Source organism: Psychrobacter sp. 1Y4 (assembly GCF_051847555.1).
Window position 1 is genome coordinate 1 of record NZ_JBPYDE010000004.1, and the last position, 57,671, is coordinate 57,671.

General features: G+C 43.5%; 39 protein-coding genes and 1 pseudogene (1 of these 40 running past the window's edge). 17 read left to right on the forward strand and 23 right to left on the reverse strand.

Annotated features, from left to right (window positions below):
• Positions 1-36 precede the first annotated feature (36 nt).
• Positions 37-135 carry a hypothetical protein gene (locus ACS8FC_RS04145; RefSeq protein ID WP_439296068.1) on the forward strand — a complete coding sequence of 33 codons (99 nt, stop codon included), beginning with the start codon at positions 37-39 and terminating at the stop codon, positions 133-135.
• 8 nt (positions 136-143) lie between these two features.
• On the opposite strand, the pseudogene dnaX reads toward ACS8FC_RS04145, so the two are convergent.
• From dnaX to ACS8FC_RS04175, 6 genes and pseudogenes are all read right to left on the reverse strand, one after another.
• A pseudogene (gene dnaX / locus ACS8FC_RS04150) lies at positions 144-1,418 on the reverse strand (DNA polymerase III subunit gamma/tau); the annotation flags it as partial.
• A gap of 256 nt (positions 1,419-1,674) precedes the next feature.
• Positions 1,675-3,216 carry a lysine--tRNA ligase gene (gene lysS, locus ACS8FC_RS04155; RefSeq protein ID WP_439260818.1) on the reverse strand — a complete coding sequence of 514 codons (1,542 nt, stop codon included), beginning with the start codon at positions 3,214-3,216 and terminating at the stop codon, positions 1,675-1,677.
• A gap of 125 nt (positions 3,217-3,341) precedes the next feature.
• Positions 3,342-3,692, reverse strand: a complete 351-nt coding sequence (locus ACS8FC_RS04160) for a helix-turn-helix domain-containing protein (RefSeq protein ID WP_439260817.1) — start codon at positions 3,690-3,692, stop codon at positions 3,342-3,344.
• Positions 3,682-3,990, reverse strand: a complete 309-nt coding sequence (locus ACS8FC_RS04165) for a type II toxin-antitoxin system HigB family toxin (RefSeq protein ID WP_439295943.1) — start codon at positions 3,988-3,990, stop codon at positions 3,682-3,684. Before ACS8FC_RS04165 ends, ACS8FC_RS04160 begins: the two co-directional genes overlap by 11 nt.
• 112 nt (positions 3,991-4,102) lie before the next feature.
• A complete protein-coding gene (gene prfA / locus ACS8FC_RS04170) occupies positions 4,103-5,191 on the reverse strand; it encodes a peptide chain release factor 1 (protein ID WP_439260815.1) in 1,089 nt (362 codons plus the stop codon).
• Positions 5,192-5,399: 208 nt separating this feature from the next.
• Positions 5,400-6,545 carry a beta-ketoacyl-ACP synthase III gene (locus ACS8FC_RS04175; RefSeq protein WP_439295944.1) on the reverse strand — a complete coding sequence of 382 codons (1,146 nt, stop codon included), beginning with the start codon at positions 6,543-6,545 and terminating at the stop codon, positions 5,400-5,402.
• A 268-nt stretch (positions 6,546-6,813) separates the two neighbouring features.
• Between ACS8FC_RS04175 and pnuC the strand changes: the two genes are divergently transcribed.
• The 4 genes from pnuC (at position 6,814) to ACS8FC_RS04195 (ending at position 9,622) form a co-directional block, all read left to right on the forward strand.
• A complete protein-coding gene (gene pnuC / locus ACS8FC_RS04180; protein WP_439260813.1) occupies positions 6,814-7,524 on the forward strand; it encodes a nicotinamide riboside transporter PnuC in 711 nt (236 codons plus the stop codon).
• The gene (locus ACS8FC_RS04185) at positions 7,475-8,089 is read left to right on the forward strand and encodes an AAA family ATPase (RefSeq protein ID WP_439295945.1); all 615 of its coding nucleotides are present in this window, start codon (positions 7,475-7,477) and stop codon (positions 8,087-8,089) included. The genes pnuC and ACS8FC_RS04185 overlap by 50 nt, the downstream gene beginning before the upstream one ends.
• Before the next feature lie 99 nt (positions 8,090-8,188).
• Complete coding sequence (locus tag ACS8FC_RS04190; RefSeq protein ID WP_439295946.1) at positions 8,189-9,109, forward strand: DMT family transporter; 921 nt, start codon at positions 8,189-8,191, stop codon at positions 9,107-9,109.
• A gap of 138 nt (positions 9,110-9,247) precedes the next feature.
• Complete coding sequence (locus ACS8FC_RS04195) at positions 9,248-9,622, forward strand: MliC family protein (RefSeq protein ID WP_439260810.1); 375 nt, start codon at positions 9,248-9,250, stop codon at positions 9,620-9,622.
• Between the two features lie 107 nt (positions 9,623-9,729).
• Here the strand turns inward: ACS8FC_RS04195 and ACS8FC_RS04200 are convergent, their stop codons facing one another.
• The 10 genes from ACS8FC_RS04200 to ACS8FC_RS04245 form a co-directional block, all read right to left on the reverse strand.
• Positions 9,730-10,332 (reverse strand): class I SAM-dependent methyltransferase, encoded by a 603-nt coding sequence (locus ACS8FC_RS04200; protein WP_439295947.1) that lies wholly within the window; start codon positions 10,330-10,332, stop codon positions 9,730-9,732.
• A 336-nt stretch (positions 10,333-10,668) separates the two neighbouring features.
• Positions 10,669-14,913, reverse strand: coding sequence for an ATP-dependent RNA helicase HrpA (gene hrpA / locus ACS8FC_RS04205; RefSeq protein WP_439295948.1), 4,245 nt, complete (start codon positions 14,911-14,913; stop codon positions 10,669-10,671).
• 233 nt (positions 14,914-15,146) lie between these two features.
• Entirely contained in the window at positions 15,147-15,464 is a 318-nt protein-coding gene (locus ACS8FC_RS04210) for a hypothetical protein (RefSeq protein WP_439260807.1), read from the reverse strand.
• Between the two features lie 102 nt (positions 15,465-15,566).
• Positions 15,567-17,006 carry a guanine deaminase gene (gene guaD / locus ACS8FC_RS04215; protein WP_439295949.1) on the reverse strand — a complete coding sequence of 480 codons (1,440 nt, stop codon included), beginning with the start codon at positions 17,004-17,006 and terminating at the stop codon, positions 15,567-15,569.
• Between the two features lie 262 nt (positions 17,007-17,268).
• Positions 17,269-18,345 (reverse strand): XdhC family protein, encoded by a 1,077-nt coding sequence (locus ACS8FC_RS04220; protein ID WP_439295950.1) that lies wholly within the window; start codon positions 18,343-18,345, stop codon positions 17,269-17,271.
• Positions 18,323-20,908 carry a xanthine dehydrogenase molybdopterin binding subunit gene (gene xdhB / locus ACS8FC_RS04225; protein ID WP_439260804.1) on the reverse strand — a complete coding sequence of 862 codons (2,586 nt, stop codon included), beginning with the start codon at positions 20,906-20,908 and terminating at the stop codon, positions 18,323-18,325. Before xdhB ends, ACS8FC_RS04220 begins: the two co-directional genes overlap by 23 nt.
• Complete coding sequence (locus ACS8FC_RS04230) at positions 20,905-22,650, reverse strand: xanthine dehydrogenase small subunit (RefSeq protein ID WP_439295951.1); 1,746 nt, start codon at positions 22,648-22,650, stop codon at positions 20,905-20,907. Before ACS8FC_RS04230 ends, xdhB begins: the two co-directional genes overlap by 4 nt.
• 353 nt (positions 22,651-23,003) lie before the next feature.
• The gene (locus tag ACS8FC_RS04235; RefSeq protein ID WP_439295952.1) at positions 23,004-23,693 is read right to left on the reverse strand and encodes a 1-pyrroline-5-carboxylate dehydrogenase; all 690 of its coding nucleotides are present in this window, start codon (positions 23,691-23,693) and stop codon (positions 23,004-23,006) included.
• An 11-nt stretch (positions 23,694-23,704) separates the two neighbouring features.
• Positions 23,705-26,989, reverse strand: coding sequence for a bifunctional proline dehydrogenase/L-glutamate gamma-semialdehyde dehydrogenase PutA (putA, locus tag ACS8FC_RS04240; RefSeq protein ID WP_439295953.1), 3,285 nt, complete (start codon positions 26,987-26,989; stop codon positions 23,705-23,707).
• Positions 26,990-27,743: 754 nt separating this feature from the next.
• A complete protein-coding gene (locus tag ACS8FC_RS04245) occupies positions 27,744-29,039 on the reverse strand; it encodes an NCS2 family permease (protein ID WP_439295954.1) in 1,296 nt (431 codons plus the stop codon).
• Positions 29,040-29,537: 498 nt separating this feature from the next.
• Here ACS8FC_RS04245 and tolQ point away from each other — a divergent pair, with 498 nt between their 5' ends.
• The 4 genes from tolQ (at position 29,538) to ACS8FC_RS04265 (ending at position 33,244) form a co-directional block, all read left to right on the forward strand.
• Positions 29,538-30,275, forward strand: coding sequence for a protein TolQ (gene tolQ, locus ACS8FC_RS04250; protein WP_439295955.1), 738 nt, complete (start codon positions 29,538-29,540; stop codon positions 30,273-30,275).
• On the forward strand, positions 30,272-30,730 hold the full coding sequence (gene tolR, locus ACS8FC_RS04255; RefSeq protein WP_299215903.1) for a protein TolR: 459 nt from the start codon (positions 30,272-30,274) through the stop codon (positions 30,728-30,730). Before tolQ ends, tolR begins: the two co-directional genes overlap by 4 nt.
• A 71-nt stretch (positions 30,731-30,801) precedes the next feature.
• Positions 30,802-31,815, forward strand: coding sequence for a cell envelope integrity protein TolA (locus tag ACS8FC_RS04260; protein WP_439295956.1), 1,014 nt, complete (start codon positions 30,802-30,804; stop codon positions 31,813-31,815).
• A 136-nt stretch (positions 31,816-31,951) separates the two neighbouring features.
• The gene (locus ACS8FC_RS04265; protein ID WP_439295957.1) at positions 31,952-33,244 is read left to right on the forward strand and encodes a translocation protein TolB; all 1,293 of its coding nucleotides are present in this window, start codon (positions 31,952-31,954) and stop codon (positions 33,242-33,244) included.
• A 147-nt stretch (positions 33,245-33,391) separates the two neighbouring features.
• Here ACS8FC_RS04265 and ACS8FC_RS04270 read toward each other — a convergent pair whose 3' ends face one another.
• The 4 genes from ACS8FC_RS04270 to ACS8FC_RS04285 all read right to left on the reverse strand — a co-directional run bounded on the left by ACS8FC_RS04270 (position 33,392) and on the right by ACS8FC_RS04285 (position 38,965).
• Positions 33,392-34,015: a c-type cytochrome gene (locus ACS8FC_RS04270; protein ID WP_439260797.1), complete on the reverse strand. Its 624-nt coding sequence runs from the start codon at positions 34,013-34,015 to the stop codon at positions 33,392-33,394.
• A 47-nt stretch (positions 34,016-34,062) separates the two neighbouring features.
• A complete protein-coding gene (locus ACS8FC_RS04275; protein ID WP_439260796.1) occupies positions 34,063-35,664 on the reverse strand; it encodes a flavin monoamine oxidase family protein in 1,602 nt (533 codons plus the stop codon).
• 193 nt (positions 35,665-35,857) lie between these two features.
• Positions 35,858-37,297, reverse strand: coding sequence for a cytochrome c (locus ACS8FC_RS04280; RefSeq protein ID WP_439295958.1), 1,440 nt, complete (start codon positions 37,295-37,297; stop codon positions 35,858-35,860).
• Between the two features lie 1,059 nt (positions 37,298-38,356).
• A complete protein-coding gene (locus tag ACS8FC_RS04285; RefSeq protein WP_439295959.1) occupies positions 38,357-38,965 on the reverse strand; it encodes a flavodoxin family protein in 609 nt (202 codons plus the stop codon).
• Positions 38,966-39,504: 539 nt separating this feature from the next.
• Here ACS8FC_RS04285 and ACS8FC_RS04290 point away from each other — a divergent pair.
• Positions 39,505-40,773: a YeeE/YedE family protein gene (locus ACS8FC_RS04290; RefSeq protein ID WP_439260793.1), complete on the forward strand. Its 1,269-nt coding sequence runs from the start codon at positions 39,505-39,507 to the stop codon at positions 40,771-40,773.
• 92 nt (positions 40,774-40,865) lie between these two features.
• Here the strand turns inward: ACS8FC_RS04290 and ACS8FC_RS04295 are convergent, their stop codons facing one another.
• Together ACS8FC_RS04295 and ACS8FC_RS04300 are read right to left on the reverse strand one after the other, a co-directional pair.
• Positions 40,866-41,792 (reverse strand): polyphenol oxidase family protein, encoded by a 927-nt coding sequence (locus ACS8FC_RS04295; protein ID WP_439295960.1) that lies wholly within the window; start codon positions 41,790-41,792, stop codon positions 40,866-40,868.
• A gap of 3 nt (positions 41,793-41,795) precedes the next feature.
• Entirely contained in the window at positions 41,796-42,977 is a 1,182-nt protein-coding gene (locus tag ACS8FC_RS04300; RefSeq protein ID WP_439260839.1) for an RluA family pseudouridine synthase, read from the reverse strand.
• Positions 42,978-43,586: 609 nt separating this feature from the next.
• Between ACS8FC_RS04300 and ACS8FC_RS04305 the strand changes: the two genes are divergently transcribed.
• The 5 genes from ACS8FC_RS04305 to ACS8FC_RS04325 all read left to right on the forward strand — a co-directional run bounded on the left by ACS8FC_RS04305 (position 43,587) and on the right by ACS8FC_RS04325 (position 53,182).
• Positions 43,587-44,768, forward strand: a complete 1,182-nt coding sequence (locus tag ACS8FC_RS04305) for an outer membrane protein assembly factor BamD (RefSeq protein WP_439260791.1) — start codon at positions 43,587-43,589, stop codon at positions 44,766-44,768.
• A 332-nt stretch (positions 44,769-45,100) separates the two neighbouring features.
• On the forward strand, positions 45,101-47,251 hold the full coding sequence (locus tag ACS8FC_RS04310) for a DNA primase (RefSeq protein ID WP_439295961.1): 2,151 nt from the start codon (positions 45,101-45,103) through the stop codon (positions 47,249-47,251).
• Positions 47,252-47,704: 453 nt separating this feature from the next.
• Positions 47,705-49,618, forward strand: a complete 1,914-nt coding sequence (gene rpoD / locus ACS8FC_RS04315) for an RNA polymerase sigma factor RpoD (RefSeq protein WP_439260789.1) — start codon at positions 47,705-47,707, stop codon at positions 49,616-49,618.
• Positions 49,619-49,871: 253 nt separating this feature from the next.
• The gene (locus ACS8FC_RS04320; protein ID WP_439295962.1) at positions 49,872-51,536 is read left to right on the forward strand and encodes an RCC1 domain-containing protein; all 1,665 of its coding nucleotides are present in this window, start codon (positions 49,872-49,874) and stop codon (positions 51,534-51,536) included.
• 182 nt (positions 51,537-51,718) lie between these two features.
• Positions 51,719-53,182, forward strand: coding sequence for a di-heme oxidoredictase family protein (locus ACS8FC_RS04325; protein WP_439295963.1), 1,464 nt, complete (start codon positions 51,719-51,721; stop codon positions 53,180-53,182).
• Positions 53,183-53,258: 76 nt separating this feature from the next.
• On the opposite strand, the gene ACS8FC_RS04330 is transcribed toward ACS8FC_RS04325, so the two are convergent.
• On the reverse strand, positions 53,259-54,185 hold the full coding sequence (locus ACS8FC_RS04330; protein WP_439260786.1) for a bestrophin family protein: 927 nt from the start codon (positions 54,183-54,185) through the stop codon (positions 53,259-53,261).
• A 400-nt stretch (positions 54,186-54,585) separates the two neighbouring features.
• On the opposite strand from ACS8FC_RS04330, the gene ACS8FC_RS04335 reads away from it, so the two are divergent.
• Together ACS8FC_RS04335 and nrdA are read left to right on the forward strand one after the other, a co-directional pair.
• Positions 54,586-54,981, forward strand: a complete 396-nt coding sequence (locus ACS8FC_RS04335) for a YbeD family protein (protein WP_439260785.1) — start codon at positions 54,586-54,588, stop codon at positions 54,979-54,981.
• 494 nt (positions 54,982-55,475) lie between these two features.
• Positions 55,476-57,671, forward strand: the 5' portion of a protein-coding gene (gene nrdA / locus ACS8FC_RS04340; RefSeq protein WP_439295964.1) for a class 1a ribonucleoside-diphosphate reductase subunit alpha. The gene runs 81 nt beyond the window's last position; the window shows 2,196 of its 2,277 coding nt (coding positions 1-2,196); it begins with the start codon at positions 55,476-55,478; its stop codon lies off the right edge, out of view.

Below are 57,671 nucleotides of genomic sequence, written 5' to 3' on the forward strand. Positions count from 1 at the left end.
ATTGGTTCAGGCTCAGAAATTGGTTCAGGCTCAGAAATTGGTTCAGGCTCAGAAATTGGTTCAGGCTCAGAAATTGGCTCAGGCTCAGAAATATTATCTATAGCAGTATTAGTATCAGCCATGTTTACAAACTGATTAATATCGGCTGTATTTGTTGAAGATGTACTTTCTGAGAAGTGATCTTCATTGCCCGTCATCTGATTAGCACTTTGCTCAACGCTATTATTAACTTCCTCATTAACAATAGCTTGCTGATGAACATCATTAACATTATCAAGGTTATAAGTTTGTGATTCATGCGATGATGCAACATGACCTACAGAAGCTATAGATTCTGATATATCTGTTGAGCCAGTTGATTCAATCGAATGAGACTTTAAGACTTCATCAACGGGTAATGGGCGAAACGCTAATAGACGTAAGATACACATTTCAAGCGCTTGCATTGGCGTGCTAGCAAGTTTGATACCTTCGCGTGCTTGTACCACAATTTCATAATATAACTGCAATACATCAGGACTAATATGCTGGGCAAGTGCATTAATATTTTGTGCTTGCGCTTCATTTACATTTAAAGCAACTTCCGGTAATAGCTGTGTTAATGCCAATTGATGCAGCAGCTCAGCGAGTCCATCAAACATACTGGTTGCATCGACCATTTGCGCGCGCATTTGCTCAATATGAGCAGCAACAGCTGACTTGTTATGATTATAAATATCTGTAATTAGACTGACCAAATCAGCGGCGTCAATCAAGCCTAGCATCGCATTGACCGTCACATCATCAAGTGACCCTTGACCAAAGGCAATGGCTTGATCAGTTAATGACAACGCATCACGTACAGAGCCTTTTGCTGCACTTGCCAGCTGCCAAAGCGCAGGCTGGGTATGAGTAACTTGCTCTTGCGTCAACACGTTTGCTAAATGCTCACTGAGTAACGTCTGCGGTAAAGGGCGTAGCACAAATTGCAAACAGCGCGAGATAATCGTAATCGGTAGCTTTTGTGGATCAGTGGTCGCAAGTAAGAACTTAACATGTTCAGGGGGTTCTTCTAGTGTCTTTAGTAGCGCATTAAAGCTATGCGTAGATAGCATATGCACCTCATCGATAAGGTATACTTTATAGCGGCCTTGGCTTGGCGCATAAGGGACATTATCAAGTAGCTCGCGTGTGTCTTCGACCTTGGTACGCGAAGCCGCATCAATCTCAATCAGATCGATAAAACGCCCTTGGTCAATGGCGACACAGTTGTCACAGACGCCGCATGGTGTACTGGTAATGCCAGTCTCACAGTTTAGACATTTGGATAGAATACGGGCAATCGTCGTCTTACCAACACCGCGCGTACCAGTAAATAGATAGGCATGATGCAGACGATTATAATCAATCGCATTAATCAACGCTTGTGAGACGTGCGTTTGGCCGACCAACTCGTGGAAGTTTTTTGGGCGGTATTTACGCGCTAGAACTTGATATTGCTGCGACATAGCTATCCATTGTGCCAAGTGGTTAAAGTTCTTATTTTGAGTATGCTTTTTGAGTGTTTATTATAGCAAAAAGCCAGCGCATTCGTCTGGCTTCTTACCGGTTCAAAAATGACTTAACATCCGCTTAGCCAGTGGCCGTTAGCCAAGAGCATTAGTCAAAAAATATTGATCAAATAATACTCAATCATTAATCCGCTTTTCGGCGCATATGCGGAAATAAAATCACATCACGAATACTAGCAGAGTCAGTAAATAACATCACTAAGCGATCAATACCGATACCCTCACCTGCTGTCGGCGGTAAACCATAAGACAAGGCTTCGATGTACTCTTCATCAAAATGCATCGCCTCTACATCGCCAGCATCTTTTTCAGCCACTTGGCCATGAAAGCGTTCTGCTTGGTCAGCTGGATCATTTAATTCGCTAAAACCATTCGCCAACTCACGACCACCAATAAATAGCTCAAAACGATCCGTAATTTCGGGATTATCATCATTACGGCGCGCCAGTGGTGACGTCTCAGCTGGATATTCTGTGATAAAAGTTGGTTGACGCAGTTGATGCTCAGCCGTCTCTTCAAAGATAATGGTAATCAATTTACCGATACCAAAGACATCTTTTACTGGCTGTTTAAGCGTGTTCGCTACATAATCTGCTAGATAATCGCGATCATTGATACGTGCCATATCAAAGTCTTCAGCATATTTTTCGATAGCTTCAGTCATAGTTATGCGCTCAAACGGCGCTTTTAGACTGATACTTTCTTCTTGATAAGTGATTTCGGTCGTGCCTAAAATATCCATTGCAAGCTTATTAAACAAACGCTCCGTCAAATCCATCAAATCATGATAATCAGCATAGGCCTGATAAAATTCAATCATGGTAAATTCAGGATTGTGGCGCGTGGATACGCCTTCGTTACGAAAGCTGCGGTTAATCTCAAATACCTTTTCAAAACCGCCCACAACCAAGCGTTTTAGGTAAAGCTCAGGTGCGATACGCAAATATAATGGCATGTCCAATGCATTATGATGCGTCACAAATGGACGCGCGACAGCACCACCTGGGATAGGATGCATCATTGGGGTCTCAACTTCCATAAAGCGCTCATTCAACATAAACTGACGAATGCCGCTAATCACCTGGCTGCGAATCACAAACGTATCACGAGTCGTCTCATTGGTCATCAAATCAAGATGTCGATTACGATAGCGCGCTTCTACATCAGCTAAGCCATGAAACTTATTTGGCATTGGACGTAGTGACTTGGTCAATAAGTGGAATTCTTCAATATGGACATAAAGATCGCCTTTTCCTGAGCGACCGATATAACCTGAGACACCGACGATATCACCCAAATCTAGCGATTTGATGCTAGCGCGTGTTTCTTCATCTAGCTCTTTGCGAGCGACGTAGAGCTGAATGCGACCCGTCATGTCTTGAATGACAATAAATGAGCCACGATTGAGCATTACTCGCCCTGCCACATGAACCTGTGTTTTGTCACCCTTAGACGCATTATCTTCAATTTCTTGCTTTGACACACCCTCAAAAGCCGCTTGCAGATCTTTGGCATAATCTGTACGTTTGAACTGGTTAGGATACGGCTGTTTGCCTGAAGCACTAATATCATCGAGCTTAGCTTGCAGCTGTGCGATAAGCTCGTTGGCTTCTTCTAAGGTTGGGGCTTGGTCTTGGTTCTGATTTTGATTATTGGGCTTTGACATAACACTCTCAAAATGGTTGGATATTTATGGGTAGTCTTTTAAAGATAAAAACAAAAAAAGCAGTTTGTGAAAACTGCATAAACATAGCATTGGTTATAGCCATTATGTATTGGGGTCTGCTGACCCTAATGAATCAAACTTTCATACGGAATATGAAGCTCTTGATGGAGCTTTTTTATCATAGACAAGCTTAATGGACGCTTACGATTTAAAACCTCCGATACTTTGCTCGGTGCTCCTAAGTACCTCTCTAAGTCTTGCCTACTTAAGTTAAGGTTTTCCATCTGAAACTTAATAGCCTCAACTGGCTCTGCATGTTCAATTAGATAGTATTGATTTTCGTAGGCTTCAATTAAAGTCACTAATACATCACGAGTATCTGCTTCAATACTGCCTTCAGGCGCTTGAAACACTGCTTCTAATTGCTTAAATGCTTGTTTTAAATCCTGATCGTTTCGGATTGGTTTAATGTTCATTGACCACCTCGACATCTATTTTGTCATAATCGCTATGAGTACCAATAAATTTTATCCAAACAATACCAACTTGATATTGTATCTCTACGACTAATCGATACTTGTTTCCAGCGATATTAAAAACAACTCTGTTATTGGCACATATGCTCGCATTCTTGAAAGCATCTTTGATATCTTGAGGTGACTTCCAGTCTGCTTTTATAGTGAAATCATGCCATGCCTCAAGCTGACCTTTTGCATCATTACAGTTAGGTTGTTCCCAAAATTTACGTAACGTGCTTTTCGCTATGATTCTCATATGACTTTATTATATTCCCATTTTGGGAATATAGCAATCCTAACAATCATTTAATAAGCCTTTTATGGAAGTTAAGAGTGTACATTAGCTACATTTTAATCAAGCGGCCTTCTTACTCACCGCCAATACTAGCCATCAAGTCCGCTTGATGCTCACGTAGTAACGAGTCAAGCAACTCATCTAAGTCGCCTTCCATGATGGAATCAAGCTTATATAAAGTCAGATTGATACGATGATCAGTCATACGCCCCTGCGGGAAATTATAGGTACGAATACGCTCTGAGCGATCACCACTACCAACCAAGTCGCGGCGCATCTCATCTGCAGTATCTACCTGCTCTTGCACTTTGGCTTGTTGAATACGTGAGATGAGCATCTGCATCGCTTTTGCTCGGTTTTTATGTTGGCTACGCTCTTGCTGACATTCTGCCACCACACCTGTAGGGATATGGGTTAAACGTACAGCAGAGTCTGTGGTGTTGACGTGCTGACCACCTGCACCGCTTGAGCGGTAAGTGTCCATTTTGATATCAGCAGGGTTAAGATCAACGCTATCATCGATTTCAACTTCAGGCATGACAGCGACTGTACAAGCTGACGTATGGACGCGTCCTTGGCTTTCTGTCTCAGGCACACGCTGGACACGATGCGCCCCAGATTCAAACTTTAAGCGACCATACACACTGTTGCCAGAGACACGAGTGATAATCTCTTTATAGCCGCCATGCTCACCTTCATTAGCCGATAGCACCTCTACCGTCCAGCCCTGATTCTGCGCGTACTTTTGGTACATACGGAATAGGTCGCCGGAGAATATTGCTGCTTCATCACCGCCAGTACCCGCTCTAATCTCCAAAAATGCCGGAACTTTATCATTGGGGTCTTTTGGCAGCATCATGACATTGAGCGCCTCTTCCATCTCGATGATGGTTTCACGGGCGCTGTCGATCTCATCCTGCATCATCTCTTTCATTTCTGGGTCTGATGCGTCCGCTAGCATACTCTCAGCATCGGCCTGATCGCCTTCTGCACGCAGATAATTTTGCCACAAGGTGGTGATGTCCATCAAATCACTGTGCTCAACCGACAGCTCACGGAATTTATTATTATCACTAATAACACTAGGATCGGACAATAAGGCGGTAACCTCTTCATAGCGGTCTACCATCTGGTCTAAGCGCAAGCGCAAGGATTCTTTCATAAAAGGGCTTTTTATAAATAAGGGAAATAAGAATGCGATTATAGCAAATTTTTGCACTGAAATTAAAATCACTGCTTAAACTTAGGCTTTATAGTGATAAATAACTTTAAATTCGCTTAAAAGATAAAACTTGAACCATAAAAAATAGCCAAGACTGCTCTTGGCTATATGATTTATTATAAGCTTTAACCATCAAAAAAGACGACTTTTAAACCTTACGTACTAGCACTGATCCGATAGAGTAACCGGCACCAAATGAGCAAATTACGCCCAAATCACCAGACTTAAGATTATCTTTATAACGATGGAAGACTACCATAGGGCTAGATGAGCTAGTATTAGCAAACTCAGCGATAACGCTTGGTACGATAGCTTTATCCGCCTCTTTGCCCATTACTGTACGTAAAATAAGATCCAGCATATTGGCATTGGCTTGGTGTAACCACATCATCTTGACTTCTTGGGGTTCCAAATCATTTTCTTGTAAATGTTCAAGAATGACTTCAGACACCTTTGGACAGACTTCACGGAAGACTTTACGACCATTTTGTAAAAATAGCTTGTCCGTCACTGGCTCCTTAATATCAGGATACATTTGTGTTTCGGCTGCCAAAAACTCCGAGCGATCCATAAAACCGTATTCATTTTTAATATTGGTTGAAAACTCAGTAAACAGCTTACTGTTTAAAATCTCATAGCCTTTTGGTGTATCCAGCTCTTCTACGATACAAGCGGTTGCGACATCGCCAAAGATAAAGTGACTGTCACGGTTACGCCAGTTTAAATGCGCGGAGGTAATCTCGACATTGACCACAGCCACACGTTTGGCAAGGCCTGATACGATAGAGCCATGTGCTTGTGATAGACCAAAAGTTGCCGCACTACAGGCAACGTTCATATCATAAGCGTAACCACCAACCATGCCGATTTCTTTTTGAATCTCGATGGCAACGGCAGGATAAGTACGCTGAAAGTTTGAGCAAGCCAATATGATACCGTCTAAGTCGTTGGCTTCAAGCCCTGCATCGGCAAGTGCGTCTTTGAGCGCTGCTGCTCCCATCTCCGCCATGACAGACAACTCTTCGCCCAAGTTACGATAGGCAATCACTGGCGCCATGATTTCAGGGTTCAAAATACCGTCTTTTTCCATTACGTAGCGTGATTTAATGCCTGATACTTTTTCGATAAACTCAGCGGATGAATGCTGGAGTGCAGGGATAGTATCATTGGCTATCTCGTCAGCATGTGCTTCGTTATAATTGTCAACGTACTGGTTAAATGACTCTACCAGCTCTTCATTGCTAATGCTAAAGGGAGGGACATACAGGCCAGTACCGGTGATACAAGTCGTCATGATAAGCTTCCTTGTCTACTACTATTTGGCTTATTAATAAGCATAAAAAGGGAGAAAATAGCGCAAGTCTAATTTCGGTGAATAACTGTAAACTTAAAATCAATGTCTTTATTATGCCTGAATATTATTATTTTTCTAATACTTTGTTACAAATAATCAATTTCATGTCAATAATCGGCAAAGGCCTACGCTATTGACGCCTACCTACTATATAATTAACCTCATTTAAACGCACTCAATTTTGGCAAGATAATAGCTAGGGAACATAATGGAAGGTCTTTTTATTTGGTTATTCGGACAATATGCTGACTATTCTACACTCTTTATTATACTAGAAATCATCGGCGTGATCTTTGGCGTTGCCAGTGTATTACTCGCGCGCAAGCTCAATGTACTAGTCTTTCCCATTGGTCTGGTTAGTACTGCTATCTTTGTGTATTTGCTATGGAAATGGCAATTGTTCGGTGACATGTTTATTAACGCTTATTACACAGTAATGGGTTTATATGGCTGGTTTAACTGGTCAAAAAACTCAAAAGCAATCAAAAGTAGTGGTAAAAATTCTAACCAAGATGATATCGATATCGAGCATATCCAATCAAGCGACATACCCATGATGGCACTATTGGCGACTGGGACAGCTGCCTTTGTGGCATTGGTTTATTATTTCCGCCCCGTCATCAACAACAACTTTAGCTTTGATGGTGCAGTGCTAGGAATGCATTTGTTTACTTGGGTCGATTATACCGATATGCTAACCACCGCGCTGTTCTTAATGGCGATGTGGCTCATGGCAAGCCGTAAGATTGAGCATTGGTTACTATGGATAGTCGCCGACGCAATCTCAGTGCCATTATATTTTTACAAGGGCCTTACCTTTACCGCATTACAATACGTAGTGTTCACTCTCATCGCAGTTTGGGCTTATTATGAATGGCAACGACGCTACCGCATTCAATCTCACGCAGCATACGCCTAAAACGGTAATTAAGATTGCTATTTTGGGGGCAGAAAGCACGGGCAAAACCACCTTATGTCGTGATTTGGCAACGCATTTTAGTAGCCCTTGGGTACCAGAGTATATGCGTATTTATTTGCAAGAAAAATGGGATAACGAGCAGATGACTTGCACTTGGGACGATCTATTACCCATTGCCCAAGGTCAAATCAAGCTTGAGAATAAACTGGCCCAGCAAGCGGCTCAAGATTTTTTATCTCGCCTAGACATTGATACTGTTACTGACACTCAAAAATATCTATTTTGTGATACCAGTTTGTTTGAGCTAATGGTTTATTCAAATTGGTATTATGGCGACTGTCCTCTTGCGCTAAAACAAGCCGCACTGGCGCATCATTATGATTTGATACTGCTAACAGACGTTGATATTCCTTGGGTTGCGGATGACTTGCGAGATAGTCCATATGAGCGTGAAGAGATTAGCGCTTATTTTGAGAGCCAATTAAATAAATATAACAAATGTTTTAGACGTATTGGCGGTAATAGAGAGGAGCGAGTTCGACAAGTGATTAGTTATTTAGAGTGATTTTTACTTCTGCTTAGGCTATTTTTTTCTCCATTGATTCAGCCAATAATCGTTCGTCCTTCATTTCCACTCTCAAACGCCCTTTTATTAGGAATTTTCTTGAAAGCCACGCTATACACGATAATTGCTTTGATAGCCTTTGCTGCAAACTCTCTGCTTTGTAGAATGGCGCTCGCTGAGGGTTATATTGATCCTTGGAACTTTACTATTATTCGCCTGTTAGGTGGTGCTATCTGCCTTGCAATAATCATGAGTGTGCATCAGCGTCGTCTACAGCAGCCAAGTACGCCTCATCAAGATACAGATGTTTTAAGAGAAACTATCTTAAAAGATAAAGGCAGCTGGTTAAGCAGTCTCAGCTTGGTGATTTATGCGCTTTGCTTTTCACTCGCTTACGTGGCACTTGATACTGGTACTGGCGCGCTTATTTTGTTTGCCGCCGTTCAACTTACTATGATCGGTTGGGGTATTTATCAAAAAGAGCAAGTAAGTACCATACAATGGGTAGCTCTTTTTGTAGCATTCGCAGGTTTCGTCTATTTAATGCTCCCTTCAGCAGCAGTACCCTCACTGATTGACGCGATGATTATGGCAATAAGCGGTATCGCATGGGGCGTTTATAGTATACGCGGCAAAGCTTGCGTATCCCCGCTTCGCGCTACAGGTTTTAACTTTATTAGAAGCCTTGTCGCTATTCCTTTGTTGTTTTTGATAGGAATAAATTATTTGACAGGTATCAGTACAGAAGGTGTCATATTAGCAAGCGTGTCAGGAGCCATTACTTCTGGCGTTGGCTATAGCCTATGGTATGTGGCCATGCCATTGTTAAAAAGCACTCAAGCCGCGGTTGTACAGTTTTGTGTGCCAGTATTGGCAGCTATCGCAGGTGTGTTGTTTTTGTCTGAACAACTATCTCTGCGATTCATCATCGCAACCATAGTGATTTTAGTTGCTGTTTCAGTATTTGTCTTAACCAAACAAACGCCTAAACCCTCTGCCCATATTGAGACAGTTAGATAAATGTTTTTAAATTACCAAACCTGTAACACTCAGAAACACTTTAGGTACTATATTAACGCCAAACAATAACGTTAGATAAATCTATTACTTGTAACATACTGCTTTACATCTCAAACAACAAAAATCTTGAGGACTATTATGAAAAAATTATTAGCCGTTGCGCCTTTTGCTGTACTACTAGGAGCATGTGCAACTAACGCACCAACCACTACGACAGCCCCTACTACCAATACGCAACAAGTGGTACAGTCATTTACTTGTGAAGATGATGGCGTGGTGACTGCCGCGTATGCAGCTGACGGTCAAGCAGCCAAACTTAACGTTACCCTGCCAAAGATTGGTTTAAATAACGCAGACATCGAGATGAAACAAGCAGTATCAGGTTCTGGTGCTCGCTACATTAATGACGTTAACCCTAAAACGACTTATGACTGGCAAACCAAAGCTGACTTTGGCATTATGACGATCAGCTCAGACAATGGTCAACAATATAGCGTTAACTGTAATATTTAATAGAATGCTTTTATAGTCATTGCAATTAGTCAGTAAAAAACCCCACGTTATATATTACGTGGGGTTTTTTGTGCTCTATCTTAAACAGTAGCAAAAAGACTGCTCACTTATTTATTTTTCTTACCCACGAATTGCACCACTGCACTAAGACCTTGATGATACTTGCCTTCTAAAACCATACGCTGTTTTTCAACGCCAATGATTTCTTGTAATTCTGTAAGCTCGTTCTGCATATTTTTAAGGGAGTTAAAACGCTTTTTTTGCGCAGCAGGTGGTCCGCCAACAGCTTCCATGGACAGTTGCTGCTCGGTATAAGCTTCAAGGATAAAGACCCCATTTGGTCTCAGCGCTGGGACAATCTGTGTATGAATATACCGACGAACATCAGTAGGCATATGCGCCCAAATGGACACTATACCATCCCATTCATTTTCACCGAATTGATAATCCGCTAGGTCAGCCACTTGAGTGGTAATGGTAACATCTTTATCCATAGCCAGTTTTAACGCTTTGTTCAAGCCCACATCAGATAAGTCCATGGCAGTGACTCGATAGCCTTGCTCAGCTAAAAAGACCGCGTTTCTGCCTTCGCCTTCTGCCAAACACAGCACGCGTCCCCCTGCTAGTATGTGCTGGAACTGCTCTTTCAAAAAATCATTTGGTTCTTTACCAAAAGCAAACCCTGGTTCGCTATAGCGTTCATCCCACATGTCATTTTCCTTTTGTATTTTATTTAGCCTGCTAATTATTACAGTTATAGTACCGTGGGTAAGGCGCAATAGGAACCACAATATCAAAGAGGAGATCACCTATCTTTATAGCTACATGAGACAACAACCAAAGTTCGTGAGAATGGTGTTACTCGTTACTTATAGGATCTGTACAAAGTCAGGATTAGCATTATTAGGGGTTGTTCATCAATAAAAAAGCTGAATTAGCGCTTGCTAGTCCAGCCTTTTCTATTTATATAATGGAAGTTATTTTATATAAAAGTAGCCTCCATTGTGGCGTAAGAGAAAATTTATCATTTTCTAATATGCAATTTTTTAACGCATCTTATCCCACACCTTATTCAGCCGTTTTGGTGATACTGCCATACGCGTTTTCATGGGTTGAGCAAATAGCTGGATACGATACTCTTCTACCATCCAGCGATACTCACTGATGGCCGTATCGCTGGCACGATTAGCCAATCGCTCCATATGCACATCGAGCGCATAAACGCCATCGAGATCAGCATCAAGGTTGTGCTCAAGGCGTTCGATACGAATCTCTAGCGCCTCTAAATAGCGCGGATACTGCTGCCAATGACTATAATCCATCCGATAAACAAAGTCAGACAGACGCAAATCCTCTAACTGGTCTTCGATATCATCGATAGACTCGCCAAACACTTCACGATCCAGCATAAGTAAGCTTTGACGAATACGCTGCCAGCGAGTATAGACATTTTTTAGGGTTTTGATGACACTTTGACCCGTTAATAAAAAGTTACTAACCACGGTCTCAAGCGTCTTTGCATACTCCTCTGGGGTAAATGGCAGCTCCTCGCTCAGTCCAATCGCGACATCATCTGCACTCTCAGGCAGGTCCTCACTATGATCAAATAAGACATAATGCTCCTCAAGCGTCGCATCAAGTGTGGCATCGATGACGATGGTTTTTAGCTTTTCCATATCACCAAGCGGGGCAAAGGCTAATTTAAATATCTTATCGACTTGACTGGTCAGCTGCTTTCTTTTGGCACCGAGCTTACCTTTGATCAAGGTTAAAACGCCAATGCGATGCGCCTGTAGTGCCGCGTTTACATCGGTGTATTGATGAATCGATACCGCTTCGCCCGCCTCATCTGCGACCAATGCAGCAAATTGCTTCATCACTACGCCTGCGCTATGGTGGTTTTTACTAAAAGCAAAGTGCTCAGGGAAATCAGTGTGCGCGCCTTGTTGCTCATTGACCGCTTGACGGGTCTCTTGAGCATGACGAATCTGTAGCGTCTGTAGATCGCGGCCTTTTTCGATAATGCGGTTCTTATCATCGACCACGCAGATTTGTGGTTGCAAATAGCGATCAATGCTGGCCGGATTAAAGCTCTCCTCAGTCACCGACATAATGCCGCGACGATTTAGCGCTTGGCATAGCTGCTTGAGCAGTCCCTGTCCACCAGCGGGTTGCAATTCATCAAATAAGCTATCAGCAGTATCAGGAATCGGGACGATTTGTCGACGGATGTCTTTGGGCAGAGATTTAAGTAACTGCAATACCAGCTCATAACGCCAACCGGGTACGCCCCACAATAACTCAATAGCATCAAGCTGCGGCAGCGCAACAAGTGGCACGCGAATGGTCACGCCATCATCATCACTGGCAGGATCAAAAATGTAGCGTAGCGGCAGTTTCAAATCGCCCAGCTTCCACACTTCTGGGAAGTCACCTGTGGTCGGTGCTTGGCTATTGAGCACATCATCATCAGTAAAGAATAGATATTTGCTATCGTTTTTTTCTACCTCTGCACGCCAATCTTCAAAAGCTTTACGGCTGGCGACATGCTCAGGAATCTTTCTATCATAAAACTGATACAGCGTCTCTTCATCGACAAGTAAATCACGGCGGCGTAACTTATCTTCAATACGCTCAACATGGGCGATTTTGTCCATATTGTGCTGTAAGAATGGTGCCTGACGACCCAAGTTACCTGTAACTAAACCGTCACGGATAAATATCTCGCGCGACTCACTTAGATTGACTTGCTCGTAGTTGGTTAGCTGCTTACTGATGATAATAAGCCCAAACAAGCTAATCTGCGCGTAAGCTTTCACGCGGCCTGTTTTCTTGGACCAATGCGGCTCAAAATAATGATACTTTAATAAGTTACCTGCCGCTGAGATGATCCATTCTGGTTCAATCTTGGCAACGGTACGCATAAAGACTTGGGATGTCTCGACTACCTCAAAGGCTATGACCCAAGGTGGCACCTGTTTAAACACCGTACTGGCTGGAAAGATTTTGGCCTTTTGCTGGCGAGCAGCGAGATACTCTCCGCGATTTTCGGTTTTGTGAGCAATCGTAGACAATAAGCCCGTTAGTAATGCACGATGCAAATTGGCATATTTGACCGCCTTTACTTCTTCGTCTTCTATACTGGTAGGGTCACTATTATTCGCCTCTTTTTTGCTGTCTTTATCATCTGTCAGCTTAAGATCTGTAACCATCTGCACCAACTGACGATGGGTTTGGCTCCATTCGCGCACTCTTGGAAAGCTCAAATAGTTCTTCTTAGTAAACTGCTTACGCTGATTACCAGACAGCTTATTGCCGTCTGCATCCTTTTCAAACAAGGCTTTCCACAGGCTAAGATAAAACAAGAAGTCAGAATCATCTTGACGAAACTCTGCGTGTTTTTGATCCGCTTGCTGGCGCTTATTGACTGGGCGCTCACGCGGGTCTTGGACAGCAAGGGCTGCGACAACGATTAGCATTTCGCGGATACAATCAAAGTCGCTACCGGCAACCAACATACGTGCCAGTCTTGGATCAATGGGCATGCGCGCCATCTTCTGCCCAGTAGACGTGAGACGCAGATGATCAAGCCCTTTTTGGCGTTTGTTTTTGCTGTTTTTATAAGCAGTATCAGCCTTAGTAGTAATAGCGCCTAGCTCATCGAGCAATTTATGTCCATCTGTGACTAAGCGGCTATCAGGCGGCTCAATAAAAGCAAAATCATCGACACTACCCAAACGCAGATTGGCCATTTGCAAAATAACGGAGGCAAGATTGGTCCGCAGTATCTCAGGCTCGGTAAATTCAGGACGACCGCTAAAATCCTCCTCAGAATACAGACGGATACAAACACCCGGCGCGACACGGCCACAGCGCCCTTTACGCTGGTTAGCGGCAGCTTGTGATATTGCTTCAATCGGCAAACGCTGTACGCGCGAGCGATAAGAATAGCGTGATATTCGCGCAAAACCCAAATCGATCACGTAGCGAATGCCGGGTACAGTCAACGCAGTCTCAGCAACGTTAGTGGCGATAACAATACGTCGACCACGACCTGACGGCTGAAAGATACGTTGCTGCTCTTCATAGGTCTGCCGTGCAAATAATGGCAATACTTCGGTATGCTTTGGTCCATGACGCACGAGCACGTCTTGTAATTCACGAATCTCCGCCTCCGTCGCCGCAAATATCAAAATATCTGCTTGATCAGCGTGGCCCTTATTCTGTGCATCGCTGAAACATTCTTCAACGGCGGCAACCACCGCACGCGGCAAATTCTCCTCAAAGTCATCGTAGCTATCATCATCAGAGCTACCTACTGGCTCATCAGTGAGCGGACGGTAGCGTACCTCGACAGGATAGCTACGCCCTTCGACATTGAAGATGGGCGCAGGGACACTACGCTTTAGCTTATTATCATAACGGCTAAAGTATTCGCTAAAACGCTTGGTATCTAGAGTGGCTGAGGTAATAATGACTTTTAAATCGGGGCGTTTGGGTAGTAATTTTTTCAGATAGCCCATGATAAAGTCAATGTTTAGGCTACGCTCATGCGCCTCATCAATGATGATGGTGTCATATTTACTTAAAAACCGGTCATGACCGAGTTCAGCCAATAAGATACCATCGGTCATCAGCTTCACCACTGATTGCGCCGACCCTTGCTCATTAAAGCGAATTTTAAAACTGACCGTATTACCGAGCTGCTCACCCAATTCTTCAGCGATACGGTTGGCTACGCTACGTGCTGCGAGCCTGCGCGGCTGGGTATGCCCTATCTGCCCAGTAATACCACGACCTGCCAGCATAGCCAGCTTTGGTAATTGCGTGGTCTTACCAGAACCCGTCTCACCTGCGACAATGATAACTTGGTTATCGATAATAGCTTGTACTAAATCCTCAGCACGTTGGCTTACCGGCAGATCTAGGTTTAAGGTCGTAGGCAAATTGTCTGGAATACTATCGATACGTGCTTGTACCGCTTGCTGTGAGCGGGTTTTAATTTTGTCGTACTGCGCACGTTTTTTAGCTAACTCTTTATCTGCTTTATTCTGCTTTTCATTATCAGACTCTTTATTAGCTTTTTTGTTTTTAGCCACGGCAGTGCGCGCCAGCTCTCGCTCAAGGCGACTAAGATAATACTCATCTTTAGCAAGGACTGGTAAATCAAAAGCACTGGCACTATTCACAGTATGAGTGTTTAACCGCGGTACTTTATTGTCAAAATCAGCTTTAAGATTAGTGTTTGTCTGTGTTTCTATGTTTTGCAATTCTTTAATTTGATTCGGCATATCTGCTTAGGCTATTTATTATAAGAAAGTGTCTAGATTATGGGGATGTTTTAGGCGTGATTCAAGATAGTTGTGGTGTTTGGTTGGTAACTATGTAGACTATTACCATGGTATAAAATATTACATTGGAAGTTTTCAAACTCATTGTCTATAAGCTTAAGCTTAGTTAGCAGTCCTTATCTGCACAGTAATAGTTACGTTTTAGAATTATAAAAACGACTAAAACAATAGAGCTAATCACTCTTAGTATAGATAACCTGTTGGTTAGTAGCAGCCTCCATAAAGAAGGTATGCAACTTTTGTAAAGGTACTCGAGGGAAAGGTAGGTGCAAGGAAAGTATTAACCTCTCAAACGCGACTATTTCGTCAGCAAAGGCCTTCGCAATGTCTGGCCCAATCTGCGGATCATCATAGAGATTGTCAATCAACCATGTTAATTGTGGAAAATTGCCATTATTATGAACCTGATACAGGGTGGTAAACAGGTCATTAGGAATGTGGCAGCGCGTTTTGCGAATCATGCCGTTCTTAAAGTACATATCTAAAGCCATATTAAAGTCCCTTCCTTAATTTTCTGATACTGAGATAACCGACGTATACTTTATCATCATGAGTGTTAGCTGCTACTTGATAAACATTAAGTTGCTTTGAATCTACAATGACCGAGATTTATAACGACTCACTCCAGCAATAACTGTCTCCTCAATCACTCTATCATCACCAAGCATCATCAATACAAATAATTGCTCATCAAGTGTTTTAGTCTGTGCCATACGTCTTTTTAATAATGGCGTTGCTGCCATGTCTATGACTACAAAATCCGCTTCTTTATTAGGCATAAAGTTACCGATTTTATCATCTAACACTAATGATTGTGCGTTACCCAAAGTAATCTGATACAACCCTTGATGGGCGGACAATTGATTGTTTTGTAATTGCTGAACTTTATATGCCTCATTTAAAGTCGTCAGCATCGATAAACTGGTCCCCGCCCCTACATCGGTGGCGATACTGACACCGGTATAGCTCAGCGTCTTAGGTAAATCAAATAATCCGCTACCCAAAAATAGATTGGACGTTGGACAATGCGCTATCTGTGTACCAGTCTCGCGTAGGCTTTCGTATTCTGACGTCTCAAGGTAGATACCATGTGCCAAGGTAGTGTACCGACCCAGTAGCCCCATATCTGCATAGACATCGAGATAGCCTTTATGATTGGGATAAAGCTTACGTACAAAAGCCACTTCATCACGGTTTTCTGCCAGATGTGTTTGCAGATAAACAGTGTCGTAACTTGCATATAACTCACCTGCCATTTGTAGCTGCTTTGGCGTTGAGGTAATCGCAAACCTTGGGGTAATCGCTACATGTTGACGTCCATGTCCATGCCAGTTATTAATAATGTTTTGCGTGTCTTGAATGCTCTGTTCAGCCGGCACGCACAGATGCTCCGGCGCGTTTTGGTCCATCAACACATTACCCGTAATCATGCGAGTATTAAGCCTATGACTTTCAGTGAAAAAGGCTTCTGCAGACTCAGGATGGCTCGTAGAAAACACCATGGCGCTGGTTGTACCGTTAGCGAGCAACTGCTCTAAAAAAAACTTGGCGGTATCATATGCAATCTTTGGATCGGCAAAATTGGCTTCAGTGACAAAGGTATAGTTATTAAGCCAATCGAGTAGCTGCTCACCATAAGCTGCCATCATATCTATCTGCGGATAGTGCACATGGGTATCGATAAAACCTGGCATAATCAGTTTATCTTGATAGTTATGAATATTTACCGGTGCTTGATCATTCGTTTGAGCATAGCTTGCCAGCATAGCTTCGTTACTACCATAATCCACAACGTGACCTGTCACATCGTCGACAACCAGCGCACCATTAGCAATATACTCAGGATAAACGTTCATGCCCGCGATGACTGGTAATAGCGTTATATTTTTATCAACAGTTGCAACTGTTGCTGTATTTGGATAATTAGAAGATGTTGAGTGAGAGTTTTCAGTGTGCGCACGCTCAGCCCTTTGATTCAGATCATCTTCGGTAAGATAGTGTAGGAGCTGCGCTTGGTAGATATGTAGGGTCATTTGAGGGTCTCGTGGGGCAGAATGCTTCTAATCAAGAAGTAAATTAATATCAACGTGCGACTGGTATAGATTTTACTTGCGTGCTATGCCTTAGCAGACAGAGGCTGCATCAAATCTATACCAGCAGCACTGTAACACTTCTAGAATAAATCAATTATATAGCCAATTAGTATAAACTTTCGTAGGCTGGCGCTTTTAGCCCAGCATTTTACTTTTGCAATGTATTCATAAAGTTAAACAGTCAAAAGTAGAAAATTTGTAATTACGGCTGATGATAATGCTGCAAAATTTGTGTGGCAATAGATACAGCGACGGCCATAGGCTCTTTACCACCAATCGGCAATCCAATTGGCATGGTTAGTTTATCGACTATCGGCTCATCATAGCCACGCTGCAGCAGACGACCTTTAAAACGCTCAGCTTTAGTTACCGAGCCAATACAACCAATATAAGGCAGTGATACTTCTGAACTATTATTAGGATTAGTTGCTAAACTGTTTGCCTCTGAAGCAGCATCCAACGCGGCACGTACTAACTCAAAGTCAAGACTATGATCATGAGTCATAACCAAAATAAAACGATAAGCGCTTTGGTGGCTAAATGGCTCAATAAACGGGCGAATAAAATCAACAGGATCATCATCAATATGCGGACGGATATGGGCCGGAAGCTTATAAAGCTTAGGCTGATTTAAATTAGGCTGAGCGTTTAATCGTTGAGGCAAATCTTCGGTTTGAATAGACTTATTTGGCAAATTAGAATTGTCTAATAAATAACGCTCAAACATTTCAGGACGACTGTCTACCCAATCCACTTGGCAAGGCAGCTCTGCCAGTATCGTCATTAATGCTGCCGCCACATTCCCTGCTCCAAATACCAATATCGACATCGGTGGCGTCACATTGAAACATTCAAACATAACCGTGACACTACCACCGCAGCACTGCGCTAGCTTCGCACCTAGCGGATAATGCTTGGTATAGACAGCATCGCGTCTGACTGCTTTCGTTGGCTTTGACTCACGAATGTTATCATTATCAATATCATCATTAGCGTTTTTGTCTCTTTTGGATACCTTTGGTACAGTTATGTCTATCTCGTCATTTAGCAGTTGCCTTGCCGTCGTGATAACATCATGCTCAAGACCGCCGCCACCAAGCGTATCGCAGTAGCCATCCTGTGTGACTACCATTTTCGCCTGTAGTGCTCGCGGTGCTGAGCCATTAACCGCAACGACAGTCGCTAACACGTGTGCCAAACCTTGATGCTGATACTGTGCTAGACCGTCATACCAGCGCGTGGGAGCTGCTAATAACTCACTCACTGTGCGTAGGTTCACTATGTGCAGGGCCTCTTGAACCCGCTACGTTAGGATGCTCTATCGCTTCTGGCTGATCGTCGACTGTCTGACCTTCAACCTCCGGTGGATTGATATCTGTAGCGTGTGGCACTAGTTGTGGCTTCACTTTATCGTCGTCAATACCGCAGTTGTCCTCATCTTCGGTCAAACTATCAAGCGCATCAAAGTTTACGTTTGTGTCGATCTCCCACGCCTCACCTTGCATACGCATCACCGCTTTTAATACTGCCTCTGGAGTCGCAGGCATCGTAAGATCCGGGTTCTTTTTATAATCACTCAAGCTTGCGATTGCATTATTAATAGCACACCAAACACTCGCTGCCAGCATAAAAGGCGGCTCACCAACTGCTTTAGAATTATAAATGGTTTGCTCTTCATTTTTACGATCATATAGCTTAACGTTGAATTGTTTTGGCAAATCGTGCGACGTTGGAATCTTATAATTGGCGGGGCTATTAGACGCGAGTGTGCCCTTTTTATCCCAAGTCAACTCCTCTGTTGTGAGCCATCCCATACCTTGCACAAAGCCGCCTTCAATCTGACCAATATCAATAGCTGGGTTAATTGATTGTCCAGCATCGTGTAAGATATCGCAGCGTAGAACTCGGTACTCACCAGTTAACGTATCTATTTCAACCTCAGTACATGCAGCACCTAGAGCAAAATAAAAGAAAGGTCGACCCCACGCTTTAGAGCGGTCATAAAATATCTTGGGCGTTTTATAATAACCCGTAGAAGATAGGCTAACGCGGTGCTGATAAGCCAACTGCACCATTTCCGCAAAAGTGAAGTCTTCCTTATCGCCAATGTAGACATGATTGCGCTCAAAGCGTATATCTTCTTGCGCCACTGCAAAATGCTCAGCGGCAAACTCGACAATGCGTGCCTTAATAGTTAAGCAAGCGTTTTGCGCGGCTTTACCGTTGATATCGGTGCCTGATGAAGCCGCTGTCGGTGACGTATTAGGCACTTTATCAGTACGCGTTGCGGATACTTTTACGGTATCCAAATCCACGGCAAACTCATTGGCGACGATTTGAGCGATTTTGACAAATAGCCCTTGCCCCATCTCTGTACCGCCATGATTGAGATGGATGCTGCCATCGGTATAAATATGTACCAGAGCACCTGCTTGATTGAGCGTCTGTACGGTAAACGAGATGCCAAACTTCACAGGTGTTAGGGCAATACCAAGACGTTTGTCACTGCCTGCAGCTTCGGCTTGCTCATTGACTTTTATGATCTGCTGGCGGCGCTTATCATAATCACAGTCTGATGCCAGCGTATCCATAATCGTTGCCAGATCAAAATGCTCGATTGGCTGACCATAATGAGTACTTTGGCCATTTTGGTAGAGGTTCGTCAAGCGTACTTGCAGAGGGTCTTTGCCCAATGTATAAGCAATTTGATCCATCATATATTCGGCAGTCATCAGACCTTGAGGCCCGCCAAAACCACGATAGGCCGTGTTCGATACCGTATGCGTTTTGCAGCGATGTCCTGCCACTTGCGCAGCTGGATAATAATAAGCGTTGTCACAGTGGAACATCGCTCGATCAACGATAGCATCGGACAAGTCTGGTGCATAACCGCATAGACCAGCCAGCTGCATATCGACACCTAGGATTTGCCCTGAGTCATCAACACCGACCTCATAACGATTGACAAATTCGTGGCGTTTACCGGTCACAACCATATCATCTTGGCGATCTAAGCGCATACTGACAGGGACATTGTGACGCTTGGCAATGATACCGCAAAAGCAGGCCCAAGCAGCTGCTTGGGTTTCTTTGCCCCCAAAACCGCCGCCCATTCTACGCACAACTGTATTGACTGCATGAAATGGCAGATCTGTCACCTCAGCGACCAGCTGCTGCACCTCACTTGGGTGCTGCGATGACGTATAAACTTCAAGCCCACCATCATCGCAAGGCACCACATACGACACCTGCCCTTCAAGATAAAAATGCTCTTGTCCGAGCATGTGAATATGGCCTGCAATACGCTTGGGCGCATTCGCAAGTGCTGCATCGGTATCACCGCGCTGCATAAAATGGCTTGGACGTACAAATTGCTCTTGCTCTAAAGCTTCATCAACACTTAATATTGCTGACAATGGTTCATATTCTATCATGGCTTTAAGTACGGCTTTTTTTGCGGCACGGTGAGTGGTTGCCACGACCAAAAACAGCGTCTGACCCACGTATTGTGTGATCTCATCCACCATCAATGGTTCACCATCAAATACCGCTCCGATGTCCGTTTGGGCAGGCAAATCTTTAAAGCTTAGAACATCAATCACCCCATCAGCTGCTTTGACTGCGCTAAGATCCATACTGGTTACCCGAGCATGAGCGTGACTGCTTTTACCAACAGCCAGATGTAGCGTACCCTGTGGCTTTAAGATATCATCCACATAAGTAGCCGTACCCATGACATGGCTTATCGCACTATCATGCTTGGCAGAAGTGCCGATTTTGTTTTTAGGCGGACGTACACGGCGAATACTGTAGCTGTCAAATAAGGATGATTGATGGCTCATGATGACTCTCTCTCAGTTTGCGTCTCTGTTATCAGCTGCTTACCACATTTAATCAATAATCGTTGCACTACATGCAAGCGATACTCACGGCTGGCTCGAACATCTGTTAACGGCGAGACATCCATCGGTAATGCTTTTGCAGCGCTCTCAAAACTTGCGACCTCAAGAGGCTGCCCTAAAAGTGCTTGCTGACAATTTTTTGCTAATAAAGGTATTGCAGCCATACCGCCTAGACCAATCTTTGCATGATCGACACTTTTACCATCTGCTGATAGAGCGACACTGATAGCAACCAAACAAGCAGAAATATCATCTTCATAACGCTTGCTGATTTTATGAATAAACAGGTGCTGATTATCCTGCATAAGCGGTATATCAATAGCGACAATATAACTGCCTGCCCGCAGCTTGGTCTTTTTATAATCTACAAAAAATTCCGTTAAAGATATTATCTCGTCAATATAAGACTTTTTATCATATTCATTTTTATTGACTGTATCTTTATCACTCATCTTTTTTGCACTGTCATTTTTATTATCAGGACCACAATGACGCAAATGAACGCGAGCATCTAACGCGAGCAAAATGGGAGGCAGATCTCCAATAGGCGAGGCATTAGCAATATTACCGCCAAGCGTACCCATATTACGTATTTGCGGTGACGCAATTCTGGCAAATAGCGCAGCAAAGGCAGGAAAGTACTGTTCAAGTATCGGCAGCATTTGCTGATAGGTCATACCTGCACCAAGTCTCAAAGTTTTCGCTTCTACACTGGTATTATTAGCACTATCTGATGTAGATTGAGGCTCTAAATCAGACAGTGACCAAGATTTTAGCTCGTCAATGGCCGATAGCTGAATGATTGTTTCATGGTCAACTAAGTGCTGAGTGATACTCAATCCTAAATCCGTACCACCCGCCCAAATAGTCGCCGTTGGGTATAAGGCTAATAGCTCATCGAGCTCGTCCATTGATTTTGGAATAAATAGCTGCCGTATACCTTCAGCTAATGCCAGCGTATTAGTTGACGCCTGATCTACTATATTTGTCGCTGTGCTTTTGGGTAGCGGTTTTTTGTCGTTTGCCATGACGTCGGTGGCTAGACTTATGGTCAAGTCCTTTGCGACTGTCTGATCAGCGTCTCTTTGTTGGCCGATTTTACCCATCATTAGACCCGCTTCAATGATGGGTCGATAGCCAGTACATCGGCATAGATTCCCTGATATTGAGGCGACGATATCATCATAGCTTAAATCATTGTCGCCTTGTTCACCGTTTATAATGTCTTGCTTGGCAGTGACTGGCTTAACATGGTTATGCTGCATGCGATGGTTTTCATATACATTTGCAAGCGACATCACAAAACCAGGGGTACAAAACCCACACTGCGAGCCATGGCAATCAACCATTGCCTGCTGTGCAGGATGTAATAGCGCACGCTCTGGGTGATGTGTTGGATTATCCGCTAGATAAGATGCGGTCATCAGATGATGACCATCCATGAGCGACAATAGAGTAATACAGGAATTGAAGGTATAAAAAGGAGTACTGTCACTAGACTCGCTGGTTGCATGACTGGGGAGACGCTGCGCCATGATTGTACATGCACCGCAATCTCCACTACCACAGCCTTCTTTAGTGTCAGTTTGACGTTCATACGAGCGCAGATACTCAAGTACCGTCGTGTTTGGATTGAGTTGGGTTATCTCGTGGCGCTTTTCGTTTAGATAAAAACTAATCATAGCAGGACTCGGCTAACAAATTGAGCTTTATAAAATATAGTTATAGGACGATATTCTGAACTTCAACAAATTAAAAGTTCAATAGAACATAAGCCTGACACCTTTATAAACGTGACTATTCAGTCAGGTTTTATTTATATTATCACCCCTATTGCTTGCCTACAAGCAATTAAATATCGTTTATCCAAACTTTTAAAACCCATCTGATAAGTTATAAAATACTTTAAAATTTCCAAAAAAAACGGTTAGCGATTATTTACAGGCAGTTTAAAACCTCGTAAACAAACACTAACCGTTACTTATATGACACTAAGTTCTATCTAATGACTTAATTATTAATTTTTTAAGTTTTGCTATGTTCCAAGCTCAAGCAAGCTTGCATTACCACCAATAGCTGTCGTATTGATAGTTATCACTCGCTCAGTTACAAAACGATGCAGATAATCTGGCGTTAGCATGTCTGATAAGCCCTCCATATCTGTCACTGCGATTACTTGGGTTAAGATACCATCAGTATCGGCCAATGTTTGACTGACTTCTTGTACTTCAGCAGCGCTACCTGCAACCACTACTTGAGCAAGGCGGTCGATATGTAGCAAAGTAATCGTTTGTGAGTCGTTTGCCACACTTAGCACATCATCACTGATACCAGTGTCATAAAGTACTTTGGCGGCTTCTACGCACATCTCTTCTTGGCTTGGACAATGCAAAATGACTTCATTTCCTGTCAATAGTGCTGCGATAAGCTGACCGAGTACCGCCATTGTTTTGGCTGATTCGCCGCCGACAACCATTGTTTTACCACGAGCAGTCACATAAAGATCGTTAGACTCGCCTGTAGCACCCGTCATACGATGTACCTCATCTAGGCTGGGCGCTGCACTCAGCAGATGATTGAACAAGCGACGCGCTTTATTGGCGTCTCCCGTGAACAATGCAAGCTTAGGAACAGCAGCTTCTAGATAAGTGGCACGCTGTACGGCACCAAGTAATCGCCAAGCTTCACAAACTTGAGCATGATTTTTTTTGAATTCGTTCGTCATGTTGCTACTCCTTATGCAAGCTCTGTTTGAGTGGTTGATGTCGTATTGTTTACAGTACTAGATGCTTCGGTAGCCAGTTTTGTAGCGTTTGGTTTTGCTGAGCTAAAAGACTCAGAGCTTAGCTTCATCAAACGCGGCACATAATGCGGGCCACCAGCTTTTGGGCCCGTACCTGATAAGCCGCAGCCGCCGAAAGGTTGAACATTGACTACAGCACCGATTTGGTTACGGTTGACATAAGTGTTACCCACGACAGCGCGGCGCTCGATATGCTCAGCGATGTTTTCAATACGGCTATGGATACCTAAGGTTAAACCAAACCCTGTCGCATTAATCGCATCGATAAGCTGATCCAACTCACGAGCCTTATAACGCAGTACGTGCAATATCGGGCCGAAATGCTCGCCACCAATAACGTCAATGGTTTGCACTTCGATCGCTGTCGGCAATACAAAGGTAGATTGCTCTTCACTGACTACTGAGCTGGCACTCATAGGCGTCTGTGCCAAAATGTTGGCTGTCGGCTCAGATTTCATACGTTCAATATGACTCTCAAGACCCTGCTTAGCATCAGCATCAATCACTGGGCCAACATCTGTTGCAACGTAAGTTGGATTACCTACGACTAGCTCTGCCATATGACCTTGTAGCAATTCAATCAGTCCATCTGCCACATCTTCTTGTACACACAAGATACGACAGGCAGAACAGCGCTGTCCTGCCGAACCAAATGCTGATAGCACGGCATCCTTGACCACTTGTTCTGGCAATGCTGTGGAGTCAACGATCATGGCGTTTTGTCCACCAGTTTCGGCGATCAAAATTGGTAGCTCGCCATTTGCTTGTGCATGATCATTTAAGCTTTGGTTGATACGCTGCGCGGTTTGCGTTGAGCCTGTAAATATCACGCCAGATAAGTTGTCTGCTGCTGTCAGCGCGCCGCCTACTTCACCTGCACCAGTGACAAACTGTAGCGCCTCACTTGGCACGCCAGCTTGATACATCAACTTGGCACCAAAATGTGCGATCAAGCTGGTTTGTTCTGCTGGCTTTGCTACCACCGTATTGCCCGCTGCTAATGCCGCAACGATTTGGCCTGTATAAATTGCTAATGGGAAGTTCCATGGGCTAATACAGACAAAGGTGCCACGTGCCTTATAAACTTGACGTGACTGCTTACCAGCTAAGTCTGTAAATTCATGCGTGATATCATTTAGGCGCTCCGCTTCATCAGCATAAAAACGACAAAAATCGACCGCTTCTTTGATCTCATCAATACTGTCTTGCGTCGTTTTACCCGCCTCGATTTGGCATAGTGCCATTAGCTCAGCGTAGTTTTCTTCATACAAATCGGCAGTTTTGCGTAAGATAGCGGCACGCTCAGAGGCTGGCACTGCTTGCCATTTTGCTTGTCCTGCCACAGCAGCGTCGATGGCTTGACGAGCCAACTCTGCATTGGCATATTGCACTTTGCCAGCGACAACATTATGGTTCCAAGGCGCACGTACCGTATGACTATCAAGGGGCTGATTTGCGCCATCTTGCTCAAATGTATTGACTGCTTGGCCGTTAATAACAGGTGCTGCTGACCATGTATTGTCTAAGTGACTGTCAATCGCTGTTTTGAACGGCTGCCATTGCGACTCTACAAATATATTGGGCCCAAAACTAGCACGGCGCTTGCCATAGATATCGAGTGGTAACGGTATCTCAATATTATGCAGCGTTTCATTGGCCAGTAGCTTGTCATACGGATGTACTGTTAGCTTATCAATCGGATACGACTTATCTAATAGCTGATGCACAAATGAGCTGTTCGCGCCATTTTCAAGTAAGCGGCGCACTAAGTATGGCAACAAGTCTTGATGAGCGCCAACAGGAGCATAGATACGTACAGGAATACTGTATGACTGTAGAATATGATCGTAAAGCGCGTCTCCCATCCCATGTAGACGCTGAAACTCAAAGTCTCTGTGCGTACTCATGGTCATGACAGATGCCAAAGTATGCGCGTTGTGAGTTGCAAACTGTGGCCAAATTAAACCACGTAAGTGTTCTGACAATAAAAACCGTGCGCAAGCAAGATAGGCGGTATCTGTGCCCTCTTTACGGGTCCAAACTGGATAGCCTGACAGACCTTTTTGCTGCGCAAGCTTAATCTCAAAGTCCCAGTACGCGCCTTTGACCAAACGTAGGGGAATACGGTCGCCCACTTCTTTGGCCAAACGAGCAAGCCATGCAAATATCGCAATCGCACGTTTTGAGTAGCCCTGAACGACTAGTCCTAGGCCATCCCAGCCTGCGGTCAATGGGTCACGATATAGTGATTCAAATAACTTTAAGGAAATCTCAAGACGATCCGCTTCTTCTGCATCGATACTGATATCGACATCGACTTCGCGTGCCGCTTCAATAAGTAGCAAACAGCGCTGACGTAGTAGCCCTAAGACCTGCGCTTCCTGCGTTGCTTCATAGCGCGGATGTAGCGCTGACAACTTGATAGATACAGAGGGCTTAGGCATGCCTTCTTTGACTTTAACATTGGCAGTTGCTTTGATTGCATGTAGGTAGTCATTGAAGTACTTTTCAGCGTCTTTATTAGTGATGGCCGCCTCGCCTAGCATATCAAACGAGTAGGTATAGCCTTTATTGCGGTAAGGTTGGCTGTTTTTATTGGCCTCTTCAATGGTTTCACCCAATACAAACTGATGCCCCATAATACGCATGGCTTTTTGCATCGCACCGCGAATCATTGGCTCGCCCATTTTTTTGGTCATGCGATCCAAAAATCCAGAGGCTGTGGTACTGCTGTCAATACTGACCACACGGCCGGTCATCATCATGCCCCACGTTGACGCATTGACCATAAAACCATTGTCATCTTTTAGATGTTTTTTCCAGTCCGCCACACTCATCTTGTCACGGATTAGTGCATCAGCCGTATAACTATCAGGTACTCGAATCAACGCTTCAGCCAAGCTCATTAGCAAGATACCTTCTTGAGTATCAAGGCTGTATTCAAGAAGCAATGAATCTACCATCTTGATCGCTTTGCCATCATTACGTACATATTCAACCAGCTTACGTGTCTGCTCGCTAGCATCATCGCGCTCTTTATCACTAGGCTTAGCTAGGGGTAGCAAATTTCTCAACCAGCGGTCTTCATCGACACTATACAATGGTGATATACGCGCATAAAGGTCATCTGCTGACTGAGTGATATACTCAGGTGCAAGCAAATCGATAGGATCAAATAAAATAGGCTCTTTGGGGCTAAACTGGTCTATTGGGTTCATACCAACTCCATAACTATCGTTAAAAAAACCATCATAAATGGTACGCGTGGACTCTTAACGTCGCAAATATTTAGAATAAAGCAATTATACACTTGGTCAAATATCCACGATCAACAACCAATAACAGCTGTCTATAGGAGACCAAACGACACCATCACAAAACGAGCAAATCCAGCATAAGCTGGAGAGGGTTAAGTAGGTCGTTCGATTGTTAAAAAAAGTGCTACGTTAACAATTCAAAGGCAACAACGAACAGTTAAGCGGCATTAGTGCCTTCTTCTTGTTTGTAGTGAAAGGAGTGCGATCAACAGATATGGCTTTTATATAACTGATTGAACCAAAACTATGATCTTGTATGACGCTAATTCACTGTAAGAAAAACCTCTACGGCGTTGATTGAGGTGATGCGCTTAACCCCGTCATATTATCATGAAATAATTTTTCAAACTAACTATATCGCTCATTTATATTAATAAATATGTTATTTAAAAACAAATAGTTAGCGGCATAAAATTATAGATAGGTTCTAATTTATGGTCTTTTGTTGATTATTGGTTATTTAATAACGTTTTTTGCAGCCATACTGTTAATTCTTTGGTCATAAACGCTTGAGCCTTATGCTAAAAAACCCTCCTTATCAGTGCAAGATAAAGAGGGTTAAAAACTAGTGGCCATTCATGCATATTAGTAGTTTGTATTCATACCAAATTCAATAGGCCCTAGTCGATATATCGGTATACATAGCATAAATAAGCTATAGCCATATGATCTTAACAAGTAAAATGATTGTCAGCACCCACACTGGCAGAGTCACTTCATTGACTTTACCAGACATCAGCTTGACCGCGGTAAAGGTAATAAAACCAAGGGCAATACCATCGGCGATAGAGTATGTCAGCGGCGTAAATAACAGCACGACGACAACGGGCGCAGCATCTGTCAAATCTGCCCAATTGATGTCTTTTAGCGTACCTAGCATCAGTACGGCGACGTAAAAGATAGCGCCGGCGGTAGCATACGCTGGAATCATACCAGCCAATGGGGCAAAAAAAGTACTTAATAAGAACAACACCCCGACCGTGACTGCCACAAGTCCAGTACGTCCACCTGCTGCAATACCTGCAACACTCTCAACATAACTGGTGGTCGATGAGGTACCGAGCATCGCACCTGTCACCGTCGCTGTCGAATCTGCTAGTAGTGCTTTGCCCATATTAGGTATGTTACCGTCTTTATCAATCAATTTCGCCTGGCTTGTCGTTGCCACTAGCGTACCTGCGGTATCAAATAAATCGACAAACAAAAAAGCAAAAATGACACTAATCATCGTGACATCAAACGCACCGGCAATATCAAGTTGCATCAAGGTTGGAGCGACGGATGGTGGCGTAGATATAATCCCAGCAAACTCAGTATGTCCTGCCAATAGACTGATTAGAGCAACCAATAAAATGCCAATTGTCACAGCACCGGGGATTTTTTTATACGACAGACCAATAATGACAAAGAAGCCTATGGATGCCATCATAGGACCAAACGATGTCATATCACCAAGCGTCACTAGCGTTGCGTCTTGCCCAACGATAACGCCAGAGCTTTGCAGTGCAATAAATGCTAAAAATGCACCGATACCTGCGATAACCCCTTGTTTAAGAGCAATCGGAATAGAATTAATAATCCATTCACGAATTTTAAATAAGCTTAATAGTATGAATATGCACCCCGACAAAAAAACAGCACCGAGTGCTGTCTGCCATGCATAGCCCATTCCTAACACCACCCCATAGGTGAAAAAGGCGTTAAGACCCATGCCAGGTGCCAACGCTACGGGCAAACGGGCATAAAGCCCCATTATAAAACAGCCTATCGCAGCAGCAAGACAGGTAGCAACAAACACTGCCCCTTTATCCATGCCCGCTTCTGCTAATATATTGGGGTTGACAAAAATGATATAAGCCATCGTCAAAAATGTCGTTATACCAGCAACAATTTCCGTTTTTATCGTGGTATTGTCACCATTAATTCCAAAATAGCGCTCAATTGCATTCATAAGGGTCAATCCCAACAGGCCAGTGAAAAGAACAAGTTTATATGTGTCTAAAATAAAGATGACGTCAACAAAACCATGGTGACGTCATAAAACAAAAGACAGCGGTAACAAAGCGCAACATTCTAGAGAAACCTGTGCACAAATTCAATCATTACCCATGCCTTACACGCCTAAAAACTATATTAACTGTTATCTATAAACAATAGTACACGGTAAAAACACATTATCAAACCATTAATCTAAAAACTGTCTACTGCTCATTGAACATATTAATAATGACCTTTTGTCTATTTAACAGTAAACTAAGGGGTTGAGATATTATTGTCATAAAGAAGATACTATCATTCAAACGCGGTCTTCTTATTAAGTTGTTGAAATCAATAATAAAATATATTTGTTAACTACTAACAAATAAGTATTAATCGTATCTTTTAGGATTATTTGACTTGAGTCTTTTAGTTTTAGTCAATTGTTGTTAATCATCAGTGAGCCTGTTACATGCCTGAATCATTAAACATTATCGATCTTATTACTCAAGCAAGTCTGCTCGTGCAGATGGTGATGGGGTTGCTATTACTAGCCTCTTTGGTTAGTTGGGTTATTATCTTTCGTCTAAGTGCACGCCTTGGTACTGCCAAAAACTTCGATGAACAGTTCGAAACGTGGTTTTGGTCAGGTGAGGATTTGGCCAAACTTTATCAGGGCGTCCAAGGCTCGCCTGAGCGTCAAGGGCTTGAGCAGATTTTTTATATTGGTTTTTCTGAATATTTGAGAATGCACAAAAAACGCCAACCCAAAGATGACATTATCGATGGCGTCGAGCGTAAGCTACGCGTTGGGCTTGGTCGTCAGCAGCAGCTACTTGAGTCCGGTATTACTACCCTTGCCAGCATTGGTTCGGTAGCGCCTTATGTGGGTCTATTTGGCACGGTTTGGGGCATCATGAATGCCTTTTTGGGTCTCTCACAGACAGAGCAAGCGACCCTTGCCTCAGTGGCACCTGGTATCGCTGAAGCACTTATCGCCACGGCGATGGGACTGTTTGCAGCTATTCCAGCCGTACTAGCGTATAACCACTTTACAGCAAAGTCAGGCCAGCTATATGAGTCGCGTGCTCTATTTTGTGATGAGATGACAGGTATGCTACAGCGTGAGACCAATACTCAAAATGCACTAAATAAAGCGCAGAAAAATAATGAGAGCAGAGCTGGTGCAGGTCAGGTGGCAGGGCTATGAAACCAAACCCCTATAGCCGCAAGAAAAAAGCACTCAATGCTGAGATGAATGTCGTACCTTATATCGATGTTATGCTGGTGCTACTGGTGATATTTATGGTGACAGCACCAATGCTGACCACAGGGGTCGATGTCGATTTACCAAAAGAGCAGACCAATACGATGAGCCAAAACCAGCTGCCTGTCATCGTGTCATTGACAAGTAGCGGTGAGATTTTTATCAGCTATGAAAACAACATAGACATGCCTATTAGTGAGCCTGAATTGATTAACACCTTATCCAACTTGCAATCGCAAAATAGTAACGCTGGTGTGCCCCCTCTGCAGGTGATGATTAACGCCGATCAAAATAATCAATACGGTGCCATCATGGCTTTGATGGCCAATTTGCAACAAGCAGGTATTCAGAAGGTCGGGCTATTAACAGGTGCTCCTCTACCTGCGCCTACGTTATAATGAGCTTAAATCAAAAACAGTTACTTTTACAACTTGATTTGAATAAGTAGACAACCTGATGACACACGTCAATGAGTATCACAACCATGAATAATGCTCCTGCCGTCTATATTCCAACTGCGCCTGAAGGTGATGGGCTGACCCTACCTATGCTATTAAGTCTATTGGCTCATGGCATCGTACTTGGCTTGCTGATTTATACCTACCAACAACCCGAATTAGAAACCGTTGGCAATATTGAAACCACTATGGTCACGCCGCAAGAGTTGGCTGAGATGCAAGGACAAATATTGGCCAACCGTGCAGCGATGCAAGCGCAGGCAGCTAGTAGTAATACAGAGACCAGTGAGCCTATAACTGCAGATAACAACGATAATGTCAGTCAAACAAACGCCTCATCAAGCCTGCAAAGAGAGTCTGTATTTACGCGCTCCGATGCTCCAGCGGACCAACCAGTATTAATGAGTCAAGAGCAGCATCAGCGGCGTATTGAGCAGATGCAAGAGTATGAGCGTAATATGGCCGAGCTGGCAGCGCGGCTAGATGAGACCGCCCTAGAAGAGCTGAACCAAGTAGAACAAGACAAACAAAACCAGCTTGATGCTGAGCGCGCGCGTTTAAAGTCTTTTCGTCATACAGAGAATAATCCGCCTAAAATCAAACGACCGAATAACACACAGGCCAATTTGGAGATAGAAACGGGTAGTACAAATAATGCTAACAAAACCTTTAGCCTAGAAGCAGATGGAAAATCGACAGTCACTGGAAGCCCCATCACTTCTGGGCAATCAACGAACAGTAGTAGTGCATCAGCAAGTAGTCGCGGGGCAAGCAATAGTGAGATTGTAAGCTTGATTAAGCGCAACTATAATCCACCGGTAGCAGCTAAAGGCTCAACTCAGCAGGCAACCTTGACCATAACGGTCAATAGTAATGGAGATGTGGTTAATGTCTCTGTCTCAGGGCCCGATTCAGCTGTCAATGAAGCGGCCAAGCAAGCGGTATTAAATACTCGTCATTTACCGATTGATACTGACGATCCTAAATACCCCACCTTTACCATAAGGTTTAAAGGCAGCAATTAATAAGAGGATAGACGGCTGATTTATTGTTGGTTTTATCTTAAAAAACTTGCACCAGTAGCAATATTGTCTTACCGTAATACTCAATTAAAGTATATAAAAAACGATTACCATATCATTTTAGGAGCCAAATCCAGTCATGCGTACTCACAAAAAGCTGCTGCTTAGCTTACTTGCTAGCACCTCAAGTCTACTTATCGCTTCTAGCGTATACGCGGCTCCCGTCGTATTAGAGTTGGACTACGAGATTCCAGTACAACAAAACCAAGTCGCCTTTGTGCCTTTCGCTGGCGATTCTGTACTCTCACCCATCATCTTAAATGATTTGAGTAGAACTGAGCTGAATGTGACTAGCAAGAATCTACCGCAGCAACCGCGCAGCAGTAGTGAGCTGACAGAGACATTACCAGTGTGGCAAAGTTTAGGAATTCCGTATTTAGTAGTCGGTAGCACCCGTACCAATCGCGGTAAGATTGAGACCACTTATGAGGTGATTGATGTCAAATCTGGTCGTGTACTCCAAGGAAAGCAAAGCTTGAGCGCTGATAATAATCAAGAAAGCTTACGTTATGCTGCGCACGTCATCGCTGACAAAGTGTATGAGCTGATTACTGGTACGCCGGGTGACTTTTCAGGTCGTATTGCTTACATCGAGGAGACAGGACGCGGAAAAGACAAAATATCTCGCCTAAAAGTTATGGATGCTGATGGTGAAAACGCTAGAACGATTACTGAAGTCACAGGCTCCATATTTTCGCCTACATGGTCGCCCGATGCTTCGCGTATCGCCTATACCGTACAGCGCGATAAATCTTATCCATTGATTTATGTGCAAAATGTCAGCGGCGGTGCAGCAACCGTCGTTACCCCTTATAAAGGCAGCAACCTAAGTCCTTCTTTCTCCCCTGATGGTAGCAAGATACTCTTCTCTAGCAGCTTTGAAGGTAGTGCTGATATTTATGAGATGAGTGCAGGCGGTGGTAACCTTAAAAAACTGACAAACTGGCCAAGTAGTGAAGTCCAACCAAACTATGCACCAGACGGCAAGTCTTTTGTGTTTGTCTCTGATAGAGCAGGCTTTAATAAACCGCAGATATATCGCTATGAATTTGGCTCAGGTCGAACGACCAAGGTCTCTAATAGCGGTTATGCAACCAGTCCTCAGTTTAGTAGTGATGGCACACAGATTGCGTTTTTAAGTGGGCGATCAGCCGCGATTATGAACAGCAACGGTGCAGTAACTGCCAACCTTGGTAGCACAGGTATCGATGAAGCCCCAAGCTTCTCTCCTAATGGTAAGCGTGTGGTGTATGCATCAACCCAAGGCGGTAAAGGCGTGCTGACCATTAAGTCACTAAATGGTGGCGAGTCATTTGGTAAGTCTGGTCAAGGCATTATCCGCTCCCCAGTATGGTCATCAAGTCCCGAATAAGGCTTTAACTCTCTAAAATTGTCACCTTAATATAGGCTTATTTCTTATTTTGTATCCATAAAAAAGCGCTCGATAATATTATCGAGCGCTTTTTTTACATGACTAATATTAGCTGTTAGCTGTCGTTTAAGACTGAGTGTAAGGCACTTATTCGCTTGGATCATAACCCGGTGGATTGGCATGCCTTAGCTGCGCCACATCTTCGGCAGTGACCGTCTGTTTAAAACCATTTAAATCATTGACGACATATTGCGTGACAGCTGCCATTTGCTCATCATCCATCATCATATGAAATGACGGCATACCGCGAAAGCCATTAATCAATATATCAATAATGTAGTATTTCGACTGCATTTTGCTGTTATTGGCTAATGGTGGGTAATAACCTGCACCTTGAGCACCCTCACCTTCATGCATATGACAGCCTGCACATGAGTCATGATATAGCTTTTTACCATTAGTAGTAATAAAGGCATTTTGACCTTCAAACTTAGCTTCCCACTTTGCAAGACTGGGATCGTTTTCCATGCTCGGTAATGAGCTATCATCAACGATATTGATATCAGGCGCTCTTAGCTCATCGCGAGTCATATAGACGCCGCCCCAAGCGCCAGTATTACGACTGGCTTGATTATTAACTGGCAGTACAGCGTCTTGCTTGCTCGCTATTGTCTCTACATCCTCTGATTTTTGGCTACAGCCTAACAATGCTACACTGCTTATCATACTAAGTGATATCACAGTCAGCATCTTAAATGTTGTTTTCTTCATGCTTATATTATCCATGACAGCCTCTGAATTTATTATGGTTATCAACGTTACCCAAGCATTTTTGCCTTTTTGTGCAGACGATTTGCTGCATCAATGCCGGATAAAATAGCGCCCTCTTGCCATGCAGGAATATGTGAACAATGTTCGCCCGTTAATACAATACGGTTGTCGATACTACACAGCTGATCATAATACTGCTCACGGCTTGACTCGCTCCAAATACCATAACACCCTAAGGTCCACGGAATGCGGTGCCATACCACTGACGTACCTGCACGGAACTCTTTTGGATACTGTGGATGGATGTATTTGCCATAAGCAAGGGCGACGTTAATACGCTCCTTTGGTGTTAATGTATTAAACTTATAAGAGGTCGGGCCAAAACCATAAGCACCTAATAACACTCCAGTACCTGTTTTAAACATGTCTTCTGAAGGATAAGCGATTTGCGTAATGGGCATATTAGTATAGGTCAAGCCGCCATAGATCCACTCATCTTCTTCCCAAAAGCGGCGGTTGAACTCGAGGCCCACCTTATAAGAGGTATCATAAGGTACGGCTGCCATTGCTTTTTTCATCGGCTTTGAGACATTGATATCAATTTGAGTCAATACCGTTAGCGGAATATTGCAGACACACCAGTCAGCACGTATGGTCTTGGTCGCACCATCTGGACTATTGCTATCGACATAATTGACAGTTACACCACTTTCGTCTTGATGAATCTTAGTGACTTTGGCATTAAACTCAATCATATCGCGGCACTCACGAGTGAACGCATCACCGATTTTGCCCATACCGCCTACTGGCTGAAACATCGTTGGTTGATGGCCATAAGTCATGTGATTGGCATAAATATCTGACCACATGCCAGAGTCCAATATCTCACCGATAGGTAGAGGCTTCGAGGGTTTTTCGTTGGGCATCAGGCCACCACCAGGAAAGACGCTAAAACCGCGATGCTTGGTAGTCTCATTACTGGCTCTGTAGCGATAGTCTTTGTCTAGTACGCCCCAGCCTTTTAAGCCCTCAAGCAACTTTTCTTTATCCTCAGTATTCACTGAACGATCAAGACCACCAACGTTGACGGCCTTTGATAGCAGCTCAGCCACATTGCCTTGTATGTCGTTTTTTACATCTCCTAAACGCTGCGGCACCCCGCCAAAGTGCGTAGAGCGATGCAGATAAGCTCGGTCGTTAGTCTGAATAAAAGGTTGCATCTCAACACCAAACTTCTTGCAGTAGTGAAATACAGCATAATGATGACTTGGTAAGCGCCAAGGCCCGCCATTAAAATAGTTACCTTCTTCAAAATCACAGGTAACTTCCTCACCGCCAAGCTCAGTATATTTGTCACCACTGTTGAGCGTCCAGCTACGTCCACCACCGCGATTTTGAAACTCAAGCACTTTAACATCATAACCGGCTTTACGTAGCTCATAAGCTGCAGTGAGACCACCAAGACCTGCACCAAGAATGACAATACTCGCTCCTGGAGGCGCTCCTTTTAGGTCCATCGATTCTTTAAAGCTAGACTCAGATGCAAATCCTAAGGTAGTCATTGCTTGATACATCGCAGTTGCACCAGCCGTCTTACCGATCATCGAGAGCAGTTGGCGCCGCGTTGGTGATTGAAGCATGTCTTTCATAGTAATATCCTTAAAGTAGACTTTCGTGTATGGCGGTAGGTACTCACTTTTATTATTGGTTCAGCTCATATAATTTATCTATGATGCTAAGCTTTAATACTCTACCGACCTACACTGAATCTATGTCTTATAATAAGCGCCTAACACGCGTTTATTAAGTTGTCTGTATTGCTAGTTAAATTCATTGATTCAACTAACTATGACGCCTAGAACGTATGATCGCTCGTACAATAAATATGATAATGACGATAGCTACGATAATACCTAGTATCGCAAGCAGACCTGCGTACCTAATCAAAAAAGGCTGATCGGCACCAGTCGTTGCCACGCGCTCGACATCAGCAGCATTGACATCACTGCTATTTAAACTACCAAATTTGACACGTACATAATTGCTAATACCAGCGATCTGCTCACTACTTAACTCTTCTGAAAAGCCTGGCATCTTAGGACTGGTATTGGTTGCGCCATCAACACCATGAAGAATAACATTGATTAAACCATCCGGCTTTTCACGGCGGATACTGCTTAGACCCACAATAGGTGCATAACGAGCATCCGGTTGGCCATAACCATCAACACCGTGACAGCTACCACAAGCAGCAAGGTATAATGCTTCTGGCGAATTACTACCACCTTGAACCTCAGCTTTCGCCTGCGCTAAGTAGTCCTTTTGGGCAAGCAGGTCATGAGTGATTGATTCATTGAGTGGGGCTGTCAGACGGGATGCATTGACCGGATGAACCTTATCATCTGTTTGTACGACAGGTACGGTCTTAAGATAAGAGGCAATTGCGTTTAGATCTGTGTCTTTTAAATAGCGAGTACTGTGCGATACCACCTCTCCCATAGGTCCACCAGCAAAGACTCGTTGATCCAGCTCACCTGTACGCAAGTAAGTGACGATGTCTTGCTCACTCCAATTGCCTATACCGCTTGATTTATCAGGAGTGATATTGGGCGCATACCATGTCCCAAGCTGCGCTCCTGACAAATAATTGTCGTTATCAAAACCCATCGTACTGTTACGCGGGGTATGGCAAGTCCCGCAATGAGCAAGGTTATTAACCAAATACTCACCATGCTGCTGCGTCTGTGTCAATCCTTCACGGCTCTCTGTAGAAGGGACATTGAGCATGTTCCAGCCTAACATCAGACTGCGAAAGTTAAACGGAAACGGTAGATCGGTTTCATAATCAGGCGCTTCATCTACGACAGGAACCGTTTGTAGATAGGCAAATAGTGCGCTGATATCTTCATCCTTCATACCATTATAAGAAGGGTACGGCATGGCTGGATAAAGCATATGATTGGGCGCACGACCTTCTTTGAGGGCTTTTTTTAGATCGGCTTCGGTATAGTTACCGATACCATAACGTTTCGATGGCGTAATGTTGGTTGCATAAATCTTACCCATTGGGGTCTCAAGTGCGACACCGCCAGTATAGTCTTCGCGGTGACAAGCCATACAGTCAGCTGCACGCGCGATATACGCTCCTTGATTGACCAAATCGCTATTGGCAGGGCTTACGTTGGGTAGGCTGGCGCTTGATAGACTAGCACCTTCAGCCATTACCGTACTGGAAGTGAAACCAATAACAAGCACCGATAACATCATAGAAAGTGGCTTCATAATATCCTCATATAGCTGGCACATAGTGGCTGGCAGAACTAAGGTCGTTAGACAACAATTCGTTATACAACAATATTGTCAAATAAAAACAGTAGCAAAACACCCAGCAATCTTTAACAGTGAATAGCTTATTAATGTTCTAATTATTTAATAAATATAAGGTAAACATGGTGAAAGCTTATGTTGCTTTAAGTGCCGGCTGCTTATCCATAAAGAGCTAGCTTTTGTTAATTATTACGTTAGTATGACAATTAGCTTCTGTTTACTCATATAAAGGTAAAACTATTTCGCTAACATTGCTTGAATATTAACCTATTTATCTCATTTTTTTACAAAAGTTAAAAAATCATGCCGAAATACTAAGTAAATTTCGATCTCAAGTTAATAAAATACATAGTATTCAAAATTTAGATGAAAAAGTCTTTAAAAACATAAACTAAGAAAAATAATTACCCGATAATTTGTACAACGAACATTTAACAACCATATAAAATCTCACGTATTCATTCATCTATACGAATTATAGTAACAATAGCAGACACACAATACATACAAAGGCTGTAGTCAGTTCTCCAAAGAAAAACTCACAATCACAAGTCATCAACTTATACAATCTAAAAAGACAAAAAATGCTGTTTTAAATTAATTTAGCTACTTTTAGCAAAAAATTCTTGAGTGAAAGTAGATGGTTGCATATTCTTATGTTTGGATTATGATGGAAGCTCACCAGACGCTGTAGCTTCAGTCATAATTTAAAACTGTCATTTCGGTACGATTATTCAGGTCTTTATTCAAGCTTTAATTCAAATTTTATGAAAGGTATGCCAAAAACTACTATGAAACCCTTTAACCTTTTTTGCATGTTGATACCGATGCTGCTTTTTACTGGCTGTCAGTCCTTGCTACTTTTTGATAGCCCTATCCCTGTGACTTCCAACCTTAATTTATCCACCACTGATATAGATCATTATTAACTGAGCTCACAAAAAAGCAGACATCAATATTGACGTCTGCTTTTTTGTTTTAATGGTTGCTCACTTATAAATACGAAACTTTAATCTATGAGGTTTCGTTAACTGGCTGATGCTTGATAATTGTCTTTGCTAAGTGATCGCCGAACCAAATAGCGGTATCAATATCACCCTTACCTGGGGTTTCTTCAGGTGGGCCATCAAGCGACTGAGTCATCAAACCTAAAAAGCTCGATAGTCGGTTTAAATCATGAGCCTCATGACCTGTCGGCATCAATGGCAGACCGATCCAGTTCATTCCATGTTGCATAGCGTACAATGAAATTTGCTGCAATACTGCAAGCTTATCCCCACTTAGTCCACCTGAATTGGCAAAAGCCGCCGCCCACTTGCCTTCCCATTTGCGATGATACCAACGCTTTGAGGTCTCATCCATAAAGGTCTTAAATTCAGCGGTAACACTGCCCATATATACCGCGCTACCAAATACCAGCAAATCAGCTTGATCCACAAAATCCCAATCAACATCATGGATATCGATCGCTTTTGCTTGAGCTTTTGGCAGTTGTTTATGTGCGCCTTGTACGATCGCTTCTGCGACGCGCTTGGTATGCCCATAGTTACTATGAAAAATAACAGCAATCGATACATTAGGCGCGTTTTTGGTAGATAAAGATGCTTTGGTTGATGTATTCATACAAACTCTAATAATGGATAATAAGTAATTGATTCAGCGGTAGGGTACTGTTGCTCTAAATCCCTCAAAATATGATGGGAAACGTTACCAACATAGCTGGTGCAGATGCTTGTTACCTGATATGCGGTAGACTTCGGTAAATTCAAGCATATTGTAACAGGCATGTTTTAATGAGTACCAGCTTATTACTGCTCGTCATTTATTAGTGCACACTGTAGCGAGATTTTACACATTATCAATTATCCTTGTGTAATAGATACTATGCTTTATCCATCAGCAAGCAAGAATTAACAAGCAGTGTCACCCTCTATTAATGTTAAATAGTCAGTAATAAACAGCCTATTCCATATTGTCATATAATTATTCTTATTCTTCTAATGCGCTAATATTTACTTTGATGACAATAAGATTATGATGGAGCGCTTACTTATACACTATTAAAAGCATCAAACGAGTCTCATAACCCTACTTCCTATTCTTATATAAATACTTATACAAATCACATTCGATCACATGCATCGGAGAAGGATGTCATTGCCTTGAATACGTTAAATACCACCACTAGAGTTCAGCCTGTAAATGATGCAAAAGACCCCATTGTAAGAGGTAGTCTAGCACTCAATGCACCGCAAAAAGTATTAATAGCCGGCGGCGTAATAGCAGGCCTGCTACTACTCATTCATTTACTTGATACCCAGCATATCTCTCAATCTTTACTTCTGGGTATTGGTCTTTTGCTGGGCTATACCCTCTTTCATGCACGTTTTGGTTTTACCTCAGCATTTAGACGTATCATGGCTGTCGGTAATGGACAGGCGATGCGTTCCCATATGCTGATGCTAGCAGTCGCAGTGACATTGTTTGCTCCTATTCTTGCTTATGGCACCACAATATTTGGCGGCCCAGTCGCAGGTTATGTGGCGCCATTGGGTGTCAGCCTCTTAGTTGGGTCTTTTGTTTTTGGTGTCGGCATGCAACTTGGTGGCGGCTGTGCTTCTGGCACACTCTATGCGATAGGCGGTGGACGTTCGGTTATGTTCATCACTTTTATCTTTTTTATAATAGGGGCTACGATTGGCGCTTATCATCTGCCATTTTGGACAGAGGAGATGCCAGCTTATGCCCCCTATTCATTAGCCACTTCTACAGGTCTTGGTTATACAGGCGCCTGGCTGGTGTCGCTTGCGTTATTTGGTTTAATCGCTTGGGTTACGTTGGTCGTTGAGAAAAAAAGAGCCGCACCTAAGATGGCACCTGTACCATCTGAGTCTGGCTGGAAGCGCATCTTTCGTGGTTCTTGGCCTCTATTTGCAGCAGCGATTGTTCTTGCTCTACTCAATGCCTTGACGTTACTGACGCGCGGTCAGCCTTGGGGCATTACCTCAGCATTTACTTTATGGGGCTCCAAGATAGCGAGCGGCTTGGGCGTTGATGTCGCTAGCTGGGGCTATTGGCAAGGGGCGAATGCAGCGGCGCTTGATGCGTCTATTTTTGCAGACTCAACGACTGTATTGAATATCGGTATTATCATCGGTGCGTTTATTGCGTCAGCGGCGGGCGGTCTGTTCAAGTTTACTCAGATTACTGTGGGTAATTTTGCAGCGTCAGTCATTGGTGGTCTGATGATGGGTTACGGTGCACGTTTAGCATTTGGCTGTAACATTGGCGCTTACTTCGGCGGCATCGCATCTTTTAGCTTGCATGGCTACATTTGGGGCATACTTGCTATGGCCGGTACTTTTTTAGCCTTATACTTACGTCCGCTATTCGGGCTTTCGGTACCAAAGTCCAATGATTCTGTATGCTAATATAAATGAGTCTGTTGAAACGGCAATAAAAAGAGCAGGTTTTAGCCTGCTCTTTTTATTACTGCCTAAACACTTTTTGTTAGTGCTTTAGCTTAACTACGCACAATAATTAATGCCATACGCCCCGTTGCTGGCTGCTGCAAATGCGTCTGGCGCCGATACGAATAATAGCTAGAATCAGCGTAACTACAGCTTATCGAGGTTTCATTTGCTAATGTCACGCTAGCATTGCTTATCTGATCGGCAGCTATCTTTGGTAAATCAAGCTTAATTTTATCTGTATACAAGTCCGTATTAGTCGAGCTATGAACGTCGGAATCTACCGCATATAACTGATCGAAGCGCTCAGTACTACTTATACTTTGTACTGACAACGACTGATTTTCGATGCAACCTGCTAGCAGCTTATCTCGAACCTGACTATCAACCTCGTAGTTTTCTTGACTGATACAAACGCCTATCCACGCTTTGATGTCGCCAGACTCTGTAAAACGCTTTATCGTCGTTGGAATGACTCCGCAGGCAAGTCCTTGCCAGCCTGCATGAATCGCTGCAATCTGGCCGCTTGCTGGCTGATATAATACGATTGGCACGCAATCGGCTGTCATAATAGCAAGTCCCAAACCATCTCGCTTACTGACCATTGCATCAGCATCTACTGGACGCATACTAAGCGGGCTTGCGTCTACATCATAGATTTGTTTACCATGAACTTGATTTACCCAGTACACACTACTGATAGGCGCACGCCGTTGGATTGTCAGTTGCTGATTGATAGTCGCTAGCAAACGCATACGATTATCCAATACCTGTACAGGATCATCAGCAACGTGCAGTCCAAGATTTAACTCACCATAGCTTGCTTGTTTTGATTGCAGCATTGGTTGATGTTTTTGATCTTCAAGCGTTTTATGCTTAATATCAGCATGCACAAAACCAGCGGTATGATAGGCGGCTGTTTGGAATACTGTCACTTCATTGAGCTGTGCCAGCATTGTCAGGGGAAGTTTATCTGTCATATTTTATTCGTCATCATAACCATCAGTTAGCACTGATATGAGTTTTTGCATATCTTCAGGAATAGGAGTGGTCACTTCGATATCTTCACCCGTCGTTGGGTGGACAAACCCCAAAGTATATGCGTGCAACGCTTGTCTTGGGAAATTACCAATCGCTTGGCGCTGCTCTTCTGTCAACCCTGCCCGCAATTGACGACGTCCTCCATAGACACGATCTCCAACTATTGGATAAGTGATATGGCTTAGGTGTACACGAATCTGATGGGTACGACCCGTCTCAAGTCCGACGTCCAGTAAACAGTAATTATCATTAAGCGGTGTGACATTTAACAAGTGCGTTACGGCCTCACGTCCAGCGGTCATCACCGTCATCTTTGTGCGCTGATTGCGATGACGACCAATTGGTGCATCGATACGGCGATGACGCAGTAAGCTTGCTGCATCCCCTGCTACGACACACTGATAGTGACGATAAACAGATTTGTCTTTGAGCTGCTCCATCAAAGCCATTTGCGCAGGCTTGGTTTTACCAATCAGTAAGAGCCCTGAGGTATCTTTATCAATTCGATGTACAAGGCCTGCGCGTGGCAAGTGATGCTGCTGAGGATAATGGTATAGCAAAGCATTGACCAAAGTGCCTGTCTGATTGCCCGCCCCTGGATGAACCACCATGCCGACAGGCTTATCAATCACCAGTACGTCATCATCTTCATAAACGACATCGATGGCGATATTTTCTGGCTGATCTTCACTATGCTGCTGCAATGTCGTAGATAGATGTATCACATCTCCCGCTTTGACACGTTGTTTGGGCTTTTGTACGCTACCGTTATATAACAAACTACCATCACCAACCCAGCCTTGTAACTGCACTCGTGAAAAGTCAGTAAAAACCTGTGAGGCAAGCTTATCTATACGTAGACCCGCTTCCTTCTCAGTTACCGTATGCGTTATGTCAATCACTTGCGGTAAGACTTGCCCAGCTATAGAGCTGGCGTATTCATCTTGATCTTCATCGTCGTTGATTTCTTCATAATCAGATGCTTGCTCATCATCAGACAAATTCTCATCAAGCGAGTCAACATCAAGGCTTGAGCCATTGGTGGTCAATCCATCCTCTATAGATGACTGTTGCGCCACCAATTCGGTATCAGACGTTTGTTTCGGTGTTATATTTGTGGTCATAGCATTATTATTCATAGCAGATTCGTAGGTGACCTAATTCACAAATGAGCAGGTCATAAGGATTAACTTTATAAAGCGATAAAGCCGCAATTCATTAGATGCTTAAGTAAGAACTTTCAGACTCTCAATAAAAAGCTGGTTAAACATCGTCATAGTGTACCATGCTAAGCGCTTTTCCCCCTATGCTTACAGACAGTTATCTCTTCTTTACTACTAAAAATTTGCCAAATAAATAGCCATAATAGTAACTCTCTATAATATAACGTTGCCGTAATTTACTGTATATTATAGTGGAATAGCCACAATTGTCATCGCCCATAAAAGACGCTCATGCTAAACTGTCCAAAATTTGTTGTGTCAGACTTTGCTGTGCTATCTGGCTACAAAATAGCGCACAGAAGAATAGACGAAGCAGACGTTATTCTATAAAGTAAACGTGATTTTGCTGTATGCTATGTTCAACTATAAGCCACTAGTTACTTTATGTCTCGTTGCTTTGCTGTTTTGGACGTTATTACCTTATAATTTAATAATTAGCCTTTTATCATTAACTTTGTTATTAGTACGATAGCGTCACCGCTATTGTGCGCCTTGTGCCGGAGAAGAAGTATGCGCCCTATTGGCAACACCTTTATCAAAATCTCGTCAGTAACCTTGCTTGCTCTAAGTGTAAACTTGGTTGGCTGTCAGACTTTTAAAAATCTGACGAATACAGACAGTGACGCGGTCGAAACCGCTGAAAAATCAGAGCAAGATTACTATAACGATGCTATTACTCAGATTGATAAAGGCCGCTACATACAGGCGATTGAGGATCTGACCAGTTTACGTACTTTTTACCCGACGGGACAATATGCTGAACAAGCACTCCTTGATATTATGTATGCTCAATATGCAAGTGGTAGCTTTGAGACAGCGGCAGCAAGTGCAGATCGTTTCATCAATCTCTATCCTGCTAACCCGCAAGTAAGCTACGCATATTACGTACGCGGTGTGGCCAATATGCAAGGCTCATCTGAGGGTATTAAGCTGTTCAAAATGGATCAATCTGAGCGCGATACTGCCTATTTACGTATTGCCTTTGCCAATTTTCAAGAGTTGATTAATAAATACCCTAACAGCCCATATGCGCCAGACGCAGCGCAGCGTATGACTTTTATTTACAATCAGTTTGCCCGTAGTGAGCTGACCGCAGCCAACTGGTATATCGAACGTGAAGCACACGTCGCCGCGGTTAACCGTGCCAAATGGGTATTTCAATACTACCCACTTAGTGAAGCGGTACCAGAGGCGGTTGCTATTCTTGCTTATAGTCATCAGCAGTTAGGATTAACTGATTTGGCACAAGAGTATAAAACTTTACTGCAAATCAACTACCCTGAATGGCTCACGAATGATGGCCGTGTCAGACTCTCTACCAAAACTGACCGCTCATGGTTGAATAAGCTAACCTTTGGTCAGCTTGGTCGTGCAAGCTTAAAAGATGTGCCCATGAACAACGGTGAATATACTGGCGCCACCAAAACTCAAACCGTTCGAGCGGCCACTCAGCTCAGATTGCCAGCTGATAATGCTGCTGCCCCCGCCGCTAACGGCGCACCAACCCGCAGCAACAGCGGTGTAAATGTAGGTTTGGGTCTACCTGAAAGCGCAACTGAGCGCGTGACCAATCAGGCCAGCACAGGTTCTACCGCTAGAGAAGCAAGTGTCGACCCACAAAACATGAACCCCATGCGCCGTACCACACTACCAAATGATAGCAATACGGTAGACTTGGATGATAATAACTAAACGCTCGCTACACTTGTTCTGCTATTCTTATACTCGTCTATGAGCTATTAAAAATAAGATCAACTATATAGTTGGTCTTATTTGCTTGTTGGTTTAACAAACCTCATTTATCATTATTTTGTCATTAGCTGAGCTTTGTCTTTTGTGTATTAATACATAAAATTTAGACTATGAGTCATAAGTTCAATTTTTTAGCTACTTAGGCTATTTCTTCATGTAAAGTAGCACTCATTGTGTGTTACATATACATTAATAATCTATAAGTACTTATTGCAAAGAATAAAAGTGTTAAAATAACTTTTGTATTATTCTATGATAAACTGTCCTTTCTCATGAGTATCCCCAATCATATTCTTGAACAATTAAACAGCCAAGCTGACTTGATCAGTATCATTGGTCGTCACACCACGCTTAAACGTGCTGGCAGTGAATATAAAGGGTGCTGTCCGTTCCACGGCGAAAAGTCGCCTTCGTTTTATGTCAATCCACAAAAAAACATTTATCACTGTTTTGGCTGTAATGTCGGCGGTAACGCCATTAGCTTTTTGCGCGATTATGAAAGCTTAACCTTTATCGAAGCGGTCAATGAGTTATCAAAACAAACTGGCATTGAAGTGCCAAAAGATGAACAACGTAACGTCAGTTATCAACGCCGAGCATCTAAGCCTATTCCACCATCAGTGCCCAGTCCGACTGTGGACCGTCACAGCGCAGCACAGACCGCACATACTCCTTCTGTCGTATCTAACTTAAGTAATCAAGGCGCAAGTCAACTCGGGTATAACGACCAACCCGCTTACGATGACAGCAATGGGTACGATGATTATCCACCGTTAGATCCTTACGACTCAACTCCTTACCCAATAGACACTTATGGCGCAGAGTATCAAAACGATACCGAAAATGGCTATCCACCGGCGTGGTTAACAGAGACAGCAATGGGGCTGTCTGGCGACAGCAGTAGCCATGCTGAGCAAGATGGTAACTTATATGAATTATTAAATCAGATTCAACAGTTTTATCAGCACAATCTAACCACGCATCCCCATGCCAAGCATTATTTTATGACCCGCGGTATTACCCAAGAAACTTTTGAGACTTTTGGGCTGGGCTATGCGCCATTTGGTTGGCAGCATCTTGAGCATCAGTTCCCGCAAGATATCGAAGGGCTTAAAGCCTTGGGTTTAGTACGGCAGTCAGAGTCTGGACGTGATTATGATTTGCTCCGTGATCGGGTTATCTTTCCGATTCGAGACAATCAAGGACGCACGATTGGGTTTGGTGGTCGCGCTTTAGACGATGACGTGAAGCCCAAATACATCAACTCGTCTGACTCGCCTGTCTTTCATAAACAACATGTACTATATGGCTATTACGAATCACGCCAGCAGCGTGCAGAGCACTGGCTAGTGGTCGAAGGCTATATGGATGTGATCGCCCTTTACCAAGCAGGTATTTATGGCGCAGTAGCCTCTATGGGTACCGCCATCAATGAAAGCCAGATCTCACGTTTACTGACCCTAAACCCCACACTAACGCTCAGTTTTGATGGTGATAGCGCAGGACAAAAAGCGGCTTGGCGCACACTTGAGGTTGCTCTACCAGTACTCGCTGATGATAAGGAACTACGGTTTTTGACCTTGGCCAACGGTCATGATCCTGATACTTTTATAAAAGCAAACGGCAGTGAGGCCATGCGTGAACAAATCGCCAATGCCAAACCCTTGTCACAATACATTTTTGCCTATTTGAGTGAGCGTTACGATTTGGCATTGGCAGAAGGCAAAGCCAAGCTAATGTCACAAGTGCGCAGCTTGACCACTGCGTTACCGAAAGGCAGTAGTTTTCGGTATTTGCTAAATAACGATATATATCAAAAGCTGGGTGGTAAGCGCAGCCAAAATGTCGAAGCCAAAGACGCGCTGCTTGATTTTGATGGTGACATGACCATCAGCCAACAGCTGCAGCTGTGTTTTTTGTTTCAGCCCCGCGTACTGCAAGAAGACACCATTGAGTCAATCTGGCAAAAAGCAGGTATCAATCGTTTAGACTTCCCTGCCCATATCAAGCAAAAAGCACCTTTAGATGCTTTTCGTCCGCTAGCATGGGAGGACTTGCAGGATACCGCTTTGCTCGATGTTGTCAATACAATCAAACGCTGCTTGTTTTATTTACCAACAGATGCCAACGCTGCTGCGCATTTTATTATGTCAAACCTACAGCCTATCACTCAAGAAACATTAAGCCGTAGTTGGGGCGCTTTTTATAAGACCTTGACCACAAGAAATATTTTAAGCGTTGATGAGTTGATCGAAAACCTAGTGATGCAGCTACTCAAGCTTAATATGCAAAGAAAGATGCAAGATCTTATCAAGAATCCGGATCATGTTAGACTTGCGATCGTACGCAAACAGACGCAACTTCTAAATGATTGGATGCGAGCACAGCAAGCAGAGCAATCTGCATCAATGATCAGCGTTTAGTCTTAATTTAAGACCATTTTAGGTGATTCAATAGCAGATAAAATATTTGCCCTTTAAAACATAGATTATTGCCCCCATCATCTATGATTATGGCAAGCACACATGGACTATAATATATGCAGCAACTGATTGGCTGTCTTGTGCTTGAAAGCGGTGGTCTGTGTTAAACTATGCCGTTGTCAATATTGGCTGTTGTTTTGAGTCACACTATTTTTAAATACCGTTGTTTTTAAAGATAGCCATATTGCTTTATTTTTGAGTAGTATTTTTAGCAAGTTTTTATTTAGCCGTTATATTGTAGTTTTTTGAGCCTTTATTCATATCAACTCATTTTCGTTATTATTGACATTTTCTACGCTTTTCATATGATCAATCTACTGATTAGATCAACGCACCCTACAAGCGATAGTCTGTTATTTTACGAAAATGCCCGACGCAAGCAAGTGAGTATTTATGAGCGACAAGTCAGTTTCCAATTCCACGTCTCAACTGGCCACCTTAATCCAAATGGGCAAAGAGCAAGGGTATCTTACCTATGCTGAGGTGAATGACCAGCTGCCTGACTCTATTACAGAAAGCGATCAGATCGAAGACATCGTCCAAATGCTCACTGACGTCGGCATCAAAATATTTGAGGCTGCGCCTGACGCTGATGATATTTTGATGAACGATGATTCAAGCGATGATGATATGGCAGCTGATGAAGCAGCGGCAGTATTGGCCTCTGTTGAAACTGAGCCCGGCCGTACTACCGATCCTGTTCGTATGTATATGCGCGAGATGGGTACAGTTGATCTGTTGACCCGTGAAGGCGAGATTGCTATCGCCAAGCGTATTGAAGAAGGTATTCGTGATGTACAGCATGCGATGGCTTACTGGCCAGGTACGGTACAATTCGTTCTTGATGAATATCAAAAAGTACATGACGGCGAAAAGAAACTCTCTGACGTTATCACTGGTTTTTTAGATCCTGAAACAGACGAAGACATCGCCGCAGCTAAAGAAGAAAAAGAGCGAGAAAAAGAAAAAATCTTAGTCATGAAAACGAAAGCCAATGCAAAAGCTGAGGCGGAAAAAGATGACGACGACGATGATGAAGACAGCGATGATTTAGAGGTTGATGACAGCGATGAGGCTGAAGAAGAAACGGGCGGTATCGATCCAGAAGAAGTACGCCTACGTTTAGAAGAGATTGAGCATTTATTTATCAAAGCCAAACAAGCATTGCTTGATTACGGCCGCGGTAGCGTACAAGCTGACGAAGCCTATGAGCAGCTTGCCAGCCGCTTTATGATGTTGAAGCTTAATAACCGTATGTCAGATCAAGTCATGGCTATCATGCATGATGTGTATGATGACGTGCGCAAGCATGAGCGTCAGATCATGCGTTTAGTAATCCGCCGTGGTCGTATGCCGCGCTCTGAATTTCGTAAGACTTTCCCAAGTAACGAAACCAACGTAGATTGGCTCACTGAGCGCCTAAAAGGCAAGCCTGCTTTTGCTGAAAACTTAGAAAAAGTCATCGATGATGTCATTTTGCTACAACGTAAAATCCGTGATTACGAGCAAAAGCTCGACATGGAAATCAACGATATGAAAGATGTGGCACGCGGTATGGCGATTGGTGAAGCCAAAGCCCGCCGTGCCAAAAAAGAGATGGTCGAGGCCAACCTGCGTTTGGTCATCTCTATTGCCAAAAAATATACCAATCGTGGCCTACAGTTCTTGGATTTGATTCAAGAAGGTAATATTGGTCTGATGAAAGCGGTGGATAAGTTTGAATACCGCCGCGGTTATAAGTTCTCAACCTATGCCACATGGTGGATTCGTCAGGCCATTACCCGCTCTATCGCTGACCAAGCACGTACCATTCGTATTCCTGTACATATGATTGAGACCATCAATAAAATAAACCGCGTCTCACGTCAGCTACTACAAGAAATGGGCCGCGAGCCAACGCCTGAAGAATTGGGCGAACGCTTAGAGATGGACGAGATTAAAGTCCGTAAAGTACTAAAAATCGCCAAAGAGCCTATCTCTATGGAAACCCCTATTGGTGACGATGAAGACTCGCACCTAGGTGACTTTATCGAAGATGGTACTATCTCAAGCCCAGTTGATGATGCAACAGCCGCTGGTCTGCAAGAAGCCACTCGTGATGTGCTTGGTAACTTGACTGAGCGTGAAGCTCGTGTGCTAAAAATGCGTTTTGGTATTGATATGCCAACAGACCATACTTTAGAGGAAGTCGGTAAACAGTTTGATGTGACGCGTGAGCGTATTCGTCAGATTGAGGCAAAAGCCTTGCGTAAACTGCGTCATCCTTCACGCTCTGAGCATTTGCGCTCTTTCTTAGAAAACGACTGATTCACTTAGAAGTTGTTAAACGCATAAAAACGTTCTTAGAATTAAACCAAAAAGCTGAGCATGTCTCAGCTTTTTTGTGTCTATCAGATACTTATGACTTAGCGCAAAGTAATAGTCAATCCACAATATCTATCATCATTTTTACTTTTACATTGATAATGATTCTTATTTGTAATATTATTCGCATTTAATATCTCTACATCCTTCCTATTTTTTATATTATTTTGCATATATTTGCACTTATTGAGGTTTTATGCGTCTATCCCATTTAGCTCGAGCACTAGCCATTATTACCACTGCACTGGCTTTAACTGCTTGTGGCGATGACCAAAAAGTGACAACTCCTATTGTTGATGGGACACCGCCATTACTGACGACCGACAGCAATTTTTCTGATGGTTATAGTGCCGTTGCCGCCGTATCTGTCTCAGGACGAGTACAAGATAACAGCGGTATCAAGTCATTTACTTATCAACTCAATGACGAACCGGTACGTACGCTAAAGATCGATGCTGAAGGCTATTTTAATGAGTCTATTTTTTTAGCGTTGGGCCACAATAAAATAACCCTAGAAGCGACGGATAATGCTGGTAATACGATGCGCTCTACTAAAGCCATCTATCTGGGCGATACCATAGCGGCAGGTGGTGCACATACCGCTGCCCTTCGTGATGGTCAGCTTTACGGTTGGGGGCGCAATAATTATGGTCAAACTGGTCTTGGACTGACAACAAAAATAACAGACGTCATGGGACATCCAGATACGCCAATGCTCATAAACAATGCGCCACAAAACCTAATATCTGTTAGTTTTAATCAAAACCATTCGCTCTCTATTGACCAAAACGGACAAGTTTACAGCTGGGGTGAAGATAAATATGGGCAATTGGGACGCGGCGAAACAGGTCGTAATAGCTGTAGTCAAGTTGAAGACTGTCGCCTTGATATCAGTGCTGTTCAAGGTATCGAGGATGCAATCATGGTGGCAGCCGGTTACAAGCACAATCTAGTACTGACCAAAGATGGCAGTATATGGGCATTTGGTGCTAACGATGTAGGACAGCTTGGTAATGACTCTGCTCCTAGTACAGACGGTAGTAGCATACCGGTCAAAGTAGACTTCTCAGCAGCAACTGACATTGGACATATCGTGCAAGTAGTTGCCAGTGCCAATAGCTCCTACGCTTTAGATAATAAAGGACAAGTTTGGGGCTGGGGTAGCGACGCTTATGCCAATTTTGGAAAAGGTGAAGCCTGTACCAGTGCCAATGATTGCGTCAATATCAATGCAACCCCTGTCCTTATAAATATCATTAAAAACAGTCAAAGTGATGATACTCAAATCGCTGATGATAGTGTTGCTAAAGAGGTAGAAAAAGTCACTCAACTTGCCGCTGGCCGTGACCATGTATTGGCTTTGACCAATAAAGAGTCGGTTTATGGTTGGGGACTCAATGCCACAAGCCAAATAGGCTACAACGGTGAGCTATTTGGTGATACCGAAAAAGCTTGGGACGATATCGTTGCAACACCTACCAAACTACCATGGTTCAAGGGTAAAGATATTCGCCGTATTTATGCTAATGGCAATGCCAGCTACGCCTTACTAGATGATGGCAAGGTATACCCTTGGGGCATGTTTGGCGAAACAAATGGTGCAGGTAAAACCATCTATAATGACCTAGATGAGCCAACTGACAAACTGCCCAATCTAAACAACATCGACAATATGGCAATGGGCGCTATGCATCTTGTTGCTCATGAAAAGTCGCTCAACCCAGATAACAGTCCATCTCTTCAGTATGGTTTTTTATTTACGTGGGGCTGGAGCTTTGAGGGTTCATTGGGTAATAAAGACACCACGCATGCCTGGATGTATAACACCCCTATCCCTGTGAACTTGCCAAGTCAGCTATAAGCAACGATGGCTTATGTCCTTCAAACTTGCTGATTAACACTTATAAAGAGCTAAAAAAACATAATCGTTAAGTAAAAAAAGGGGCTGCATATTTTATGTCGCCCTTTTTAATTAACGATCAAGCTTACTCATTTTTATTCATTACTTGATTGTACTGATTTATGACTATTTTAGGTAATTCCATGTCTTATTGCCTCCATCGACCAACCATTTTACCCAGATCAGCACTACCCGCTATGCGTAATGCCCTGCTCTGCTTAGCGACGACCCTGGTACTGAGCGCTTGCGGTGGCTCAGACGATAATAAGGATAATACAGTTAGCAGCCCCAGCTTGCCTAGCAACCCTCCCTCATCAAATACACCTGATGAGACAGAAGCCGATACCGATTGGCTACCAGCAGGCGGCAGCGCCACTATCACAGCTGATATCTCGCAGCCGTTTTTGCAGATCATGCCCAATTTACCGAGTAGTGCCTTAGGCGGCGTTTCGCCTGGGCGTGAGTTATTTATCACCGAATGGACGCCCGCCAATCAAGGCCGCGTGTTATTTGATGGTGTCGGGCCACTGTTTAATGCCAATGCCTGTACTCAGTGCCATAGCGCAGAGGGACGCAAACCTATCTATGCTAGCGACGGTGAGCTAAGCGACGCTATTTTATTTAGACTAGGCGATAAACAAGGACTGGCTCATGCTTATTATGGTGAGCAAATGCAGCATCAAAGTATCGACGCCAGTATCGCTACCGAAGGTAAAATGCGCTATATCGCTACTGTTGAAGACGATAAAAATTCTAAAAGTATCAGATTCGAATTTACCCCAACGGACTCCAACCAACCTTTAGGAGATACCGCTATTAGTGGACGTATCTCGCCGCAACTGGTCGGTATGGGCTTACTTAATCTCATCCCTGAAGCCAGTATTATCGCTGCCGCCGATGCTAACGATGACAATAAAGATGAAATCAGTGGCCGTGTGCACTGGGTTAACGAAGGTGCTCATGAGCGAATTGGCCGCTTTGGTTGGAAAGCGATTAATTCAAGTCTGCGTACCCAAAACGCCAACGCCATGTCGCAAGATATGGGCTTAACCACTTCGATATTTATGGACCCTAACTGTACCGCTAATCAGCCAATTTGTTGGACAGCCGCCAATGGCGGTACGCCAGAGGTCTCAGACAGCAGTTTGGATGCTGTGACTGACTTTATGACCGCGCTTGCAGTTCCTGAGCGGCGGGTGAGCAATTTATCAACTTTTAATAAAGGTGCCAATCTTTTCACCCAAGTCGGCTGTGCTGGCTGTCATACGCCCAAGCAAAAGACTGGCGATAGTGACCGTTTTCCATTGTTATCGCAACAAACCATCTACCCTTATACCGATTTATTACTTCATGATATGGGCGCAGGACTTGATGATGGCGTAAAAGAAAAGAATGCTGAAAGTTTTGAATGGCGTACACCGCCATTATGGGGTATTGGAATCGTAGCACAAGACTCGGACGCGCGTTTTTTGCACGATGGTCGCGCCAGCAGTCTGACTGAGGCGATACTGTGGCACGGCGGTGAAGCAGAAGGTGCAAAAACACGTTTTGAGCAGTTGTCTGTTGAGCAAAAAAATATATTACTGTCATTTCTAAACGGCATTTAAGATTTCGAGCACCTAGTTTTTTAGCATCTAACTTTTAATTATCCAGTTTTTAAGTATTTGGCTTTTAAGTACTTGGCTATGGTAGATAGCCATTTTTAGGGGCGATATCAGGTGGGAGATCGGTTTCTCCCAGTGCCTCTAACAAATTGATTTCGATAGTGCGTGACAAAGCCGTCAGAGGTAACTGATTGGCTGCAAAACCAAACGGCTCTTCTAACTCTTCACTAAGCGCGTCTAAACCAAAGAAGGTATAAGCAATCACAGCACAGGTAAAAGGAGTCAACCAGCCCAGTGAGGAAACCAAGCCAAAAGGCAACATAAAGCAGTATAGATAAGTCGTACGATGTACCAAAAGCATATAGGCAAATGGTAAGGGCGTATTATGGATGCGCTCACAGGCGGCTAAGACGATAGTCATGGAGGTAAGGCGCTCGTCCATGTTTTGTATCATCTGCTCCGATGATAAGCGCTGACGCCGACTATCACCAAGTCGCTGACCCAGCAATCGCATCAAATAATCAGGCAGGTTTTGCGACTGACGCATGCCGGCATGATGTGCAGGCGCCACAAAACGCTCAACATCCTGCCAAGGCGCCGTACCACGTAGTCGATGGCGCACAGCATGGGTAAAAGCAATCGTAAGATAAATCATATAGCGCTGGGAGTCTCGCCCTTGCTCATCTTTTTCATCTATAAACGAGAGCACTTGACGGCTAAAGCTGCGAGCCTCATAGACCAGCTGCCCCCATAATCCTCGTGCTTCCCACCAACGCTGATAGCTTGCATTATTACGAAAGCCAAGAAACAACGATAAAGCAATCCCAAACACCGTAAAAGGCGCCATGGTGTAGGAGGGAAAAGAGCGTGAAAACTCATGCTGAATAACGGTTATAAGCGTACTTAGTAAAGTAACCAACAAAATTTGCGGATAGATCTTTGGAATGATTGAACCGCGAAGGGTAAAAAATATCTTGAGAGCATTGGGTGTTTGCCGGACAATCATGTCAGCTTCCTAGCGAGGTTATCTGTAAATACTGTAAAAATAAAACTGTACTGCGGCTTAAATATCAATTCTTAAGTACTAATTCTTGAGCACTAATCCTCAAGTACTAATTCTTACGTACTAAGACGCAGTTAATGTACTGCATCATAGTATAGCTAATATCTGATGAAAAGATTTTAAATCGCTCATACCATCTATCATTTCATAATGCCTTGTCATAATCAGCACAGCACTTGAATAATATCCAAATGCCACTATAAATAGTGAATACAGCGACCGCCCATAAAAAATGTACTCATTTAAAAATGACATCAACTAAAGAGCTGAGCGCGTCTCAGGTTTTTTATGTGATGAAAACACTATGCAAGCCAATATTTCCATAAAAAATAAGGATCCCATCATGAGTGATGACCCAAAAGACACCAGCAATCAAAACCATAGCGAGCAAGACCATGCGTCTAAAAAAGATGTCAAAGTCACTGAGTTAGTCGCTAATGACGGTATCTTAAAAGGCAAAAAAACAGACGTACAAAACCCTGAGCTTTGGGAATTCCCGATGGACTACCCTATGAGCATTATCGGTCACGAAGGCGAACACGAGACTTTGCTTAACGAAGTCAAGCTGATCCTTGGCAGTCAGTTCCCTGAGTTTGACTTGGCCTCTATAGATGTCAAGCCCTCAAAGACAGGCCGCTTTCATTCAGTGCGTGTCAACTTATACCTGACGACAGTTGAGCAAGTCAATCGCTTATATGCCGCACTTGATAACGCTAAAACTGTGCGCATGGTCGTATAAAATATTTAAAACCAAATTTAGCATTTTAATATCGTAATCGTCACTCATATGGGTGGCGATTTTTTTGGGTCTACTGTACAATCAGCACCGCGATGATTGACTCGATTCTATCTCTAAATAATCAAGAAATTGTCGACTAATAAAAATAAAGTCATAACCACTTTTTTACAAAAAATTTTATTATTTGAGACAATCGCGTCTAACCCTTATCCCATCGTCCTTTGCCAAATTTTGGACATGCTACTACCTTGTAGCAACATAGTTTTCTCCTAAAATCAATATAGCATTTTCAAAATTTTCCCGCTATATTGTGCCTACTTACTAATACAAACGCTATATCTAGTGCTCGGTGATTTTATTCATCACTATGTGCTACGGCAAACTGTTGTCCAAAAACCTTCAGCTGTCGTAACACCTTGTTATAGCAGAATAAAAAACTTTGCGAGATTTAATCGACGTAAAGTACATATCAGCAATCAATAATAGAGGGCAACATGACACATATCGATAAGATTCAAGTGACCAAACGCGACGGACGTTTAGAACCTATTGATTTAGATAAAATTCATAAGGTTATCGCATGGGCAGCTCATGATTTGGATAATGTGTCAGTCTCACAAGTTGAGCTTAAGTCGCACATTCAGTTTTATGAAGGGATCAAGACTCGTGACATTCATGAGACCATCATCAAGTCAGCGGCCGACCTTATCTCTGAAGATACTCCTGACTATCAATATTTGGCCGCGCGTTTGGCAATCTTTCATCTGCGTAAGATTGCTTATAACAAATTTACACCGCCGCACCTATATGACCACGTTAAAACTCTTACAGATTCTGGCAAATACGATGAGCATATCCTAGCCGATTATAGTCGTAGCGAGTTTGATGAATTGGAAGAATACCTCGATCATTGGCGCGATATGAACTTGGCCTACGCAGCCGTTGAGCAAATGGCAGGCAAATACCTCGTGCAAGATCGCGTCACCAAGACCGTTTATGAAAGCCCGCAGTTTTTATATATGCTGGTCGGTATGTGTCTGTTTGCCAACTATGACAAAGCTGAGCGCATAAGCTATGTCAAACGCTTCTATGATGCAACCTCACAGTTCAAAATCTCTCTACCGACGCCTATCATGTCGGGTGTGCGTACCCCATCGCGTCAGTTTAGCTCGTGCGTCTTGATCGAATGTGGTGATAGCCTAGATTCTATCAATGCTACCACCAGCGCCATCGTGCGTTATGTCTCACAGCGTGCTGGTATCGGCATCAATGCTGGTCGTATCCGTGCCCTTGGTAGTCCTATCCGTGGCGGTGAGGCTCAGCATACTGGCTGTATTCCTTTTTATAAGCTTTTCCAAACTGCAGTTAAATGCTGCTCACAAGGTGGCGTGCGCGGCGGTGCAGCGACACTATTCTATCCACTCTGGCATTTAGAAGTTGAATCATTACTCGTACTCAAAAACAACCGCGGCGTCGAAGACAACCGTGTTCGTCATATGGACTATGGCGTTCAGATTAATAAAACGCTTTATACCCGTCTGATTAAAGGACAAGACATCTCGCTATTCTCTCCAGGTGATACTCCTGGCCTGTACGATGCTTTCTTTGAAGATCAAGACAAGTTTGAAGAGCTATATACCAAATACGAGCAAGATGACTCTATTCGTAAGCGTCAAGTGCCAGCCGCTGACTTATTTAGCCTTATGATGCAGGAGCGCGCCAGCACTGGACGTATTTATATTCAAAATATCGACCACTGCAACACCCATAGCCCATTTGATGCGAGCATCGCTCCGATTCGCCAATCAAACCTATGTATGGAAATCGCGCTACCGACCAAGCCACTTGATAATATCAACGACGAAGAAGGCGAAATCGCGCTTTGTACGCTATCAGCGGTCAACTTGGGTAAAGTCGAAAACGTCAGCGATATCGAAGAGCCAGCAGAACTCATCGTTCGTGCGCTTGATGCCCTGCTCGACTATCAAGACTATCCTGTCAAAGCAGCTGAAAACGGCAGTATGCGCCGCCGTACGCTGGGCGTTGGTGTCATCAATTATGCCTATTACTTAGCGAAGAATGGCGTACGCTATTCAGACGGTAGTGCGCTTGGTCTGACCCATCAAACCTTTGAAGCGTTGCAGTATTATCTCTTAAAAGCATCAAACAAGTTGGCAAAAGAGCAAGGCGCGTGCCCTGCTTTTAATGAGACTACCTACTCGCAAGGTATCTTACCGATTGATACGTACAAAAAAGATTTGGATAACATCTGCCAAGAGCCGCTACATCTCGATTGGGAAACGCTACGCGGTGAGATTACCACTCACGGTCTACGCAACTCTACCCTAACTGCCTTGATGCCGTCTGAGACCTCTAGTCAGATCGCCAACGCGACCAATGGTATCGAGCCACCACGCGGTCTGGTCTCTATCAAAGCCTCAAAAGATGGCATTTTAAAGCAAGTTGTCCCTGATATCGGTACGCTGAGACATCAGTACGAGCTACTATGGCAAATGCCAAACAATGACGGTTACTTAAAGCTAGTCGCTATCATGCAAAAGTTCGTCGATCAAAGTATCTCTGCCAATACCAACTACGATCCCGTTCGTTATGAAGGTGGTCGTGTCCCGATGAAGATATTGCTAAAAGATTTGCTAAACGCGTATAAGCTTGGCGTAAAGACTTTGTAT

Coding starts and splice junctions, on each gene's coding strand:
- lysS (WP_439260818.1), bottom strand. CDS start 3,216: ATGTCAAAGCCCAATAATCAAAATCAGAACCAAGACCAAGCCCCAACC.
- ACS8FC_RS04160 (WP_439260817.1), bottom strand. CDS start 3,692: ATGAACATTAAACCAATCCGAAACGATCAGGATTTAAAACAAGCATTT.
- ACS8FC_RS04165 (WP_439295943.1), bottom strand. CDS start 3,990: ATGAGAATCATAGCGAAAAGCACGTTACGTAAATTTTGGGAACAACCT.
- prfA (WP_439260815.1), bottom strand. CDS start 5,191: ATGAAAGAATCCTTGCGCTTGCGCTTAGACCAGATGGTAGACCGCTAT.
- ACS8FC_RS04175 (WP_439295944.1), bottom strand. CDS start 6,545: ATGACGACTTGTATCACCGGTACTGGCCTGTATGTCCCTCCCTTTAGC.
- pnuC (WP_439260813.1), top strand. CDS start 6,814: ATGGAAGGTCTTTTTATTTGGTTATTCGGACAATATGCTGACTATTCT.
- ACS8FC_RS04185 (WP_439295945.1), top strand. CDS start 7,475: ATGAATGGCAACGACGCTACCGCATTCAATCTCACGCAGCATACGCCT.
- ACS8FC_RS04195 (WP_439260810.1), top strand. CDS start 9,248: ATGAAAAAATTATTAGCCGTTGCGCCTTTTGCTGTACTACTAGGAGCA.
- ACS8FC_RS04200 (WP_439295947.1), bottom strand. CDS start 10,332: ATGTGGGATGAACGCTATAGCGAACCAGGGTTTGCTTTTGGTAAAGAA.
- hrpA (WP_439295948.1), bottom strand. CDS start 14,913: ATGCCGAATCAAATTAAAGAATTGCAAAACATAGAAACACAGACAAAC.
- ACS8FC_RS04210 (WP_439260807.1), bottom strand. CDS start 15,464: ATGGCTTTAGATATGTACTTTAAGAACGGCATGATTCGCAAAACGCGC.
- guaD (WP_439295949.1), bottom strand. CDS start 17,006: ATGACCCTACATATCTACCAAGCGCAGCTCCTACACTATCTTACCGAA.
- xdhB (WP_439260804.1), bottom strand. CDS start 20,908: ATGAGCCATCAATCATCCTTATTTGACAGCTACAGTATTCGCCGTGTA.
- ACS8FC_RS04230 (WP_439295951.1), bottom strand. CDS start 22,650: ATGATTAGTTTTTATCTAAACGAAAAGCGCCACGAGATAACCCAACTC.
- ACS8FC_RS04235 (WP_439295952.1), bottom strand. CDS start 23,693: ATGACGAACGAATTCAAAAAAAATCATGCTCAAGTTTGTGAAGCTTGG.
- putA (WP_439295953.1), bottom strand. CDS start 26,989: ATGAACCCAATAGACCAGTTTAGCCCCAAAGAGCCTATTTTATTTGAT.
- ACS8FC_RS04245 (WP_439295954.1), bottom strand. CDS start 29,039: ATGAATGCAATTGAGCGCTATTTTGGAATTAATGGTGACAATACCACG.
- tolQ (WP_439295955.1), top strand. CDS start 29,538: ATGCCTGAATCATTAAACATTATCGATCTTATTACTCAAGCAAGTCTG.
- tolR (WP_299215903.1), top strand. CDS start 30,272: ATGAAACCAAACCCCTATAGCCGCAAGAAAAAAGCACTCAATGCTGAG.
- ACS8FC_RS04260 (WP_439295956.1), top strand. CDS start 30,802: ATGAGTATCACAACCATGAATAATGCTCCTGCCGTCTATATTCCAACT.
- ACS8FC_RS04265 (WP_439295957.1), top strand. CDS start 31,952: ATGCGTACTCACAAAAAGCTGCTGCTTAGCTTACTTGCTAGCACCTCA.
- ACS8FC_RS04270 (WP_439260797.1), bottom strand. CDS start 34,015: ATGAAGAAAACAACATTTAAGATGCTGACTGTGATATCACTTAGTATG.
- ACS8FC_RS04275 (WP_439260796.1), bottom strand. CDS start 35,664: ATGAAAGACATGCTTCAATCACCAACGCGGCGCCAACTGCTCTCGATG.
- ACS8FC_RS04280 (WP_439295958.1), bottom strand. CDS start 37,297: ATGAAGCCACTTTCTATGATGTTATCGGTGCTTGTTATTGGTTTCACT.
- ACS8FC_RS04285 (WP_439295959.1), bottom strand. CDS start 38,965: ATGAATACATCAACCAAAGCATCTTTATCTACCAAAAACGCGCCTAAT.
- ACS8FC_RS04295 (WP_439295960.1), bottom strand. CDS start 41,792: ATGACAGATAAACTTCCCCTGACAATGCTGGCACAGCTCAATGAAGTG.
- ACS8FC_RS04300 (WP_439260839.1), bottom strand. CDS start 42,977: ATGACCACAAATATAACACCGAAACAAACGTCTGATACCGAATTGGTG.
- ACS8FC_RS04305 (WP_439260791.1), top strand. CDS start 43,587: ATGCGCCCTATTGGCAACACCTTTATCAAAATCTCGTCAGTAACCTTG.
- ACS8FC_RS04310 (WP_439295961.1), top strand. CDS start 45,101: ATGAGTATCCCCAATCATATTCTTGAACAATTAAACAGCCAAGCTGAC.
- rpoD (WP_439260789.1), top strand. CDS start 47,705: ATGAGCGACAAGTCAGTTTCCAATTCCACGTCTCAACTGGCCACCTTA.
- ACS8FC_RS04320 (WP_439295962.1), top strand. CDS start 49,872: ATGCGTCTATCCCATTTAGCTCGAGCACTAGCCATTATTACCACTGCA.
- ACS8FC_RS04325 (WP_439295963.1), top strand. CDS start 51,719: ATGTCTTATTGCCTCCATCGACCAACCATTTTACCCAGATCAGCACTA.
- ACS8FC_RS04330 (WP_439260786.1), bottom strand. CDS start 54,185: ATGATTGTCCGGCAAACACCCAATGCTCTCAAGATATTTTTTACCCTT.
- ACS8FC_RS04335 (WP_439260785.1), top strand. CDS start 54,586: ATGAGTGATGACCCAAAAGACACCAGCAATCAAAACCATAGCGAGCAA.